The organism is Thiohalocapsa sp., from assembly GCF_022340605.1.
In the GTDB taxonomy this organism is placed as follows: domain Bacteria; phylum Pseudomonadota; class Gammaproteobacteria; order Chromatiales; family Chromatiaceae; genus Thiohalocapsa.
Genome location: NZ_JAJDNQ010000026.1, coordinates 1 through 55,703, shown reverse-complemented (window position 1 = coordinate 55,703; position 55,703 = coordinate 1). Strand labels below are relative to the sequence as shown.

Annotated in this window: 49 protein-coding genes and 2 tRNA genes; 34 read left to right on the top strand and 17 right to left on the bottom strand. The window is 68.5% G+C overall.

Annotated features, from left to right (window positions below):
• Positions 1 to 128: 128 nt before the first annotated feature.
• From LJE69_RS03575 to LJE69_RS03545, 7 genes are all read right to left on the bottom strand, one after another.
• Complete coding sequence (locus LJE69_RS03575) at positions 129 to 524, bottom strand: response regulator (RefSeq protein WP_296921564.1); 396 nt, start codon at positions 522 to 524, stop codon at positions 129 to 131.
• Positions 490 to 3,960 carry a response regulator gene (locus tag LJE69_RS03570; protein ID WP_296921562.1) on the bottom strand — a complete coding sequence of 1,157 codons (3,471 nt, stop codon included), beginning with the start codon at positions 3,958 to 3,960 and terminating at the stop codon, positions 490 to 492. Before LJE69_RS03570 ends, LJE69_RS03575 begins: the two co-directional genes overlap by 35 nt.
• 284 nt (positions 3,961 to 4,244) lie before the next feature.
• Positions 4,245 to 4,469, bottom strand: coding sequence for a hypothetical protein (locus tag LJE69_RS03565; protein WP_296921560.1), 225 nt, complete (start codon positions 4,467 to 4,469; stop codon positions 4,245 to 4,247).
• A gap of 132 nt (positions 4,470 to 4,601) precedes the next feature.
• On the bottom strand, positions 4,602 to 4,898 hold the full coding sequence (locus LJE69_RS03560; protein WP_296921558.1) for a TusE/DsrC/DsvC family sulfur relay protein: 297 nt from the start codon (positions 4,896 to 4,898) through the stop codon (positions 4,602 to 4,604).
• A gap of 190 nt (positions 4,899 to 5,088) precedes the next feature.
• On the bottom strand, positions 5,089 to 5,862 hold the full coding sequence (locus tag LJE69_RS03555) for a DUF3050 domain-containing protein (protein ID WP_296921556.1): 774 nt from the start codon (positions 5,860 to 5,862) through the stop codon (positions 5,089 to 5,091).
• Between the two features lie 147 nt (positions 5,863 to 6,009).
• On the bottom strand, positions 6,010 to 7,380 hold the full coding sequence (locus LJE69_RS03550; RefSeq protein WP_296921554.1) for an energy transducer TonB: 1,371 nt from the start codon (positions 7,378 to 7,380) through the stop codon (positions 6,010 to 6,012).
• A gap of 568 nt (positions 7,381 to 7,948) precedes the next feature.
• On the bottom strand, positions 7,949 to 8,308 hold the full coding sequence (locus LJE69_RS03545; protein WP_296921552.1) for a hypothetical protein: 360 nt from the start codon (positions 8,306 to 8,308) through the stop codon (positions 7,949 to 7,951).
• A 430-nt stretch (positions 8,309 to 8,738) separates the two neighbouring features.
• Here LJE69_RS03545 and LJE69_RS03540 point away from each other — a divergent pair, with 430 nt between their 5' ends.
• Complete coding sequence (locus LJE69_RS03540; protein ID WP_296921550.1) at positions 8,739 to 10,112, top strand: sodium:alanine symporter family protein; 1,374 nt, start codon at positions 8,739 to 8,741, stop codon at positions 10,110 to 10,112.
• A gap of 127 nt (positions 10,113 to 10,239) precedes the next feature.
• On the opposite strand, the gene LJE69_RS03535 is transcribed toward LJE69_RS03540, so the two are convergent.
• On the bottom strand, positions 10,240 to 10,563 hold the full coding sequence (locus tag LJE69_RS03535; protein WP_296921547.1) for a BolA family transcriptional regulator: 324 nt from the start codon (positions 10,561 to 10,563) through the stop codon (positions 10,240 to 10,242).
• Between the two features lie 183 nt (positions 10,564 to 10,746).
• On the opposite strand from LJE69_RS03535, the gene LJE69_RS03530 reads away from it, so the two are divergent.
• The 4 genes from LJE69_RS03530 (at position 10,747) to aceK (ending at position 15,412) form a co-directional block, all read left to right on the top strand.
• Complete coding sequence (locus LJE69_RS03530; RefSeq protein WP_296921545.1) at positions 10,747 to 11,142, top strand: CPCC family cysteine-rich protein; 396 nt, start codon at positions 10,747 to 10,749, stop codon at positions 11,140 to 11,142.
• 306 nt (positions 11,143 to 11,448) lie between these two features.
• Positions 11,449 to 12,753 carry an isocitrate lyase gene (gene aceA, locus LJE69_RS03525; protein ID WP_296921568.1) on the top strand — a complete coding sequence of 435 codons (1,305 nt, stop codon included), beginning with the start codon at positions 11,449 to 11,451 and terminating at the stop codon, positions 12,751 to 12,753.
• Between the two features lie 297 nt (positions 12,754 to 13,050).
• On the top strand, positions 13,051 to 13,533 hold the full coding sequence (gene rraA / locus LJE69_RS03520) for a ribonuclease E activity regulator RraA (RefSeq protein ID WP_296921543.1): 483 nt from the start codon (positions 13,051 to 13,053) through the stop codon (positions 13,531 to 13,533).
• 133 nt (positions 13,534 to 13,666) lie between these two features.
• Positions 13,667 to 15,412: a bifunctional isocitrate dehydrogenase kinase/phosphatase gene (gene aceK, locus LJE69_RS03515; protein WP_296921541.1), complete on the top strand. Its 1,746-nt coding sequence runs from the start codon at positions 13,667 to 13,669 to the stop codon at positions 15,410 to 15,412.
• Positions 15,413 to 15,648: 236 nt separating this feature from the next.
• On the opposite strand, the gene LJE69_RS03510 is transcribed toward aceK, so the two are convergent.
• Complete coding sequence (locus tag LJE69_RS03510) at positions 15,649 to 16,029, bottom strand: DUF3775 domain-containing protein (RefSeq protein ID WP_296921566.1); 381 nt, start codon at positions 16,027 to 16,029, stop codon at positions 15,649 to 15,651.
• A gap of 264 nt (positions 16,030 to 16,293) precedes the next feature.
• Between LJE69_RS03510 and LJE69_RS03505 the strand changes: the two genes are divergently transcribed.
• From LJE69_RS03505 to LJE69_RS03470, 8 genes are all read left to right on the top strand, one after another.
• A complete protein-coding gene (locus LJE69_RS03505; protein WP_296921540.1) occupies positions 16,294 to 17,700 on the top strand; it encodes a ribonuclease J in 1,407 nt (468 codons plus the stop codon).
• Positions 17,701 to 17,716: 16 nt separating this feature from the next.
• Positions 17,717 to 18,538: a M48 family metallopeptidase gene (locus LJE69_RS03500; protein ID WP_296921538.1), complete on the top strand. Its 822-nt coding sequence runs from the start codon at positions 17,717 to 17,719 to the stop codon at positions 18,536 to 18,538.
• A gap of 37 nt (positions 18,539 to 18,575) precedes the next feature.
• Positions 18,576 to 19,799, top strand: a complete 1,224-nt coding sequence (locus LJE69_RS03495; protein ID WP_296921536.1) for a lipocalin family protein — start codon at positions 18,576 to 18,578, stop codon at positions 19,797 to 19,799.
• A gap of 211 nt (positions 19,800 to 20,010) precedes the next feature.
• A complete protein-coding gene (locus tag LJE69_RS03490) occupies positions 20,011 to 21,477 on the top strand; it encodes a hypothetical protein (RefSeq protein ID WP_296921534.1) in 1,467 nt (488 codons plus the stop codon).
• A 91-nt stretch (positions 21,478 to 21,568) separates the two neighbouring features.
• Entirely contained in the window at positions 21,569 to 22,087 is a 519-nt protein-coding gene (locus LJE69_RS03485) for a hypothetical protein (RefSeq protein ID WP_296921532.1), read from the top strand.
• Positions 22,088 to 22,462: 375 nt separating this feature from the next.
• A tRNA-Met gene (locus LJE69_RS03480) sits at positions 22,463 to 22,539 on the top strand.
• A 372-nt stretch (positions 22,540 to 22,911) separates the two neighbouring features.
• A complete protein-coding gene (locus LJE69_RS03475; protein ID WP_296921530.1) occupies positions 22,912 to 23,076 on the top strand; it encodes a hypothetical protein in 165 nt (54 codons plus the stop codon).
• Between the two features lie 10 nt (positions 23,077 to 23,086).
• Positions 23,087 to 23,986 (top strand): 5-bromo-4-chloroindolyl phosphate hydrolysis family protein, encoded by a 900-nt coding sequence (locus LJE69_RS03470; protein ID WP_296921528.1) that lies wholly within the window; start codon positions 23,087 to 23,089, stop codon positions 23,984 to 23,986.
• A 59-nt stretch (positions 23,987 to 24,045) separates the two neighbouring features.
• On the opposite strand, the gene LJE69_RS03465 is transcribed toward LJE69_RS03470, so the two are convergent.
• Positions 24,046 to 24,183 (bottom strand): hypothetical protein, encoded by a 138-nt coding sequence (locus tag LJE69_RS03465; protein WP_296921525.1) that lies wholly within the window; start codon positions 24,181 to 24,183, stop codon positions 24,046 to 24,048.
• A 259-nt stretch (positions 24,184 to 24,442) separates the two neighbouring features.
• Here LJE69_RS03465 and LJE69_RS03460 point away from each other — a divergent pair, with 259 nt between their 5' ends.
• A complete protein-coding gene (locus tag LJE69_RS03460) occupies positions 24,443 to 26,020 on the top strand; it encodes an inorganic phosphate transporter (RefSeq protein ID WP_296921523.1) in 1,578 nt (525 codons plus the stop codon).
• Positions 26,021 to 26,024: 4 nt separating this feature from the next.
• On the opposite strand, the gene LJE69_RS03455 is transcribed toward LJE69_RS03460, so the two are convergent.
• The 3 genes from LJE69_RS03455 to LJE69_RS03445 all read right to left on the bottom strand — a co-directional run bounded on the left by LJE69_RS03455 (position 26,025) and on the right by LJE69_RS03445 (position 27,566).
• Positions 26,025 to 26,597 carry an HD domain-containing protein gene (locus LJE69_RS03455; protein WP_296921521.1) on the bottom strand — a complete coding sequence of 191 codons (573 nt, stop codon included), beginning with the start codon at positions 26,595 to 26,597 and terminating at the stop codon, positions 26,025 to 26,027.
• Between the two features lie 221 nt (positions 26,598 to 26,818).
• Positions 26,819 to 27,025 (bottom strand): hypothetical protein, encoded by a 207-nt coding sequence (locus LJE69_RS03450; protein WP_296921519.1) that lies wholly within the window; start codon positions 27,023 to 27,025, stop codon positions 26,819 to 26,821.
• Positions 27,003 to 27,566: a nucleotidyl transferase AbiEii/AbiGii toxin family protein gene (locus tag LJE69_RS03445; protein ID WP_296921517.1), complete on the bottom strand. Its 564-nt coding sequence runs from the start codon at positions 27,564 to 27,566 to the stop codon at positions 27,003 to 27,005. The genes LJE69_RS03450 and LJE69_RS03445 overlap by 23 nt, the downstream gene beginning before the upstream one ends.
• Positions 27,567 to 27,810: 244 nt before the next feature.
• Here LJE69_RS03445 and LJE69_RS03440 point away from each other — a divergent pair, with 244 nt between their 5' ends.
• Positions 27,811 to 28,248: a GFA family protein gene (locus tag LJE69_RS03440; RefSeq protein WP_296921515.1), complete on the top strand. Its 438-nt coding sequence runs from the start codon at positions 27,811 to 27,813 to the stop codon at positions 28,246 to 28,248.
• Between the two features lie 89 nt (positions 28,249 to 28,337).
• Positions 28,338 to 28,775 carry a peptidoglycan-binding protein LysM gene (gene lysM / locus LJE69_RS03435; RefSeq protein ID WP_296921514.1) on the top strand — a complete coding sequence of 146 codons (438 nt, stop codon included), beginning with the start codon at positions 28,338 to 28,340 and terminating at the stop codon, positions 28,773 to 28,775.
• A gap of 328 nt (positions 28,776 to 29,103) precedes the next feature.
• Here lysM and LJE69_RS03430 read toward each other — a convergent pair whose 3' ends face one another.
• Positions 29,104 to 29,319 carry a hypothetical protein gene (locus tag LJE69_RS03430; protein ID WP_296921512.1) on the bottom strand — a complete coding sequence of 72 codons (216 nt, stop codon included), beginning with the start codon at positions 29,317 to 29,319 and terminating at the stop codon, positions 29,104 to 29,106.
• On the opposite strand from LJE69_RS03430, the gene LJE69_RS03425 reads away from it, so the two are divergent.
• The 6 genes from LJE69_RS03425 (at position 29,318) to LJE69_RS03400 (ending at position 35,539) form a co-directional block, all read left to right on the top strand.
• Complete coding sequence (locus LJE69_RS03425; RefSeq protein WP_296921510.1) at positions 29,318 to 29,602, top strand: hypothetical protein; 285 nt, start codon at positions 29,318 to 29,320, stop codon at positions 29,600 to 29,602. The genes LJE69_RS03430 and LJE69_RS03425 overlap by 2 nt on opposite strands.
• Positions 29,603 to 29,649: 47 nt before the next feature.
• Positions 29,650 to 29,880, top strand: a complete 231-nt coding sequence (locus LJE69_RS03420) for a hypothetical protein (protein WP_296921508.1) — start codon at positions 29,650 to 29,652, stop codon at positions 29,878 to 29,880.
• Positions 29,881 to 30,209: 329 nt separating this feature from the next.
• Entirely contained in the window at positions 30,210 to 32,138 is a 1,929-nt protein-coding gene (locus LJE69_RS03415; protein WP_296921506.1) for a 7TM diverse intracellular signaling domain-containing protein, read from the top strand.
• Between the two features lie 97 nt (positions 32,139 to 32,235).
• Complete coding sequence (gene galE, locus LJE69_RS03410; protein WP_296921505.1) at positions 32,236 to 33,246, top strand: UDP-glucose 4-epimerase GalE; 1,011 nt, start codon at positions 32,236 to 32,238, stop codon at positions 33,244 to 33,246.
• Positions 33,243 to 34,421 carry a glycosyltransferase gene (locus LJE69_RS03405; RefSeq protein ID WP_296921503.1) on the top strand — a complete coding sequence of 393 codons (1,179 nt, stop codon included), beginning with the start codon at positions 33,243 to 33,245 and terminating at the stop codon, positions 34,419 to 34,421. The genes galE and LJE69_RS03405 overlap by 4 nt, the downstream gene beginning before the upstream one ends.
• Entirely contained in the window at positions 34,418 to 35,539 is a 1,122-nt protein-coding gene (locus LJE69_RS03400; protein WP_296921501.1) for a glycosyltransferase family 4 protein, read from the top strand. The genes LJE69_RS03405 and LJE69_RS03400 overlap by 4 nt, the downstream gene beginning before the upstream one ends.
• A gap of 148 nt (positions 35,540 to 35,687) precedes the next feature.
• Here the strand turns inward: LJE69_RS03400 and moaE are convergent, their stop codons facing one another.
• A complete protein-coding gene (gene moaE, locus LJE69_RS03395; RefSeq protein WP_296921499.1) occupies positions 35,688 to 36,161 on the bottom strand; it encodes a molybdopterin synthase catalytic subunit MoaE in 474 nt (157 codons plus the stop codon).
• 411 nt (positions 36,162 to 36,572) lie between these two features.
• On the opposite strand from moaE, the gene LJE69_RS03390 reads away from it, so the two are divergent.
• From LJE69_RS03390 to LJE69_RS03350, 9 genes are all read left to right on the top strand, one after another.
• The gene (locus LJE69_RS03390) at positions 36,573 to 36,824 is read left to right on the top strand and encodes a hypothetical protein (protein ID WP_296921497.1); all 252 of its coding nucleotides are present in this window, start codon (positions 36,573 to 36,575) and stop codon (positions 36,822 to 36,824) included.
• 372 nt (positions 36,825 to 37,196) lie between these two features.
• Positions 37,197 to 38,558, top strand: coding sequence for an APC family permease (locus LJE69_RS03385; RefSeq protein ID WP_296921495.1), 1,362 nt, complete (start codon positions 37,197 to 37,199; stop codon positions 38,556 to 38,558).
• Between the two features lie 308 nt (positions 38,559 to 38,866).
• Positions 38,867 to 40,789: a PrkA family serine protein kinase gene (locus tag LJE69_RS03380; protein WP_296921493.1), complete on the top strand. Its 1,923-nt coding sequence runs from the start codon at positions 38,867 to 38,869 to the stop codon at positions 40,787 to 40,789.
• A gap of 162 nt (positions 40,790 to 40,951) precedes the next feature.
• Complete coding sequence (locus tag LJE69_RS03375; protein ID WP_296921491.1) at positions 40,952 to 42,223, top strand: YeaH/YhbH family protein; 1,272 nt, start codon at positions 40,952 to 40,954, stop codon at positions 42,221 to 42,223.
• A gap of 221 nt (positions 42,224 to 42,444) precedes the next feature.
• Complete coding sequence (locus LJE69_RS03370) at positions 42,445 to 43,938, top strand: SpoVR family protein (protein WP_296921489.1); 1,494 nt, start codon at positions 42,445 to 42,447, stop codon at positions 43,936 to 43,938.
• Positions 43,939 to 44,139: 201 nt separating this feature from the next.
• Complete coding sequence (locus tag LJE69_RS03365; protein ID WP_296921487.1) at positions 44,140 to 46,761, top strand: L,D-transpeptidase family protein; 2,622 nt, start codon at positions 44,140 to 44,142, stop codon at positions 46,759 to 46,761.
• 211 nt (positions 46,762 to 46,972) lie between these two features.
• Positions 46,973 to 47,209 carry a hypothetical protein gene (locus tag LJE69_RS03360; protein ID WP_296921485.1) on the top strand — a complete coding sequence of 79 codons (237 nt, stop codon included), beginning with the start codon at positions 46,973 to 46,975 and terminating at the stop codon, positions 47,207 to 47,209.
• Between the two features lie 234 nt (positions 47,210 to 47,443).
• Entirely contained in the window at positions 47,444 to 48,379 is a 936-nt protein-coding gene (locus LJE69_RS03355; RefSeq protein WP_296921483.1) for a bile acid:sodium symporter family protein, read from the top strand.
• Positions 48,380 to 48,519: 140 nt separating this feature from the next.
• Positions 48,520 to 48,693 (top strand): hypothetical protein, encoded by a 174-nt coding sequence (locus tag LJE69_RS03350; RefSeq protein WP_296921482.1) that lies wholly within the window; start codon positions 48,520 to 48,522, stop codon positions 48,691 to 48,693.
• A 132-nt stretch (positions 48,694 to 48,825) separates the two neighbouring features.
• On the opposite strand, the gene LJE69_RS03345 is transcribed toward LJE69_RS03350, so the two are convergent.
• Positions 48,826 to 48,912: transfer RNA gene (locus LJE69_RS03345), tRNA-Leu, on the bottom strand.
• 124 nt (positions 48,913 to 49,036) lie between these two features.
• Between LJE69_RS03345 and rnr the strand changes: the two genes are divergently transcribed.
• Both rnr and rlmB read left to right on the top strand, forming a co-directional pair.
• Positions 49,037 to 51,307, top strand: a complete 2,271-nt coding sequence (gene rnr, locus LJE69_RS03340) for a ribonuclease R (RefSeq protein WP_296921480.1) — start codon at positions 49,037 to 49,039, stop codon at positions 51,305 to 51,307.
• Positions 51,308 to 51,355: 48 nt separating this feature from the next.
• On the top strand, positions 51,356 to 52,123 hold the full coding sequence (rlmB, locus tag LJE69_RS03335; RefSeq protein ID WP_296921478.1) for a 23S rRNA (guanosine(2251)-2'-O)-methyltransferase RlmB: 768 nt from the start codon (positions 51,356 to 51,358) through the stop codon (positions 52,121 to 52,123).
• Between the two features lie 358 nt (positions 52,124 to 52,481).
• On the opposite strand, the gene LJE69_RS03330 is transcribed toward rlmB, so the two are convergent.
• A complete protein-coding gene (locus LJE69_RS03330; protein ID WP_296921476.1) occupies positions 52,482 to 53,342 on the bottom strand; it encodes an alpha/beta hydrolase in 861 nt (286 codons plus the stop codon).
• A gap of 142 nt (positions 53,343 to 53,484) precedes the next feature.
• Between LJE69_RS03330 and recJ the strand changes: the two genes are divergently transcribed.
• Positions 53,485 to 55,242, top strand: coding sequence for a single-stranded-DNA-specific exonuclease RecJ (gene recJ, locus LJE69_RS03325; protein ID WP_296921474.1), 1,758 nt, complete (start codon positions 53,485 to 53,487; stop codon positions 55,240 to 55,242).
• Positions 55,243 to 55,703: the final 461 nt, after the last annotated feature.

Below are 55,703 nucleotides of genomic sequence, written 5' to 3'. Positions count from 1 at the left end.
GGCAGGCAGGCGCGCGGCCCTCGTCGCGCCACAAAAGGCAGTGGCGCTCCCACACTGCCTCGCCCCGTGGAGCGGCACGCGAGGTCCTGTGGGAGCGGCACTCCCGGTGCCGCGACCGGCGGCAGCCGCTAGCCGTCGCCCATGCCACCGGCCGCCTGGATGCGGTCGGCGATGGTGGCGAGCAGTCTTTCCGAGTCCACTGGCTTGCTCAGCAGCGCGGCGCCGCCGGCGGCCGTGCAGACAGCGGCGGCCTCCGCGTCGGCGCTGCCCGTGACGAACAGCACCGGCGTCTGTGCCAAGCCCGGCAGGGCCTTGATGCGCCGGCAGACCTCGGGGCCGTCCAGATCCGGCATCATGATGTCGAGCACCACGGCGTCGGGCTGATCGCGTGCCGCGATCTCGACGGCGCGCTGACCGCTGCGGGTGGCCTTAACCTGGTAGTGAGGCCGCAGGATGTTGTTTAGCACGTGGAGGTTGGTGATGCTGTCGTCAGCGATCAGCACGATCTGTTGCTCCGCGGTCAACGGCGACCTCCCGCGTGTGTTGCTGGCGTAGTTCTGTCAAGGCTGTGCGCGCCGCAGTGTAGTCGAACTCGTCGATCCAGTGGGCGACCCGTTGCGCCTGTTGCGCCAGCCGCGGAGATGCACGAATCGTGTGCAAAAGTTCTGCCGCGACGGCCGCGGCGGTGGTGTCGTCCTGCTCCAGCAGCGTTGCCAGCCGGTCCATCAGGGGCTCGGCGGCCGCTGGCGCGAGGCCTGGGGCGCCGTGCCCTTCGTCCACGCGCCCGCCGAGCCGGCCGATGGCATCGCGCAGGGCGCGCAACTCCCCGGCGGCGGCGGTGAACTCGAAGGCGTTCACGCGTCGCTTGAGCCCGGCGAGACGGCGGGCGAGGTCGCTGTCGCCGCCCACCGCGGCGGCGAGCCGTTCGGCGGTGTCCAGGGCCGCGGCATCGCCGCCGTCGAGCAGCGCCTGCAAGCGCTCGGCGAGCGCCCATGCGGCGGCAGCCTGTTCCGCACTCATCTCGGGAATCTCGCAGCAGGGCTCGGCGGGCGGCGTCTGCACCGTTACCCTGTCCACGGACGCCGCGAAGGCTTCGATCAGCGTGTCGACCCCGGCCGCCAGCGCCGTCAGCGCCTGCGCCGGCTCGCCGTTGCGGCAGGCCCGCTCCAATGCGTCCGCGCTGCGGGCGATGTCCGTCAGTCCAAGGTTGCCGGCCACCCCTTTCAGCGTGTGCGCGAGCCGCAGCTGCGCGTCGGCCTGCGGTTCGTCGCCGGCGGCGGCAAAGCTGGCGGCGAAGCCCAGGTACTCGTCGCAGAAGCGCGCCAGCATGGAGCGGCGCAGCGGTGTCGGCGCGGCGGGTGCCGGACCCGCGTACCGCGCGGCGCCGGTACCGGTGCCGGCGGGAGATGCACGGGGCGTCACCCAGCGGGCGAGCGTGGCGAACAGGGCGTGCACGTCGATGGGCTTGCTCAAGTGATCGTTCATGCCGGCGGCGATGGCCCGCTGTCGGTCCGCGGGGGTGATGCTCGCGCTCATGGCGATGATGGGCAGATCGTCGTGCCCCGGTGCGGCCCTGATCTGGCGCGCCGCCTCGTAGCCGTCCAGCTCCGGCATGTGGATGTCCATCAGCATGGCGTCATAGTCGCCGTCGATGGCCTTGAGCACCGCCTCGCGGCCGTCTTGAGCCACGTCCACCCGTACCCCGGCGGCGGCCAGGATCTCTGCGGCGAGGTCGCGGTTGATGACGTGATCCTCGGCCAGCAGTACGCGGGTGTCGCGTAGCCGCTCCATGTCACGCGGGTCGCCGAGGCCGCGGCGTGGTGGTGCCGGCAGCTGTACCTCGGCTGGTGGCGGCTGGCGCAGGGCCGCCTGGTAGACGGCGGCGGGGCTCACGGGCTTTTCCAGGCAGCCGACGATGTCAAGGTCGGCGAAGCGGGCGGCGGCATCGTCCTCGCCGTAGGCGGTGACGATCACTACGCGCGGCTTGGGATTAATGTCCGTGTTGGCGACGATGGTGCGTGCCACCGACGCGCCGTCCTGGCCCGGCATGCGCCAGTCCAGGAACACCAGGTCGTACGGGTCGTGCTCGGCGCACGCCTGCCGCAGGGCGTCCAGGGCGCCATCGCCGTCGGCAGCGGTGCCTGCGCGCATGCTCAATGATTCCACCATCAGCGCCAGGATGCCGCGGGCGGTGGCGTTGTCGTCCACCACCAACACGCGCACGTCCTCCGGCAGCGGAGGGGGCTCCTCGGCGCCATCGGGCTCGCGCCCGAAGCGGGCGGAGGCATGGAAGGTGCTGCCGACATCGGACTCGCTCTCCACCCAGACACGCCCGCCCATCATCTCCATCAGGCGGCGGCAGATGGCGAGCCCCAGGCCGCTGCCGCCGAAGCGCCGGGTGGTGGAGCTGTCGGCCTGGTGGAAGGGCTCGAAGAGTCCGGCGCGCTCCGCCGGTGACATGCCGATGCCCGTGTCGCTCACGGAGAAACGCAGCATCACTTGCTCGGTGCTGTCCTCGACCATGCGCACGCGCAGCACGACCTCGCCGTGCTCAGTGAACTTGACGGCGTTGTTGCCGAGATTGATCAGGGCCTGCGACAGGCGCAGCTGGTCGCCCAGCAGCGCGGTAGGGATGTGCGGCGGGCAGTCCAGCAACAGCTCCAGGCCCTTGCTGGCCGCCTTGGGGCCGACCGCGGCGGAGAAGGTCTCCAGCACCTCTTCGAGCCGGAACGGCGCGCAATCGAGCGTCAGTTTGCCCGCCTCGATGCGGGAAAAGTCCAGGATGTCGTTGAAGCTGCCGAGCAGATCGGTGGCGGCCTGGTGCGCCTTGTCGACATAGTCGTGCTGGCGCGGCGGCAGGTCGCCCGTCAGCGCCAGATGGGTCATGCCGATGATGGCATTGATGGGCGTGCGGATCTCGTGGCTCATGTTCGCCAGGAAGGCGCTCTTGGCGCGGCTCGCATCCTGCGCCTGATCGCGCGCCCGGCGCAGCTCCGTCTCGTACTGCTTGCGCTCGGTGATATCGTGGGAGATGCCGCACAGCCCATACGGGCTGCCTTCGGTGTCGAGCAGCGGGAACTTGTAGGTCTCCAGCACGAGTTGCGTGTCGCCGTGGTCGCGCACCTCCTCGAATTGCCGTGGCTCGCCCTGGTCGAGCACGATCTCGTCGTCCCGCGCCATGGCGGCGGCCACCTGCGGGGCGAACAGCATCTCGTCACTGCGGCCGAGCACCGCCTCCTCGGGCAGGCGGGCGAGCTCGCACCAGCGATCGTTCACCAGCGTGTAGCGGCCGGCGCGGTCCTTCACGTGGATCAGCATCGGCGAGTTGTCGAGGATCGCCTGTAGTTCCTCGCGCGAGCGCCGCAGCGCCTCGGTGCGCTCACGCACCTTTGCTTCCAGGTGCTCCTGGTAGCGCTCCGCGCGGCGCCATTCGCGCAGGTCGCGGATGGCGGCCACCACGTGCATGCGCCCGCGGTGCTGTACGCGCCCGAGGCGGATGTCCACAGGGATTTGCGTGCCGGACTTGGTCACGGCGGTCAGCTCGCGCACGGCGTTCATGGCCTCCGCCCGCGCGCCGTCCATGAAGCCTCGGCGTTGCGCCAAGTGGGCCTCGCGCAGCGGTGCTGGGAGCAGCCGTTCCACCGGCCGGCGGATCAACTCGCGGCGATCGTAGCCGAGCAGTGCCTCGGCCTCGCGATTCATCAGCACGATGCGGCCGGCGTCGTCACAGATCAGGATGGCGTCCGGCGCCTGCTCGAAGATGCTGCGCAACTCCGCCTCGCGGCGGGTGGCGTGCTGCTGTGCTGGCAGCGGCCGGCCGCGCTCTGCCAGGCGGACCTGCACCAGCATCAGCACCAGCAACGCGCCTATGCCGACGCCGAGCGCGAAGAGCCAGATGGGGTTGTCCACCGCCGACGGCATCCCCGCGGCAGACGCTGCGGCCGACAGGGGGGCGGACACGGCCGCGCTTAGGCACATCCATGCGCCGATGGCCGCGCGCCGGCGATGGCGGCATTGCTGCTGGCGTCGGTGCAGGAAGAGGCCGGTGCTCGGAGCCGGCCGTTGACCGGCAGGCGGCCGGGAGTGGATGGGCGGCATCGGGGCGCGGCGCGGTGCGGGCGGTGCTGGTTGTTGTGGGTTGTGTGCAGCCTGCGGCGCGATGCGATGGGGTGGTGCGCCGCTTGAGGAATGCTGCCGCGGTGCCGGCGGACCGGCACGCGGCAGGCGTTGTGGTCGGCTGGCGCTCAGTGCCCGCCGGCCTCCTCGGTGATGATGAGCTCCGGATAGAAGGTCTTGTCCGGTTCCTGCGCGGCCAGCGCTTGCGCCTTGGCCGCGGCCTCGCCGTAGGTCATCTCGCCGTCGAGATGGCCCTTCTCGAACTTGGCCTTGCTGCGCCAGCCGACCCGATAGCCCGGGTCGTCGGCGCGCTTGGACAGTGGATCACCCTTGGACTTCAATACGTTGGCCATTGATCAGCTCCTGGTTGGCTCCCGGTCTGTTCCCGATCGGCTCCTGCGTCGCCTGCGCTGCTCATGCGCTCTAACCGGACCCGCCCCGGGCATCCTGGCCGGTGCGCCTGCCAGGCGGCGCGGGCGGTCGGCTCAAACACAGCCGGTCGGCTTGGGCAGGCCGCCCCATTTGCAGATGAGCTTCATCGGCCCCTTCTTGAAGATGCCGTAAAGCTCCTTGGTGCTGACGCCCTGCTTCTTGGCGAAGATGCGGATCGGCGGCACCACGCCGTCATTGTCGTACATGGCGCGGGCCTCACGGATGAAATGCATCACTTGGTCGTTCATCTCGAACTCGTCCTCGCGGGCGAGCTCGGTGGCCAGGTTCTCGGTCCAGTCGTCGCGGTTGACGAGAAAGCCCTCGCCGTCGACGGGTACGCTGACTGCCATGGCATTACCTCCTGCGTTGCAGCTTGCGTGCGCCGGGGCGATTCCCCGGCGCTGATGGCCCCATCGTTGTCAGGGTTGACGGCCCCGGATTCTACCCTTTCGCATTTGCGGTTATGGCGCGCGTGTCACCGCTGCGGCGAGACCGCCCCGGTCGATGCAGGCCGCCAGCGCGTCGGCGTCCGCGAGCCTACTAGGCCCGGGCGGCGCGAATCGCGTCCAGCACCCCGTCCCAGAAGCGGATACGGGCGCAGATGGCCTCCTCGGCAGCCGTGGCGGCCTCTTCGAGCCGCTTCGGGTCGTCGCCACAGAGCCTGTCCAGGAGTTGCATGGACAGCGGGCCGTGGAAGTCCTCGTCCAGGTGGATGTGGCGGTTCAGGTACTGGTGGAAGATGGGCGCCTGCGTGGCGTCGACGCCGTTGGCCGCCAGCAGGCGGCGGAACATGTCTGGAATGATGCGCTCGCGTCCGGCGGCCAGCGCCGCGGCGGCGGCGTGTGGCTTGTCCTCGCGGATGAAGCAGAAGGTGGTCTCGCTGAAGTAGCGCGCCGGCAGTGGCGTGCTGTCGGCATAGAGGGCGGCGTCCAGGCCATCGTGCTGCACCTGGGCCAGGAAGCGCCCGGGCGCGTCGGCATCGGCGCCGATCTCGGCCATGGCCCGGAGGTAGAGGGCATAGTGGCTCAGGTACTGGGTGCCGGCGTCCGTCTCGATCTGGTCCGATTCCTCCTCCAGTACCAACTGGTTGATGAAGTAGACCACGGCGGCGTCGGCCTGCGGCATCCACGGCGTCGTCGTGGGGGCGACCGTGCGCTGCAGGTACTTGATCAGCGACATGAAGTCCCAGACGGCGTAGACGTGGTGGGACATGAACACCCGGAGGTCGGCGAGGTCCGCCACCTCCGTGTAGATGGGATGGGCGTTCAGCTCGCGCTGGAGTTCTTCGATGGGAGCGAGGTCCGGGGTGGCCATGCTGCTGTCCTCGTGTTGCGATGATCCGTGGGGAGCCGCCGCCGCTGGGGTGGCCGTGCGGCTGTCCACGGCAAAACCTCGGACACTCCGCTTGCTCACGGTGATGGGTTGGCGGGTCCGCCCGTCATCTTGCGCGGGGCGCACCGATCAGTTCAAGCGGAACACGATGGGCACCCGCACTGTCCAGCGGCTGCGGCCGATGACGGCGGGGATGGGCTCGAATCGGGCCAGCCGGCGCACCGTGGCGGCCGCCGCTTCGTCTAGGGCGGCGTCGCCGGCGCCGTGGCTGACATGGATGGCGCTGAAGGCGCCGTTGGCGGCGATGGTGAACTGCACCCGCGCGGTGCCCTCCAGGCGCCGGCGGCGCGCCGACAACGGGTAGTGGCGCTCGCGCTCCAGGGCGTGGCGCAGCGCGCTGAGATAGCGGCGCTCGGCGCGCCCGCGGGCCGCCGGGTCAGTCTGTTGGCGGCTGCCTCCGTGCGCCCGGGGCGCGGCGTGTCCGTTGCCGTGTCCGTTGCCGTGGCCGGCGCTGTCAGCACGATCCGGGCGTTGGTCGTGCGCGCGGCCGCGTCCGTGGCTGGCGGCGATTTCCGCATCGAGTGCCGCGAGGCCGGCGCGGGCGTCTGCGGTTCCGCGGCTCGACGGGGCGGGCGGGGGCGCTGGCGCCGGACTTGCGGCGTCGCGCTGGCGCCGCGCCGCCGCAATCTCTGCATCCAGTGCCGCGAGCCCCGGCACCGGCTGCCGCTGGGCGGGCTTTGGCTCCGGCGGCGCCGGCCGCGGCGCCGGCGCCGCGAGCAGCGGGGCCGGCGGTCGCGTCTCCGGGCTTCGTTCTGCTTGGCGGGCTGGTTTCGCGGGCGCGGACGCGGCCGGCGCCTGTGCGGTGTTGCGCTTGGGCGCGCTTGGTGTGCGCTCGGTTGCCTTGGTCGCGGGACTCGCCGCAGCGCTCCCGCGCGTCGCGGTATTGGGACTTGCTGCCGGTGCTGGCGATTCGGTGCGCAGCGGTGGTGCATGCGCCGCTCCGGGGCTTGGCGGTGGCTCCGGCAGTTTCGCGACGGGCTGCGCCGGGGGTGTCCGCGGCGGCTCGGCAGTGGGGGAGGGCGTTGCCGGTGCCGTCGCGGCCTGCGCCGGCGTTGCGGCATCGGTGTCGCTCGGTGCGGCGTAGCCGGCGGCGTCGAGGCCGGCGTCGATCAGGACGACCTGCACGAGCCGTGGCGTTTGCGGTTGCCGTGCAGCGGGTGCTCGTGGCAGCCACGGCGCCGGCAGCCATTGCGCCGCTGCCAGGAGACAGCCGTGGATCAGCAGCGACAGCGCCAGCGCCAGCCAGAGGCCGGAACGGCGCGCCGCGGCGTTGCGGGCCGGGGCGGGCGGTTGCGGGACGGCGCTCGCCGGTTCGGACGGTCGCCCGGAGGTGGTTATGCCGACTGGAATCGCCATCGGCCAAGCGCCGGGCGTGCCGCGGGTGGTCTCGTCCGCGGTCCGGACGTCATTGGTGGCGGGGCTCGGCTTCAGCGCGTCCAACAGGAGGCTCCGACTGGGGGCCCGGACTTGGAGCTCGGAGTGGGGCTTCGGCGGGCGGCGGCGCAGCCCGATGCGGGGCGTGCCGGGCGGGTCGGCGCCGCTGTCTGGCGCGGTGCGCGCAACAAGGTCATCGATGCCTTCGCCCGCTAGTGTAACAGCGTGGCGCGCGGTGCCGCAGCGGGCTCAGACTGGAATCAGAAACTACTGAAGCAGCGCGCGTGGAGCGTGCACAAGCTGTCGGGTTACGCCGTGAGACTGCGCAGGCATTCGGTATAGGTCGGGTTAGCGATAGCGTAACCCGACATCAACGGCGCACCGTCGCCAATCGTCGGGTTACGCTGCGCTAACCCGACTACGATCCCCTCGATTTCGGGGTTGCGAGCTGCTGCGGGTGCGCGGTTGTGGGAGCGCCACTGCCTTTTGTGGCGCGACGACGGCTGGGAGGTTGCGCGACGCTTGGCAGTGACTCGAAGCATGGTGCGCTGCCTCGCCGCCGGTCGCGGCACCCAGAGTGCCGCTCCCACAAGACGCCTCCCGGACGCGGCCGGCCATGCGCCCGTGGCCGCAATCAACGGTGCTTCTTGCCGACGTTCTCCATGTGCTGCACCCAGCCGCTGATCACGCCGGTGGCGCCGTGGCGGGTGCGCCGACCGGGGAAGGTGCCGAAGCAGTGCTCGTCGTCCTCGCCGAACCTCGATGAGCCCGCCGCCAGCAGCGCCAGGATGCCGAAGGCGTTGAGCGCGAGGGCCAGCATCAACAGCGGCACGCGCAAGAGGTAATCGCCGGCCAGCCATTGCATTACTAGCTGGTGATACGCCAGCGTGGCCCAGACGGATCCGAACAGCAGGCCGGCACCGAGCAGCGAGAATAGGTCGGCGATGGTCTCGTGGGTGCGTGTGAAGCGCTTCAGGTCTTTGCAGATGCTCATCGGTGGCCCTCTTAAGAGCAGGCGCCCGATCTCTAGAAAACACCGGCGCTGCATCCGGGTGCCGCGTAGTGCGCGACAAGACCGCCGCTGGGCGCTGCGACGGGTGCGGCCCTGGAAGCCGGCCTCGGTATTGGTGAAAACCCGAGCCTGGTCGAAGGTTAGGGGCGATTTGTCACGGGGTAAAGGTGGGTGCGATGGGCGGCGTATGCGAGGCGCTTTGACAGCGGGATGCGCCGCCAGAGCGTTGCCGGCCGGGGTCGGGGCCGGTCGGGCGTTGCGGGGCGGCCGGAGTGCGCGTGTATAGTACGCGCCCGGAGGTGGTCGCCCGCTGCGTGTTGCGTCGGTCACGGCAGCATTGCGCGGGACGTCCGTTCACCGGACTGCTGCATCCACCACACAGCAACGCCTGAACGAGTCACGGGGGGACGGCGTGGAACAGATTTCCGAAGCCATTGGTTACGTCAACGGCCTCGTCTGGGGGCCGCCGATGCTGGTGCTGATCCTGGGCACCGGTCTGTACCTATCCGTGGGGCTCGGCGGGCTGCCGTTGCGCAAGCTCGGCTTCGGCTTCCGCATGCTCTGGTCCGGCCGCCGCGAGCAGGGCCAGGGCGACATCACGCCCTTCAATGCGCTGATGACCTCGCTGTCCGCCACCATCGGCACCGGCAACATCGCCGGTGTGGGCACGGCCATTGCCATCGGCGGCCCCGGCGCGCTGTTCTGGATGTGGATGACGGCCCTGGTGGGCATGGCCACCAAGTACGCCGAGGCCGTGCTCGCCGTGCGCTATCGCGAGGTGGACGAGAACAACAACCACGTCGGCGGGCCCATGTACTACATCCGCAACGGGCTCGGAAAGAATTGGATCTGGCTGGCGACGCTGTTCGCGATCTTCGGCTCGCTGGCGGGCTTCGGCATTGGCAACATGGTGCAGGCCAACTCGGTGGCCGATGCGCTGGAGTCCAAGTTCGGCGTGTCCGAGTGGATGACCGGCGTCGTCATGGCCGTGCTGGTGGGGTTGGTGCTCATCGGCGGCATCCGCTGGATCGCACAGGTGGCGGGCAAGCTGGTGCCTTTCATGGCCACCGCCTATCTGCTCGCCGGGTTGGTGGTGCTCGGGTTGAACATCGGCGCGGTGCCGGATGCCTTCATGACCATTCTCCGGGAAGCCTTTACGCCGACGGCGCAGGTGGGCGGCTTCGCCGGCGCCACCATCATGCTGGCCATCCAGATGGGCGTCGCCCGCGGCATCTTCTCCAACGAGGCGGGTCTCGGCAGCGCACCCATCGCCCACGCCGCCGCGGAGACGGACAGCCCGGTGCGTCAGGGCACCGTGGCGATGCTCGGCACCTTCATCGACACGATCCTGATCTGCACCATCACCGGACTGGTCATCGTCGTCTCGGGCACCTGGACGTCGGGCGAAAACGGCGCCGCGCTGTCGGCGCTGGCCTTCGGCGCGGTGCTACCAGGCACCGGCGCCTACGTGGTGGCCCTCGGACTCGCGCTGTTCGCCTTCACCACCATCCTCGGCTGGAGCGTCTATGGCGAGCGTTGCGTGGAGTACCTGTTCGGCATCCACGCCATCATCCCGTTCCGGCTGCTGTGGGTCGCGGCGGTGCCGCTGGGTGCGCTGGTGAAGCTGGACTTCGTTTGGCTCGTCGCCGATACCCTGAACGCGATGATGGCCATCCCGAACCTCATTGCGCTGCTGTTGCTGAGCCCGGTGGTGTTCAAGGTCTCCAGGGACTTCTTCGCCACGCAGAAGGCGGCGCAGAAGGCCGCGCGGTCCGCGGCGCCCTGAGGTCGGTCCGGGGCCGCGCGAGCTGTCGTCGCGCGACCCGCGGTGGCATCGCGGTCACGCCCTGCACTGGCCCAGCACCGGCGACAGCCCGCCGTTTCGGCTCCGCGCGTGGCGCTGAGCCCGAGCCTCACCCGGTCGCCTTCGAGCCGCCCATGCATTGCGGCGACTCGGGGGCCGCGCCTCCACCCTGCTCGAACCATTCGTCCGGCGTCCAGGCATGGATGGACAGGGCGTGCAGTCCGGACGCCAACTCGTCGCGGAGCAGCGTGTTGATGCGCCGGTGCCGGCCGATGCGCGTAGCGCCCGCGAAGGCGTCGCTCACCACCAACACCTTGAAGTGAGACTCGGCGCCCTCGGGCACGCTGTGCATGTGGCTCTCGTCCGTGATCTCCAGGTGCATCGGGGTCAGGGACTCGGACAGGGCTTGCTCGATACGGGCTTTTCTGGTCATGGCGGGGGCTCGTTGATGTCTGGCAGCTGCGCGCTTACCGGCAGATAGGTGTCTCTGTTGGCGAGGTCAAGCTTTGGGATCGGTGGGGAGTGCGAAGTAATGAGTGCGTACTTCGCACTTAGGACTTCACACTTTCGAACCCACTCTCCCGAGACCGACCAAGTCGCAACTCGGGACCCCGCCATGACCCCTCCGACACAGTTCCCCTGCGTCTGCTGTGGCCACCTGGTGCACGATCAGGTGCCGGGCTCGCACCAGGTCTGCCCGATCTGCGGCTGGGAGGATGATCTCGCGCAGCTCCGCTTTCCGGAGATGCCGGGCAGCAGCAACACCGTGAGCCTGGCGGAGGCGCAGCGCAACTACGAGACCTACGGCGCCTCGGAGCGGCGCAACCGCGGCCAGACCCGTGCGCCGGTGGATGGCGAGTCGCGCGAGCCCGAGTGGCGGCCCGTTGACCCCGCGCAGGACAACATCGAACGGCCCCAGCGCGGTATCGCCTACCGCGACTCCTACCCGTGGCCGGACACCACGGTGCTCTATTACTGGCGCAGCAGCTTCTGGCGGCGGTTCGCGAGCTGAGCGCTGTGCTCATCCGCCCAACAGTCGGCAGGCCATGAACTGGGGGCGTTGGGTTGACGTCGGAACGTTGTTGTACACGTAATGTCGCAATATTGCGGAATGTCAATAGCGAAGATTTAGCCGATTGCCTTCTCAAATACTCGGGCGGGACTTAGTGTTTGTGGTCAAGACCGAGTGACTCGGTCAAGAACCTGCCGCTGCGCGAGCAGCAGGACCGGGGCGAGCCTCCCGGCCCGACGGCAAGCCAAGACCACCGAGGATTCCGCCATGCAGAACAGCGTTCACCTGCCTTTCTCCGTCCGCCCCCTGTCCCGTCAGGAGCAGATCCGCGCCCTGGAAGAGGAATGGGCCGAGAACCCCCGCTGGACCGACGTCAAGCGCACCTACAGCGCCGCCGACGTGGTGCGCCTGCGCGGTTCCGTGCAGCCTGAGCACACCTACGCCACCAACGGCGCGCAGAAGCTCTGGCGCCTGCTGCACGGTGAGGCGCGCAAGGGCTACGTCAACTGCATGGGCGCCGTCACTGGCGGCCAGGCGATGCAGCAGGCCAAGGCCGGTATCGAGGCGATTTATCTCTCCGGCTGGCAGGTGGCGGCCGACGGCAATACCTCCGAGACCATGTACCCGGACCAGTCCCTGTACGCCTACGACTCGGTGCCGACGATGGTCCGGCGCATCAACAACGCCTTCAAGCGTGCCGACGAGATCCAGTGGTCGAAGGAGATCGGTCCCGGTGACGCCGGCTACATCGACTACTTCCTGCCCATCGTCGCGGACGCCGAGGCGGGCTTCGGCGGCGTGCTGAACGCCTTCGAGCTGATGAAGAACATGATTGCCGCCGGTGCCGCCGGCGTGCACTTTGAGGACCAGCTCGCGGCGGTCAAGAAGTGCGGCCACATGGGCGGCAAGGTGCTGGTGCCGACCGCCGAGGCGGTGCAGAAGCTCATCGCCGCGCGGCTGGCCGCCGACGTCATGGGCGTGCCGACCCTGCTGCTGGCCCGCACCGACGCCGAGGCGGCGACCCTGCTCACCTCGGACGTGGACGACAACGACCGGCCCTTCGTCACCGGCGAGCGCACCGGCGAGGGTTTCTACCGGGTCAAGAACGGCCTCGAGCAGGCCATCAGCCGCGGGCTCGCCTACGCGCCCTACGCGGACCTGGTCTGGTGCGAGACCGGCACGCCGGACCTTGGCTTCGCGCGCGAGTTCGCGCAGGCGGTGCTGGAGCAGAACCCGAACAAGCTCCTCGCCTACAACTGCTCGCCGTCCTTCAACTGGAAGAAGAACCTGGACGACGTGACCATCGCCCGCTTCCAGGACGAGCTCTCGGCCATGGGCTACAAGTACCAGTTCATCACCCTGGCCGGCATTCACAACATGTGGTTCAACATGTTCGACCTCGCCTACGACTACGCCCGCGGCGAGGGCATGAAGCACTACGTGGAGAAGGTGCAGCAGCCGGAATTCGAGGCGCGCGACAAGGGCTACAGCTTCGCCAGCCACCAGCAGGAGGTGGGCGCCGGCTACTTCGACGACGTCACCACCACCATCCAGGGCGGCGTCTCCTCGGTGACGGCGCTGACCGGCTCCACCGAAGAAGCCCAGTTCTGACTGGGGCGCCGACTCTCAGTCGACACCTGGGGGCGCCGAGTAGAACTCGGCCCTCCTGGGAGCGCCGAGTTCTACTCGGCCGCGAGCGCCGCGGGCTCAATGCCCGTGGTGCTCGCTCTGCGGCGGTCAGACATGGCATGTCGGTTGGCGGCCGTGACGCCGCCGGCGCGGCATCGAGCCGCGCCGGCGGCGGGCCGAGTACAACTCGGCGGCCCCAGGGTGCCGAGTACAACTCGGTGGCCCAGGGGCTTGCGGCGGCGTGTTGCGGCCGCTGCCCAGAGCCACGCGAGAGAGACTATGTCCATCCCAGCTACCGCCGACCTCTACGACCGTTACCGCGACAAGCTGCGCGTCTGCGCGCCGGTCTTTCGCGACTTCGGCGGCCGCATCGCCTTCGCCGGCGAGGCCGTCACCGTCAAGTGCTTCGAGGACAACTCCCGCATCAAGGAGGCGCTGGCGGAACCCGGCGCGGGCCGGGTGCTGGTGGCGGACTGCGGCGGCTCGCTGCGCTGCGCCATGCTCGGCGACCTGATCGCCGCCTGCGCCGTGGCCAATGGCTGGGCCGGCGTGGTGCTGACGGGCTGCGTCCGCGATACGGCGGCGCTCGCCAACATGGACCTCGGCGTCAAGGCCCTCGCCGCGACGCCGCGCAAGAGCACCCGCCGCGGCGAGGGCCAGCGCGACCTGCCGGTGGAGATCGCCGGGGTGTGGGTGGAGCCAGGGGACTGGGTGTCTGCGGATGCGGATGGGGTGCTGATCTCGGCGGAGGGCTTGGCGTGAGCGCGTACGGAGCAGGCAGTTCGAAGTACGAGGGGCCAATGCGCGGCCACGGAGCGAGCCCCGAGGCAGCGTGGCGTCGTCTCGGCCGACGCCCCGTACTCCGTACTCTGTACCCCGTACTTCTTCCCTGACCATGGCCTGGCTCGAAGCCAAGCAGATCGCCGAGGCCATCCTCGACGGCTTCGACCGCCACTATCGCCTGTTCCGTGCCATCACCGCCGACGCCCGGCTGCGCTTCGAGCAGGCGGACTGGGCCGCGGCGCAGCGCTGCGCCCGCGAGCGCATCGACTTCTACGACTGCCGCATCGGCGAGACCGTTGCCGTGCTGCGCCGGGAGTTTCACCTGCGCAACGCCGACGACGGCCTGTGGCAGCGGGTGAAGGTGGAGTACTCGCGGCTGCTGCCTCAGCACCACCAGCCCGAGCTGGCCGAGACCTTCTATAACTCGGTGTTCTGCCGGCTGTTCGACCGGCGCTACTACAACAACGCCTACATCTTCGTCTGGCCGCTCTTGTCCACCGAGCACCTGGAGGCGGAGGTGCCCATCTTTCGGCCCTACTACCCGGCCCGGGATGGATTTGCGCCCGTGATCCGGGACATGCTGCTGGACATGGACTTCGCGCTCCCTTTCCGCCACCTGCGCCGGGACGTGCGCAACCTGCTCGGCGCCATCCGCGAGCGCTTCCCGGCGAACCGGGCGCGGCAGCAGAACTTCCAGCTCGCGGTGCTGGTGACGCCCTTCTTCCGCAACAAGGCCGCCTACGTCGTCGGCAAGGCCATCAACGGCGCGGACCAGATCCCGTTCGTAATCCCGGTCCTGAACGACGAGCAAGGCGGGCTGTGCGTGGACGCGTTACTGACCGGGGAGGAAGAGCTGACCAACGTCTTCAGCTTTTCGCGCGCCTACTTCATGCTGGACACCGAGGTGCCGGCGGCGGTGGTGGACTTCCTGCGCCCGCTGATGCCGCGCAAGTCCAAGGCGGAGCTGTACACCGCCATCGGTTTGCAGAAGTTTGGCAAGGCGGAGTTCTACCGGGACTTTCTCAAGCACCTGCGGTACTCATCGGACCAGTTCGTGGTGGCGCCCGGCATCCGCGGCCTGGTGATGTGCGTGTTCACGCTGCCGTCCTTCCCGTTCGTGTTCAAGGTCATCAAGGACCGCTTCCCGCCGCCCAAGGACATGACCCCGGCGCAGGTGATGGCCAAGTATCGGCTGGTGAAGCTGCACGACCGCGTCGGCCGCATGGCCGACTCCTGGGAGTACTCGCACGTGGCCTTTCCGCGGGTGCGCTTCTCGGACGAGCTCATCACCATGCTGCGCGAGACCTGTGCCGGCAGCATCCTGGTGGAGGGCGACCAAGTCGTCGTGAAGCACCTCTACATCGAGCGGCGCCTGTCCCCGCTCAACCTGTATCTCGCCAGCGCGGACGACGAGGACATCGCGCATGCCGCCCGCGAGTACGGCGACGCCGTCAAGCAACTGGCGGCCGCGAACATCTTTCCCGGTGACTTCCTGTTCAAGAACTTCGGCGTCACGCGGCAGGGGCGGGTGGTGTTCTACGACTACGACGAGCTCTGCTACCTGACCGAATGCCGCTTCCGCGACATCCCGGAGGCGCCGTATCCGGAGATGGAGCTGTCCGCGGAGCCCTGGTACAGTCCCGGCCCGGCGGATGTCTTTCCGGAGGAGTTCGAGCATTTCCTGCTCACCGAGCCCAGGTTCCGCCGGGTGTTCCGCGCCGAGCATGCGGAGATCTTCGACCCCGATTGGTGGCGTGCCCGGCAGGCGGCGATCCGCGCCGGGCACGTGGAGGACGTGTTCCCGTATCCGCCCGAGCGGCGCTTCGGCGTGCCTTCGAGCGAGCCGCGGTCGGCCTAGTTGGCAGGCATTGATTGCAAGGGCGTAGGTCGGGTTAGCGCAGCGTAACCCGACGAAGGGCTCACGCGAAGCCGCGAAGCCGCGAAGGAAGACGCGAATCGGTGCCGTCGGGCACTCCGGCCCCCACCCTCGCCTGGCGAGGCGCTGCCTCAGACCGACAACGGCAGGCGTTTGGCGCGAGCCGGCGGGTCTCGATTGCCGGCGACGGGTGCCGGGTGCCGGCTGTTGGGACCGCGTCAGTCGCAGGACATTTCCAGGGTGATCAGGCCCTCTTCGAAATAGTCCGAGACCATCGGGTGAGCCAGCAGGTAGTCCGCCGCGCGGATGCTGTAGTCGCCGACGGCGTCGTCCACCGCGGTTTCCCATTCCTCGGCGCTGTAGTCGCCGCGGCCCAGCCACATCAGCGCCACCAGCTCGGCGCGCTGGCGCTCCGACAGGTCGCGGACGATGCTGCGGAATTCGCTGACGTTGTAATCGTTGCCGTGGTCGGCGAGCATCTGCAGTGCCCAGTCCTCGGACGAGCTGTCACCATCCTGTGGGATGCAGACCTGTTCCTTGGCCTGGAACTCCCGCGCCATGGCAATGAGGCTGCAGAGTGTTTCGTGCCTGATGTGCATGCGCACGGGCGCCTCCTCAGGAGCGTTCGTGGTGCGCCGCGGTCCGGACGCGATTGCCGGCGCTGGCGTGCCGGCGCAAGGATGAGGGTGCCGGCGGTCTGACTCCTTGACCGGAGTCTACTACGAGCCCGAACCGCCAAAGGCTGATCGGGAACAATGGAAACGTCCGGGGCGGCGCCCGGCGTCGCGCGGGCGGCCGGGAATGGCCGCACGCCGCCGCTGTCCCAGATGGCGCCACCAGCAGCAAGAGCTCTATTCCACCGCATGCCTCTAGCCGCCATCGACACCACCCCGGGCACCGACGCCGTGCTCTACCTGCCCCTCGGCGGCACCGGCGAGATCGGCATGAACCTGAACCTCTATGGCCACGACGGCTACTGGCTCATCGTCGACATCGGCATCACCTTCGGCGGCGACGCATTTCCCGAGCACGACGTGCTGATGGCGGACCCGGCCTTCATCGTGAGCCGCCGCCAGCGCCTCGCCGGCATCGTGCTGACCCATGCCCACGAGGACCACGTCGGCGCCATCGCGTACCTGTGGAAGCGGCTCAAGTGCCCGGTCTATGCGACGCCCTTCACCGCCGCCGTCGCCCGCTTCAAGCTCACTCGCGCCGGGCTCGAGGACGTGCCGCTGCACGAGCTGCCGCTCGGCGGCCGCGTCGAGGTCGGTCCCTTCGGCGTTGAATATATCGCCATGACCCACAGTATCCCCGAGCCCAACGCCGTGCTCCTCACCACGTCCGCCGGCGCCGTGCTGCACACCGGCGACTGGAAGCTGGACGACCGCCCGGTGGTGGGCGGGCGCTACGACATGCAGCGCCTGCGTGCGCTGCGTCGCGAGCCGCTGCTGGCCATGGTCTGCGATTCCACCAACGCCGTGGTGCCGGGCAGCACCGGCTCCGAGGGCGAGTTGTTCGAGCCGCTCCGGGAGGTGGTCGAGACCGCCGGCGGGCGCGTGATCGTGACGGCCTTTGCCAGCAACATCGCCCGGCTGGTGACCCTGGCGCGGGTGGCGGCGGCCACCGAGCGGCACTTCGGCGTCATCGGCCAGGCCATGCAGCGCATGGTGGCGGTGGCCCGCGCCACCGGCTACTGGCCCGCGGACCTGCCGGAGCTGGTGGACGCCCGCCACCTTGGCTATCTGCCGCCGGAGGAGGTGCTTGCCGCCTGCACCGGCAGCCAGGGCGAGCCCGGCTCGGCGCTCGACCGCATGGCGGCGGACAGCCACCGGGACATCCTGCTGGACGCGGGCGACACCGTGGTCTTTTCTTCCAAGCTGATCCCCGGCAACGAGCGTCCGGTTGCCGCGGTGCAGGCGCGGCTGCGGGCGCTGGGGGTCGAGCTGATCACCGATGCCGACGCCCACGTGCACGTCTCCGGCCACCCGGCGGCCGACGATCTGAAGCGGCTGTATGATTGGGTGCAGCCGCCGGCGGTGGTGCCCACCCATGGCACACCGCGGCACCTGCGCGCCAACGCGGACATCGCGCTTGGCTGCCACGTGCCGCGGGTGGCGGTCATCGGCAACGGCGATCTGTGCCGGCTCGGCGGCGACGGCCCGCGGGTGTTGGGGCAAGTGCCCACCGGTCGTCTCAGCCTGGACGCCGACGGCCGGCTGGTGCCGGTGCCCGCGCCGGTGCTGGCGCAGATGCGCCGGTCGGTGTGCTGATCCAAGGGAGCAATCCATGTTCGCACTCAAGCTCGCAATTTGGCCCGGACTGCGCACCCGCGCCGTCTTTGCGGCCCTGTTGTCACTCCTGCTGCTGGCGAGCTGCGCCACGGCCCCGGAGACCGGCCGCCGGCAGCTCATCCTGATGAACCCTGCGGAAGAAACGCAGATGGGCATCCAGGCGTTCAGCCAGCTCAAGCAGGAGAAGCCCTACATCACCACCGGCAAGGACGCCGAGATGGTGCGCCGGGTCGGCCGGCGCATCGCCAAGGTGGCGCCGGTGGAGAACGCGCAGTGGGAGTTCGTGCTGTTCAAGGACGACACGCCCAACGCCTTTGCGCTGCCCGGTGGCAAGGTCGGCGTCAACACCGGCATCCTCAAGATCACCAAGAACGAGGCGGGCCTCGCCACCGTCATTGGCCATGAGGTCGGGCACGTCGTCGCCCACCACGGCGCCGAGCGCGCCTCGCAGACGCTGGGGTTGCAGGTGCTGGGCGCCATCGCCGATGTGGCCCTCGCGCAGAGTGCCCCTGGCGCTCGCGCCGGCGTGATGCAGGCGTACGGGCTCGGCGCGCAGGTGGGCGTGCTGTTGCCGTATTCTCGCGTGCATGAGCTGGAGGCGGACCAGCTCGGTCTGCTCTACATGGCCCGTGCCGGCTACGATCCGCAAGAAGCCATCGCCTTCTGGCAGCGCTTCGCGGACTACAACCGCAAGGAGGGCGGCGGCAAGCCGCCGGAGTTCCTGAGCACCCACCCGCTGGACCAGCGTCGCATCGAGCAGCTCAAGACGATGTTGCCGCGGGCCGAGGCCGAGTACGCGCGCGCGAGCAAGGGCTGATGGCCGCGGTCCCGACAACGACGGGTGAGATGGGCTGATGGGCAGGTGGCCGCGGCGGCTGGCGCCCTGGCTCCTGGTGGCCGTCGTGGTGCTCGCTGCCTGGCGGCTCTGGCCCGCGGGAGCCGGTGCGCCGGCGCTGGTGCTGGACCCGACCGTGCTACTCGCGGCGCTGCCGGCGGCCGAACCCGGGACAGCGCCTGGCCCGCCGGACGTGTCGGCGTCCGGCGGCGACTGGCAGCCCGAACTGCCGCGGGACCTCGGTCCGCACCCGGACGCTCGCGCCGAGGTCTGGGACCTGGGCGGACAGCTCCGGGACGACACCGGTGCTCGCACCGCGATCCGGCTGACGCTGATCCGGCTGACGCTCGCGCCGCACGGCGTCGAGCGGGCGTCGCCGTTGGCCGCCGCGGCCGTGCTGCTCGGCCGCTTCGAGCTGGTGCCCGCGCAAGGCGCGCCACTGACTACCCAGCGGGCGAGCCGCGTGGCCGCCGGTCTGGCCGGCGCCGAGCCCGACCCGCCGCGGGTCTGGCTGGAGGACTGGTCACTCGCCCTCGGCGCTGCCGCGGGGGAAGCCGGGGACAGCGGCGCGCTCGACATTCGCCTGGACGATGTTCGCCTCCAGCTCACGCTGACCCCCAACAAGGCTGTCCTGGCTCCGGCCGCCGCGCTGCTGGACCGCGGTGCGCCATCCGGGCGCCGGCCGGACGCCGATCCTGGCTTGCGTTGGCTTACGCAGCCCAGGCTAGCGCTCGCCGGCCGGCTGACGCGAGCGGGCCGCGACCTGGCGGTGACCGGCAGCGGCTGGCTCGACCATGTCTGGGGCGATGCGGCCGCTGCCGACGGCATCGCTGGCAGCCGCGGTCAGCTCGCCCTGAACCGCTTCATGCTGCAACTGGACGACGGCAGCGACCTGCTGTGCATCCAGTTGCATCGGCGTGCCGGCGGCGGCACGCCCATCCCCACCTGCCTCGCCATCGCCGCGGACGGCGCGACTCGGGTGCTCCAGCGCCGCGACCTGACGCTGGCGCCCGGTGACGCCCGCTGGCGCAGTCCCGCCGATGGAGCGCGTTATCCCATCGCCTGGCGGCTCGCGGCGCCGGCGCTCGGCCTTGTGCTGCGCATCGACGCCCTGCGCTCCGATCAGGAGGTCCGCCTCGGCGAGCCGCTCTGGAGCGGCGCCATCACCGTCACCGGCGAGCGCAACGGCCGGGCCGTCAGCGGCGGCGGCCGCATGGACCTCAGCGGCTACGCCGACTCCTGAGCGCGCCGAGTTCCTGAGCGCGCCGAGTTCCTGGGGGCGCCGGATGGTTTCTCGTCGTCAATCCGTCATCTGCGTCGGCTAAGCTCACCGTCCTGCCGGGGGCTTCGGAACCCCACCCGGTCCGCGCCTGTCTCGAAGCAGATGCACGCTGCCAAACCGCCGCGGCAGACCCCACTTCGCCGGTCTTTCGCCGCGCCCCCGGAGACAGGACATGCGCTTCAGCTTTCCAGTGAACCCCCACTCGTGCAGCAGCCCCCACCGCACCGCGATGCATGCCGCCGACGCCTCTACGCTGTTCGCCGCGCTTTTGGTGGCGCTGCTGGCGGCCGGCTGTGGCAAGAAGGAGCCGGAGGTCGTCATCGCGGAGCCAGGCAAGATCCCGGCTTATGAGCAGCGCCGCGGCGACCCCGAGGTGGGCCGCAAGGCGCTGCTCAACCGTTCCGTGGTCACCTGCGGTCTGCCCTACAGCGCCTACGTCGCCAGCACCGGCGCCCCGGCGCCCGAGTACGACCTGCCGGGCCGCGAGGGCCGCAACGCGAAGCTGCCCTATCAGCTCACGGCCTACACCAGCAAGCGCGGCGTGGAGCTGGTCACCAGCAACTGCCTCGGCTGCCACGCGGCGCCGCTGAACGGCAAGCTGGTGATCGGGCTCGGCAACGAGTTCCTGGACTTCACCGGCGACCCGGTGATGGCCGTGGAGGCGGTGGGCGCCTATGTCGAGGGTGACGCCGAGGCCGCCGAGTGGCAGAAGTGGGCGGACCGGATCACCGCCATCGGCACCTCCGCCATGACCGACACCGTTGGCGCCAACCCGGCCCAGGCGATAACCCTGGCACTGATGGCCCACCGCGACCCCAAGACCCTCGCTTGGTCTGACAAGCCGCTGATGCGCCTGCCGCAGACCGAGGTGTTGCCGGTGAGCGTCCCGCCCTGGTGGAACGTCGATAAGAAGCATGCCATGTTCTACAACGGCGAGGGCCGGGGCGACCACGTGGCCACCATGATCCTGGCCTCCACCACCTGCACCGACACGGTGGCCGAGGCGCGCGAGATCGATCGCTGGTTCGTGGACGTGGCCGCCTACATCGAGAGCCTGGAGCCGCCGGCGTACCCCTGGTCCATCGACCAGGCGCTGGCCGACGACGGCGAGCATGTGTTCAACCGCGAGTGCAAGGAGTGCCACGGCCGCTATGGCGCCATCGAGGGTTATCCCAACGAGCTGGTGGCCCTGGACGACGTGGGCACCGACCCGGCCATGGCCGAGGTGGCCGTGCACCAGGCCAAAGACTACGTGCGCTGGTTCGAGCGCTCCTATTACGGCCGCCGGGCCGACGCCGTGCCCGGCCTGGGCTACGTCGCGCCGCCGCTGAACGGCGTCTGGGCCACCGCGCCCTATCTCCACAACGGTAGCGTGCCCACCATCGCCGCCCTGCTCGACACCAAGACCCGGCCCACCTATTGGCGCCATGACGGCGCCTGGCCCGAGTACGACCAGGACGCCCTCGGCTGGCGCTATCGCGCGCTGAAGCAAGGCCGCGAGCAGTTCGCGAGCCTCGAAGAGCAGAAGTGGGTCTACGACACCACCCGCCGCGGCTACGGCAACCAGGGCCATGACTTCGGCGACGAGCTCAGCGACCGGGAGCGCCGTGCTCTGCTCGAATACCTCAAGACGCTGTAGCCCCGACCGCATCCGTGCCCGTGCGGGCGGTACAGCGGTTGTCCGCCCGTGTCTTCCCAACCACGAGAACCAACCGCAACAGGAGCCCAAGATGTTTCGGACGCTTGCTCCCGCACTGACACTGCTGGCACTACTCCTGCCAGCGCTGCCCGCCGCCGCCGACGACGGCAACGACCGGCACGAGCATGAGCGGCACCACGAGCGCCACCACGGTGAGGGCGAGCATTCGCCCTTCGCCCACCTGCCGCTCATCATGCTGATGCACAACATGCAGTACTACGCCCACAAGCTCGGCCTCGCCGTCGATGCCGGCAACGCCGACCTCACCCGGTTCTACAGCCGCGAGCTGGAAGAAGTGATCGAGGCCGTCGGCGAGATCCGGGAATATGAGGGCATCCCCATCGCCAAGCACCTCGGCGTCACCCTGAAGCCCGCCTACGCCAAGCTGGAGCAGGCGATCGACCGCGGCGACACCAGCGCCATCAACGGCGCCTACCACAACCTGCTCGCCGGCTGTAACGCCTGCCACCAAAGCTCGCAGCGGCCCTTCATCGTCATCCGCCACAACCGCGTCAACCCCTACATGCAGGACTTCTCACCGCACAACTGATCCCGCTGTCGCGCCGTCCGTGGGAGCGGCCTCCCCGCCGCGATGCAGGCCGCGCCGCGTGGGAGCGGCGTCCCCGCCGCGATAGCCGCGCCCCGCAAAGCGGGCGGTAGATGGGGCCGAAGCAAGGAGGCCCGACAAGCAGCCGCTCCCAACACCGCAACGCTCGCGCCGCGAACCTCCGCCCGACGCGCCGCGATGCTTTCTCGGCCTCGAAGCCCGCTGCCACCAGCAGGCCAAGTCACACCGTCGTTCGGCAGACAACCATGCCGAGCCCGGCAACCCCGCCAGCACTTGCTAGACTTGGAACTGAAGCGACGAAATCTTCTCAAAAGGGTTGTAAGGATCGGCCAAGGACGCTAACATAGGCGGCTCAGTTGCGGGGTGGAGCAGTCAGGCAGCTCGTCGGGCTCATAACCCGAAGGTCGTAGGTTCAAATCCTGCCCCCGCTACCATATTCAAAAGGCCCTGCGGAGCAATCCGCGGGGCCTTTTTCTTTGCGCGCCCGGGCAAGGTGTCACTGCCATGGCTGTAGGCCGGGTACACCAGCTAGCGAGGCGCTACCTCAGACCGACAACGGCATGAGGTGGCGAGTGCCGCGTCGATCGACTCCCGGCATGCAATTCCTCGCCATTGGAAGGGCGCCGTGGAAATCGCCGATCGCCAGCCTCGGTACGGGCTGTGGGCGGCGGACATGCGCGGTCGCGGCGCGGGGCGCTTCCGCGCGATACTTGCATGCATGCTGCTGTCGGCTGCCCGGCCGGCTTGGCGGGTGCTGACTGCTGCCGCCGGAGCCGCCACGGCGTCATCAACGGGGGACATCTGCCATGTCGGATCGCCAGCGCCGCCTCGTCGGCATCCTGCTCCTGGTCGTGGGCATCGGCGTTGCGTCTTCGCAGGCGCTGTTGGCGTCGTGCAGTTCTTCGGCGACGGCTGGTTCGGTGCCGGCTGGTTCGGCCAACGCCGTGCCGACGCTGGTCGCGTCGCGCTGAGGACGCCGTGATGAGACGACTCCTGCTGCTCTTCATCGTTTTCGTCATCGCCGTTCTGATCCTGATGGCGCTGGGGCGGTGGCTCAGCGAGCAGGTCGGAGCCCGGTCCGAAGCGCCGCAACGCGCCGCCGGCGTCGGCGATTGGCCTTTGTTCGTGCTGCCGCTGCCGGTGGCACTCGCCGCCGTGTTCGCGCTCGCACGCGGGCAGCTCGGCCCCTTGGTTGGTGACGCCCTTGGCTATGGCCTGATGCTCGCCGGTGCGCTGCTCGTCCGCCGCGGGCGCGACGGCGGGGCGTCCGGCATCGGCGGCGCTGCGTTCTGGCACCGCTGGCCACCGAAGACCGTGGGCGCGGGGCTCATCGCGCTCGGCAGCGGCGTCACGGCCGGGCTCGGTGCCGGGCATCATCCGGCCATCGCGGCGGCCTTCGCGCTGGTAACGCTGCTCGGCTTCCATCTCGCCTATGGGTTGGACTTCTCCCTGCGCCGCCGCCCGCTGGGGTTGGGCACTTACGGCGAGGAGTCGCTGCGGCGTGCCGTGCAAGCCATCGCCGCCATTGAGCAGGCGCGGCGCGACATCCGCCAGCCGGAACTGGATACGCGGCTCGACAGCATCGCCGCGCTGGCGCGGCAGATCATCCAGCGCGTCGAGGAGGACCCACGGGATCTGTGGCGGGCCCGCAAGTTTCTGAACGTCTATCTGGACGGCGTGCAGCGCGTCGTCGAGGGCTATGCGAAGACCCACGGCCAGGTCGCCGCGCCGCAACTCGACCAACGCTTCCGCCACGCCCTGGAGACGGTGGAGGCCGCCTTCCGCGAGCAGTATCAGGTGCTGCTGGAGCGCGACGTCGACGATCTGGACGTGCAGATCGAGGTGCTGACGCGGCAGCTCGAGCGCGAGGGCATCCTGTAGCGGCCGTGTCCCGCGCCAAGGCGGCCTTGATCACGCGGCACTCGCGCATGATTGGCGTCTCATCCGCCAGCTCCTGCGTCATCAACTTCCACCCGCACCGCGAGATCCAGCACGCAGCGGCGCAGTCTTGCGACGTAGATCGGGTTGAGGCGCAGGTCGGGCTGAGGAACGAAGCCCGACATGGTGCTGGTCGTCACCGCCCGGGCCTCGGGCCTCCTGCGTCGGCCTGAACTCCCGTAACGGCTGCTCCAGGCGCGCTGGCACCGCCGCCGGTCGCGGCACCAAGAGTGCCGCTCCTACAAGAGCTGCGCCAGGTGCGCGCGCTTTCAGGAGGCCCCTGCTGCCGGGCCCGGCCCGTCAAACTGACACAAAACCGTAGCATTTGAGTGGGTACGGTGGCGGTAATCTCGGCGTCTTCAACAACGAGTGCGCGCACGGCCGGGCGTTCAGTGCCCAATGTTCAAAGACAAGCTGAGTCTCTTCTTTATCGCCATCCTGCTGGTGGCATTCGGCAGCTTCCTGGTCTGGGGGCTGGACTACACCAACCATACGCGCGTGATTCTGTTCACGCTGGCGACGGTGTTCGGGCTGTTCATGGCCTTCAACATCGGCGGCAACGACGTCGCCAACTCCTTCGGCACCTCGGTGGGCGCCGGTACGCTCAGCATCCGCCAGGCGCTGGCGGTGGCGGCGATCTTTGAGGTGTCGGGGGCGATGATCGCCGGGGGCGCGGTCACCGAGACTATCCGCAAGGGCATCGTCGATCTCGGCTCGCTGATGGCGGAGCCCGGCTTCGACCCGATGGACTTCGTCTACGTCATGATGGCGGCGCTGGTGGCGGCGGCGCTGTGGTTGCTGATCGCCACCAAGCGCGGCTGGCCGGTGTCCACGACGCATTCCATCGTCGGTGGCATTGTCGGCGCCTCCATCACGCTCGGCATTATCGCCGCCGGCACGGGCGGGGCCGTCTCGCTGGTGCATTGGGGCCAGATCGGCACCATCGCGCTCACCTGGGTGATCTCCCCGGTGCTAGGCGGGCTCGTCGCCTACATCCTGTTCTGGAACATCAAGCGCTACATCCTGAGCTACAACGAACAGGCGCAGGCGCAGCTCGACGCCATCAAGCAGGAGCACCGGGCGCTCAGGGAGCGGCACAAGAGCGTCGTCGAGCGCATGACGGAGCTGCAGGAGATCGCCTACACACATACGACGGCCGCTGACGGCCCGCCGGCGGACCTGGACGAGCGGCCGCTGCCGGACGAGGACTTCGAGTTCGATTACTACAGGGAGCTGTACCGCCTCGAGAGCAGGCGCGAGGAGGTCGACGCGCACAAGGCGCTACTGGTGTATGTGCCGGTCCTGGCGGCGCTTGGCGCAATGATCATCACGGCCATGCTGCTGTTCAAGGGACTGAAGCACATGCATCTCAACCTGTCGAATATCGATAACTACCTGATCATGCTGATGGTGGGCGCCGCGGTCTGGATGGCCATCTACATCCTGGCGCGCACGCTGCGCGGGTCGAACCTGCATCGATCGACCTTTCTGGTGTTCAGCTGGATGCAGGTGTTCACGGCCTCGGGCTTCGCGTTCAGCCACGGCTCCAACGACATCGCGAACGCCATCGGCCCCTTCGCTGCGGTGCTGGACGTGCTGCACACCGACGGCATCAACGCCGCGGCGCCGGTGCCGCCCATCGCCATGCTCTCCTTCGGTATCGCGATGATCACGGGGCTTTGGTTCATCGGCAAGCACGTGATTGTCACCGTGGGCACGCATCTGACCGAGATGCACCCGGCGTCCGGGTTTGCCGCGGAGCTGTCGGCGGCGTCGGTGGTGATGCTGGCCTCGGCGCTCGGCATCCCGGTGTCCTCGACGCACATCCTGGTGGGCGCCGTGCTCGGCATCGGCATTGTCAACAAGGCCGCCAACTGGGACCTGATGAAGCCCATCGGCCTCGCCTGGATCATCACCCTGCCGGCGTCGGCGCTGCTGGCGGTCGTCGCCTTCCTGATCTTGCGTGGGGTGTTCTGAGCGATCAGGTTGTATCCCGGTGCAGGCGCTCCACCACCAGCGCGAGCTCGGTGGCCAGCGGCTCGGGACCCTGCTCGCTGAAGATGGCGGAGAGCTCGCGGTAGTACCACAGGATGTCGTCGCGGCCGGCGTGGAAGCGCTCCCAGAGGTTGTCGCCGAGCCGGCGATGGTCGGTGGCGATGGCGCGGGCGTTGTGCAGCTTGTCGGCGCAGGAGACGAGCAGGACCTCGGGCGGGGCGTCGCGCAGGTGGGCGATGTAGGCGCGCTTGCGCTCGTGCCACGGCGGCTTGGGCGAGGTGAAGCTATCGGAGCAGGCGGCGACGATGTCGGCGACGGTATCGCCGAAGCGCGCCCGGATCTCGGCGAGGATCGGCAGCCCGCCCTGGTCCTCCACCGCGTCGTGCAGCAGCGCGGCGACCGCGGTGTCCTCGTCGCCGCCGGCTTCCAGCACCAGGCTCGCCACCGCGAGCAGGTGCGATACGTAGGGCACCCCGCTGCCCTTGCGGGTCTGCGTCGCGTGCAGGCGGTTGGCGTAGAGCAGGGCGTCTTCGAAGCGGGGGGTCAGGCGGTTGGGCATGGGATATTCCGTGTCGTCGGCCAGTGCTCAGGTTACCGGTGCGCGCCCGGGCACGATAGGCCAATGGTCAGTAGATGCCCTTGCACTTGGTAGCGCGCCCATTGCGGAGGTGGCGGCAAGGACACCGGCCAGTAGTCAGAGGGGCGGGCGAGGGCGGCAGGGTGCATGGCGATGGCTTCCCGGCGCAGTTGTTGTCGCGTGAAGCAGGATAGGTCTCGGGCTCAGAGCTTCCAGTGGCTGCCGACGAAACGCACCGGCTTGCTGCCCCGGTAAAACCTGGCGGCGAACGTCGCCCAGCGGCAATAGCGCTCGCGCCCCGCGGTGGTCTGCTCGACGATGGCGGGGCTCTGCTCCGCGGGCGATTGCACCCAGCCGCGTGCCGTCAGCTCGCGGAAGGCGGTGCGGTCAGCCTCGGTGAGTCTTGCCATACCAGCTCTCGATGCGCGGCAGCTCGGCATCCAGACCGAAAATGCCCAGATAATCCGCGACCAACTCCCAGTCCAGGGTGCGGCCGAGCCGAGCCCGCGTCTCCACCAGGAGCCGAATGTCAGTCCAATCGGCGGCGGCGCGCTCGGGATCGTTGACGGCGGCCTGAATCTTGAGGCCGATGATGTCCTCCACCTGCACGACCGGCAACGCCAGCCCTTCGGCCACGGCGATGGGCTCGGCACGCCGGAGCATGCTCAGGGTCGGCCCGCGGAAGGCGTGCAACAGGTCGATGCGGCCGAGCTCAGGCTGTTCGGCGACGTAGTGCGAAACGTTCTCGCTGTGGAACTCGCGCCGGTAGCCCGCATGGCGCAGGATACGGTCGGCACATTCCAGGTCGTCCAGCATGAGGATGAAGTCCAGGTCCACCGTGGCCCGCTGCACGCCCCGCAAGGCCATCGCAAAGCCGCCGATTAACGCATAACGGACCTCCGCGGCATCTAGCGCCTGGCCGACGCGGCGGATGACCTGAAGAAAGTCCATTGATGTCAGACCCCTCCGGTTGATGCTCGGCGCCAGGATCGCGCCGCGTGCCCGCGCGGGCCGGGCGGCGGGCGGCTCCTGCGCGCCTGTCTCGTGCCTGACCCAGGCGATTGGAGATGCGCTGAGCCGGGGGCGCGGCCGCCAAGGCCTCCCGGCCACCTCCCCGCCTGGCGGTTGGCAGTGGCACAATCGGAGACCTTGGAAGACCAGCTCGGATCTTGCCACTCTCCGACCGGAGTCGACCATGCCCGAAACCTACAAAGTGCACTGCACCTGCGCTGCGGTGGAGCTGACCATCACCGGTGCGCCCATCGTCCATGCCCACTGCCACTGCATGGACTGCCGCGAGCTCTTGAATCTGCCCTATTGCCCCGTCGCCGCCTGGTCGGCGTCGCAGGTGGTCGTGAGCCGCGGCGCCAAGTCACTGGTGGAGTACCAACACCCGAAGCTCGGCATGCGCCGCGCGTTTTGCCCGCGCTGCGGCGAGGTGCTCTACAACACCAACGCCATGGGCTGGCGGGTGGTGTCGCAACTGCTGCTCGCCAAGTGCAACCGCGGCGTGCTGCCGGCGGAACTGGCGCCGGACAAGCACTTTTTCTATGAGCAGCGGGTCGTGGACGTGCACGACCACCTGCCGAAATACCTGCGCGGCTCGTCGGGGCCGCTGTTCGAGCCCGACTGAATCATAGGATCGCCGGATTGCCGCACCGGTCCATTCCCGGTACAAAACGCTCACCCATCATTACCACTGGGAACACCACGGGGAACACCATGGGACTCTTCGATTTCGCCAAGCACATCGGTAAGAATGTCTTCGGCAAAGAGGCCGAGGCGAGTGCCAAGATCAAAGAGGAGATCGAGCGCGACAATCCGGGCATCAGCGGCCTGGATGTCAAGTACGACAACGGCGTTGTCTCTCTCAGCGGCAAGGCCGACAGCGCCGAGGCCATGGAGAAGGCGGTGCTGATGGCGGGCAACGTCAAGGGCGTGGAGCAGGTCAAGGTGGACCAGCTCGAGGCGCCGCCGCAGACCGCGGAGGTGGAGTTCTACGTCATCGAGAAGGGCGACACTCTGTCGGCCATCGCCAAGCACTTCTATGGCGATGCCAACGCCTATCCGCAGATTGTCGAGGCCAACCTCGAGGTCATCAAGGACGCCGACCTGATCTTCCCCGGCCAGAAGATCCGCATCCCGAAAGCCGTCGCCTGAGTCGTTGCCCGAGTCGCCGCCGGGCCCGGACACTGCCGCGGCACGTAACCCGGTGTCCCGAGCTCTTGAGATTGGGCAAGTATGGGAGGTCGGGTTAGCGCAGCTTAACCCGACGCTGGGCGCCAGTCAGGGCGCCAGTCAGGGCGCGAGTAAGCCATTGATTGTCTGGTTAAGCTATCGCCAACCCGACCTACGACACTGGAGAACAGCTCCGCCGCTGACAAGAAGCTGCTCAAGGCCGAGCAGCGCGGCTGGGTCAAGGGTCGGGATGGCTGCTGGAAGAGCGACGACATGCGCGGCTGCGTCGCGCAGGAATATCGCTACCACATCAATGAGCTGAAGGATCGGTGAGCGATCGCAAGCTCCTCAGGGCCGCTGGAAAGTCCAGCGCCTCGATCTGTCGCAGCAGCTCCCCGGCCGCCCCGGGCGCTTCGGCGTCGATGCAGCGCGCAAGCCCGGGCAGGTGACTCAGGGCGCGGGTATTGCCTGCCTCCAGCAGCGTTTCCAAATCGCGCCGCCGCTGACCGACTGGGAGTGAAGCCATGACCAAGACCTGCTCGCGGACCGCCTGGACCGCTGCCATCATTGCCGTCGGTCTCGCGCTGCCCGCCGTCGCGGAGACCCGCTCCGCGCCCGCGCCCGCGCCCGCCGTGCGCAGCCTGCCCGGTGGGCGCACGGAGGTGACCGTGTCGGCCGACTGCGTCGTCCAGTACAACGACCTCGGCGTGCGCGACAGCCGCAGTGCCGACTGCACCGCCCAGGAAGTCGCCGCCGCCAACGAGGCCCTCACCAGGTATCTGAAGGCGGCGTACAGCAAGCCCGAATAACCCCGTGATCCTGCGCATCCTGGTCGGCCTGATACCTCGCCTTCGGCGTGTTCGCCGTGGCCGTGGTGCTCATCGACGCCAATGACGACCCGCTATCGGCGGTGTTTCTGGTGTTGGCGGCCGTGCCCTGGACCTTCCTGCTCAGCGCTCTGGCAGACTGGATTGGCGAGCCGCCGGTGTGGTTCAACCTGCTGTTCCTTTCCGCGGGTATCCTCCTGAACGCCGCGCTCTTGCTGTTGCTCGGCAGGTGGCTGCGGCGTGTGCGGGCGCATGGGTAGTGCAGCGACGTGAAGGGTGCGAGACGGGCCTTGCTCGGAATGTCCGCAGCGAAGCACTAGTCGATGGTCAGCACCAGGATGCGGGGCGAGTGTGCCGTTGGGTGCGTGCAGAGGGTTGCAGAAGCGTCTCGGGCGGCAAGCAGGTTCCAGGCCGCGCCGATCGGACCGCGCAAGCCGTTGCCGGACAAAGGGGCTACCGGTTGGTCGGGCGCATGGCAAGGTATCGGGGATTCACCTAAGTTTGCCGGATGAACATCCCGCCCATGCCGTGCCGACCCGCCGCGGGCCCGCACCGCCCAACTCCTGCGTCGGGCCCGGCACTGACCCTGTTGCCGGCGCCTCTGTTGCCGGTGCTCCTGCTGCTGCTTGCGCTGCCGACATCCGCGGCGTGCGCATTGACACTGGATGGAGACTTCTCCCATATCTGCCTGCAACCACAGGTGTGGCTGTTGCCGGACCCGGGCGGGCGGCTGGATGCGGACGCGGCGCTGGCGTCGGACGCGTGGCGGCCGAACATCGCCGGTGCCGACTCCCTGGGGCTCGGTGCGGGGGTGCTCTGGGTGCGGCTGCGGCTGGTACCCGGCGCCGCTGCGCCGGAGCATGTCGTGCTGGAGGTCGGTTACCCGATGCTGGACCGGGTGCGGGTGTTGCTGATACCCGACCGCGGCCGGCGCCTCGCCTACGAGGCGGGCGATGCGCTGCCCTTCGACCGGCGGCCCCTGCGCATCACCGATCTGGCCTTCCCGGTGCCACTGGATGCGCCCGTTACCGTGCTGCTCCGGCTGGAAACGACCGGGTCCATGCAGTTCCCGCTATCGCTGTGGACGCCCAGGGCATTCTCCGGAGCACTCGGCAACCGGGCATTGGCGCAGGGCTTCTATTATGGCGTGTTCGCGGTGCTGATCTTGCTGGCGCTGGCTGCCTATCCGTTCTTTCGCGATCGCATCTTCCTGCTCTACGGCTCCTATCTGCTGAGCTACGCGCTGATGCAGCTTGCGCTGAACGGGCTGCTGTACCGCTTCCTGTTCCCCGGGGGCGGCGTCTGGCCCAGCCGCCTGCCGCCGCTGCTCAGTGGCATCACCATGCTCATGCTGTTGTGGTTCGGTATCCGCTTTCTGAACTTCTGGTGGTACTCGCGGGTGTTGCGCTGGGCGTTCCGCGCCTTCCTTGCCGCCTCGGGTCTGGTGGTGCTGAGCGCTTCGGTCCTGCCGCTTGCCCAGGCGATTCCACTGGCATCGATCACCGGCAGCCTCCTGCTGCCGCTGATGCTGGCGGCGGGCGTCTACTCCGTGCGTCGCGGCCAGGTGGCGGCGCGCTACTTCACGCTGGCCTGGGGCATCTTCCTATGCAGCGTGTCCGTGACGGGGCTGACCCTGACCGGACTGCTGCCGAGCCGCATTTACACCACCTATGCGATGCAGTTCGGCTCGGCTCTGGAGGTGGTCATCCTCGGACTCGCGCTGCTGGACCGCGTCAGCAGGCTGCGCCGGCAGAAGGACGCCGCGGTGGCCATGGCCAACGGCTACCTGCGTCAGCTCAACGAGCGCTTGGAGAGCATGGTGGCGGCGCGTACCCGCGAGCTGGAGGAGGCCAACGGCCGGCTCCGCTCGCTGGCGCGGCAGGACGGCATGACCGGCCTGCTGAATCACCGCGCGGGCCTGGAACTGCTCGCCGCACGCCTGGGGGCGGATGCGGCCGAGGGCTTCGCAACCGCGGTCATCATGCTGGATTTGGACCACTTCAAACAGGTCAACGACACCTACGGCCACCAGGCCGGCGACCGCATCCTGCTCGCCGTGGCGCGCGTGCTGCTGGAGTATGCCGGCGAGGACGGCGTCTGCTGCCGCTACGGCGGCGAGGAGTTCCTGTTCGCGCGGCGGGTCGCCAATGCCACGCGGGCGCTGGATCTGGCGGAGCTGCTGCGCCGGCGGCTGCACCTCATCCGGCATCCAGGCGGTCCGCCGCGGGTCACTGCCAGCATCGGCGTTGCGGTGGTGGGTTGCGCCGGCGTCGGCAGCATCAGCCCCGAGCAGGCGGTCGCGTTGGCGGATCAGGCCCTGTACCGGGCCAAGCGGGCCGGTCGAGACCGTGTGGAGGCGACCCCCAATGACAATGACGAGGACAAGGACCTGAGACGGTCTGGGAACTTGCGCACTGTCGCACCAGTGCCCGGGCGGAGACATGCTGAGACCGCTCGCAGTGCCGATCCGTATCGCCCTGGAGGGGGCGACACTCCCGGGGGCGGTGGGCGTCGTTAGCGCGGCCGGCCGCGCGGGCAACCGCATCGCGCGTGCGCCGGCCGCGACCTGCCGCAACTCCGTTAGAATGGGGGCTTTGCCCTAAGGAGCTCGTGCGATGGACGTTCTCGTCACCGGCGGAGCCGGCTACATCGGCAGCCATACCTGCGTCGAACTGCTCGCCGCCGGCCACGGCGTGGTGGTGGTAGACAACCTCGGCAACAGCAAGCCCGAGGCGCTGGCGCGGGTGCAGGAGATCGCCGGCAAGCCGCTGACCTTCGTGCAGGCGGACCTGCGCGACGAGGCCGCGCTCGCGGCCTTGTTCCGGGACTTTCGCTTCGACGCCGTGGTGCACTTCGCCGGGCTCAAGGCGGTGGGCGAGTCCACCCAGATCCCGCTGGAGTATTACGACAACAACCTCAACGGCACGCTCTGTCTGTGCCGCGCCATGGGCACCGCGGGTGTCAAGCGGCTGGTGTTCAGCTCCTCGGCGACGGTCTACGGCGACCCGGCCACGGTGCCCATTCGCGAGGACTTCCCGCTCTCGGCCACCAATCCTTACGGCCGCACCAAGCTCTTTATCGAGGAGATCCTGCGCGACTTGCACCGCGCCGATGCCGCGTGGGACATCGCCCTGCTGCGCTATTTCAATCCGGTGGGCGCGCATCCGAGCGGGCGCATCGGTGAGGACCCGAACGGCATCCCCAACAACCTGATGCCCTTCATCGCCCAGGTGGCCGTCAGCAAGCTGCCCGAGCTCAAGGTCTTCGGCGACGACTACGACACGCCGGACGGCACCGGCGTGCGCGACTACATCCACGTGGTGGACCTCGCCCGCGGCCACCTGGCGGCGCTGGAGCGGCTCGATGCGGCGCCCGGCGTGGTGACCTACAACCTGGGCACCGGCCGCGGCTACAGCGTGCTGGAGATGCGGCGCGCGTTCGAGGTGGCCGCCGGGCGCGAGATCCCCTACCAGATCGTCGCGCGCCGGCCCGGCGACATCGGCACCTGCTACGCGGACCCGGCCCTGGCGCAGGCGGAGCTCGGCTGGCGCGCGCGGCTGGGCATCGAGGCCATGGTGGAAGACCACTGGCGCTGGCAGCGCGAGAACCCGAACGGATACGCATGAACGCGCTGTCGGACACCGCCCATGTCTTGGCGCCACCGGCGGTGCGGGTGCTGCAGGTGGTGCATGGGTTGCCGCGGGGCGGACTCGAAAACGGCGTGGTCAATCTGCTGAACGGTCTGCCGCGGACGGAGTTTCAGCAGCGCGTCGCTTGCCTCGACAACCGCGGCGATATGGCGGACCGGGTCTCGCCGCAGGTGCCCATCGACGTGCTCGACCGTCGCCGCCATGACCTGGGGCTGCCGCTGCGCCTGGCGCGGCTGATCCGCGACTTCCGGCCGCACGTGGTGCACTGCCGCAACTGGAACACGTGGGCCGATACGGTGCTGGCGCACCGGCTGGCCCGCTGCCACGGCACGCTCGTGTGGTCGTTCCACGGCTTTGCGGACGGGCACTGGTTCCCACGGCGGCGGCGGCTTGCGAGCCGTGCCTTATCGCTGGCCACGGACCGGCTGTTCGCCGTCTGCCGCGATGCCGCGGAGCGTTTTGCGGTGCTGACCGACATTCCGCCGGAGCGCTTCGACGTGCTCTACAACGGCGTGGACTGCCGGCGCTTCGCGCCCTGCGAGCATCGGGCCGGGCTGCGCCGGGCGCTCGGCCTTGCCGACGACGAGCTGGTGATCCTCTCGGTGGCGAGCCTCACACCCGTCAAAGGCCACGCGCGGCTGCTGGAGGCGGCGGCGCAGGTGCTGGCCGGCACCCGGCGGCGCGTGCGCTTTCTGTGGCTCGGCGAAGGCGCCGAGCGGGCGCGGCTGGAGGCGCGCATCCGCGCGCTGCAAATCGATGAGCGGGTCAACCTGCCCGGCGGCAGCGACCGGGTGCCGCAGCACCTCGCCGCGGCCGACCTGTTTGTGCTGCCGAGCGAGCTGGAGGGCATGAGCAACGCCATCCTGGAGGCTATGGCGAGCGGGCTGCCGGTGGTGGCGCACGCCGTCGGCGGCAACCCGGAGCTGGTGGACCACGAGCACAGCGGCCTGCTGTGCCCGGCGGGCGACGCGAACGCGCTGGCCGCCGCCATCGGCCGGCTGGTGCGCAACGACGCCGAGCGCGCGGCCATGGGGGCGGCGGCGCGCCGCCGCGCGGAGCAGATCTTTTCCCTGGACGCAATGCTGATGCGCTACGCGGACTTCTACCGTCACGCCGTGCCGGTGCTGCCCGGGCGCGCCGCCGCTCGATGAGCGCCCGCGCCCGCGAAGGGCTGCGGGTGCTCATGGTCGGCCCGCTGCCGCCGCCGGTGGGCGGCATGGCCAGCGTGGTGCAGAACCTGGTGCTGGCGTTGGGGCCGCGGGTCGAGCTGGCGGTGCTCGACAACGTCAAGACCACCGCCGCCGACCGTAGCCTGTGGCAGGGCATCGCCGCGCAGCTGCGGCTGCTTGGCCGTCTCGCCTGGCGCTGTGTCGGCTGGCGTCCGGCGGTGGTGCACATCCACACCTGCTCCTGGTTCACGTTTTGGCGCAACGGCGTTGACCTGGCGCTGGCGCGGCTGCTGGGTCGCCGCGTGGTGCTGCACATCCACGGCGCGCAGTTCCACCGCTTCCTTGGCGGCCTGTCCGGACCGCGTGCCTGGCTGGCGCGGCGCGTGCTGCGCGGGGCGCACCGGGTCGTGGTGCTCGGCGCGGGTTGGCGGGAGGTGCTGTCGGCCTGGGCCGATCCGGCGCGTATCGTCGTGGTGCCGAACGGCGTGCCCGCGGGGCAGCAGGTGGTGCCGTCGCCGCAAGGGCCGTTCCGCGTGCTCTGTCTGGCCAACTACGAGGCGCGCAAGGGCCAGGAGGATCTGCTGCGGGCCGTGGCGGGGCTCGACAGCGCGCGGCCGGTGCGGGTGGAGCTCCTGGGCTTCGAGGCCGAGCCTGGCCGCCGGCAGCGCCTGCTGGACCTCGCCGCCGAGCTCGGCGTGGCGGACGTGGATATTCCGGGGCCGGTCATAGGGGATGCTAAGGACGCCCGGCTGGCGGCGGCGCACTGCTTCTGCCTGCCGTCCTATGACGAGGGGCTGCCCATGTCCATGCTGGAGGCCATGGCCGTCGGGCTGCCGGTGGTGGCGACCCGCGTCGGCGCGATCCCCGAGGCGCTGGCGGACGGCCGCGAGGGGTTACTGTTCGAGCCGGGCGACGTTGCGGCACTCACCGGGCACCTCGCGTGGCTCATCGACGAGCCTGAAGCCGCCGCTGCCCTCGGTGCTGCCGGCCATGAGCGGCTGGCTCAGGACTTCAGCCTGGAGCATTCGGCCGAGCTGCTGCTCGGCGTCTACCGTTCGCTCAGCGCCGAGCGCCATGCAGGAGCACATGCAGGAGCCTAGTGCAGCGTTTCTCCCAACTTTGCTTTCGTTGTCGTTGTCGAGTATCCGATTACGAGCACGACCACGACCACGAGCGGAGACTTCGACCCGGTTCCTCTGCTCCGGCCTCACCCGGGTTGGCGCCTGCAAAATTGGCTGAAACGGGGTACTAGTCACCCGCGGGGTTGCGCCAGCGCGCCGCCGCGTCGGTATCGCTGTCCCGCGCCTCCACCCAGCGCGCGCCCTGCGCGGTCTCTTCCTTTTTCCAGAACGGCGCGCGGGTCTTGAGGTAGTCCATCAGGAACTCGCAGCCCCGGAAGGCTTCGCCGCGGTGGCCGGCGGTGACGGCGACCAGCACCAGTGGGTCGGTGGGCAGGACGCGGCCGATGCGGTGGACGATGCGCACCGCACGCAGCGCGAAGCGCTCGATGGCCTGCTCGGCGATCTCGCGGAGCGCGCGCTCGGTCATGCCGGGATAGTGCTCCAGGGTCATGGCCGTCACGCTGGCGCCGGCGTTGTGATCGCGCATCAGTCCGACAAAGGCGGCCAGCGCACCGCTGCCGGGGTCGTCGCGGGCGAGGTCGGCTTGGAGCGTCCAGGGATCGAAGGGCTCGGTTTCGATGCGGATGTCGATTCGGGACATGGGCTTGTGGGGCTGATCTCAGGAGACTTGGCCGATGCGCTGTGAGACTGCGAAAGTATTCGGTGTACGTCGGGTTAGCGCAGCGTAACCCGACGTTGAGCGTCGGTAAGCCGTTGAATGTCGGGTTACGCCATCGCTAACCCGACCTGCGATTCGCTCGTATTCGGCGTTGCGAGCAATACCTTCAGGGTCTATTCGCTGGTCCGTCCTGCAGGGTGAGCGATCCATCGCGATCCCGCTGCGGGTACGTCCGTCCGATGCCTCGCCGGCGCAGAGCGGATTCCGCCGGCGCGACCCCTTGCCCAGCGCCGCGCGCGTCGCCAATGTCCGAGGCAACGGCGGGCGTCGTTGCGGCGCCCCGCGGTTCGGTTAGCCCCCGAAACCCGACCCAGCGCCAGCACTCTACCGCCGATGCCATCGCAGCGACATTCGCTCTGCAACTGGCCGCGCCGCTTCCTGGACTGGCTTTGTGAAGGTCGTGCCGACTATCGCGAGTTTCAGCAGCGCAAGGCGACGCGTGCTTACCAGGTCAACCAGGGCCTCTGTCTGATCGTCTGGCTGGTCGCCGCGCTGCTGTTGCTGCTGTGTGGCGGCACAGTTTGTCTGGTGACCTTCGCACTGGTGGCAACCTTCCTGTGCTTCAGCCTGCTGGACCCACAATGAGGTTCTGCCCTGCCGGCGCGCGGCCGTGGGAGCGGCACTCCCGGTGCCGCGACCCGCTGGAGTAGACCGGCAAGCGAGGCGCTGCCTCAGACCCACAACGGCACGAGGCGGCGGATATCGCGTCGATCGACTACCGGCATGCAGCAAGGGCCGAGGCCCCAATGCCGGGGCGCAAAGCGCGACCGCACAACTTCGGTCGACTGCCGTTCCGGCCCTTGGCGCTTGGCCCTTTCTGTTCGGTGCCGCGGTGCACACAAAACTTGACGCATCTGCAAAGATTTCGGCCCTGAAAGCAATCCAATCCGTCTTTCTGTGCCTCGCTGGACACCACCGGGGACCCATCCCGAAGACTGTCCCACCGCCGTTTCCAGGATGATCGATGCCGCCATGAGCGCACCGCCGCAGACCTTCGACCTGCGCACCGCCACGCTGCTGGTGGTGGCCAACATGATCGGCACCGGCGTGTTCACCACCCTGGGGTTGCAGGCGGAGGGGGTGCAGGATGGTGCCGCGCTCTTGCTGCTGTGGCTGCTCGGCGGGCTGGTCGCCGTTTGTGGCGCGCTGGTCTACGCGGAGCTGGCGGCTGCCCTGCCGCGCTCCGGCGGCGAATATGTCTACCTGGCCCGCTGCTACGACCCGGCCCTTGGCGTCATCGCCGGCTGGGTCTCCGCCACCGTGGGCTTCGCGGCGCCAGTGGCGCTGGCGGCGATGGCGTTCGGCCGTTACGCGGCGACGGTGGTGCCGCTTGCGCCGACACCGATGGCGGTTGCCGCTGTGGTGGTCATCGCCGGCCTGCATGCCTTCGACGTGACGCTCGGGGCGCGGTTTCAGGTATTGGCGACGCTGCTCAAGGTGCTTGCCATCGGGCTCTTCTGCGCGGTGGGGCTGCTGTGGCCCGCCGCGCCCGGTGCCCTGCCGGCGCTGCCGGACGCGGGGACGCCGGCGGCCGTGCTCTCGCCGGCCTTTGCGCTGTCGCTGGTGTATGTCTCCTATGCCTACTCGGGCTGGAACGCGGCCACCTACGTGGCGGCGGAGGTGCGCTCGCCGCAACGGCTGGTGCCGCGCGCGCTGCTGTATGGCACCGCGGCCGTAACGCTCCTGTACCTGCTGCTCAACTGGGTGTTCCTGCGCAGTGTGCCATTGACGGACCTGACGGGCACGGTGGAGGTCGGTGCCTTGTCGGCTGCATACCTGTTCGGTGACACCGGCGGGCGCATCATCAGCGCCATGCTGGCGCTGCTGCTGCTGTCTACCATTAGCGCGATGCTGCTGGCGGGGCCGCGGGTGTTCGAGGCCATGGCGGCGGATGGTCACCTGCTGAGCCTTTTCGGTGCGCGCAATCGCCGCGGTGCACCAACGCGGGCGGTGCTGTTCTCGTTGGTCATCGCGCTCGCGCTCGTCGTCACCGGCACTTTCGAGGCCGTGCTTGCCTTCGCCGGCTTCACGCTGATGCTCTCGTCGCTGCTGACCGTGCTGGGCGCGGTGCGGCTGCGGCGGCGCGAGCCGGCGCTGCCGCGGCCGTTTCGCATCCCCTGGTATCCATGGCCGCCGCTGGTCTATCTTTGCCTGACGGCGGCGACCCTGCTGGTGGTGTCCTGGACCAACCCCTGGCCCGTGCTGAGCGGTACTTGCGCACTCGGCGCCTGCTGGTGGTGGCTGCGCCGGCGGCTCACGCATGCAGCTGTGTCCGTGCCCGATCGGCGGCGAATTAGGCCACCGCGAGCAGGGTTTTGAACCCTTGCGAGTAGACCTGTCTAAGCGCAAAGTTCCGAACAGGATGGGTGCTTTGCGCCGGCCTTGCTCCGGACGCACCGCAAGCGTGCGACGCGGCGCGCGTGCCGCACCAAAAAATGGCATGCTGCCGTATGTTGCATCGGTTTCATCGGCCGGCGCCAGTCACGATTGTTGCCTGGCGCGAAGCTTGCGTAATCGCCTGGTGCGGCGCTTGCACTCAGCCCTTGGCGTTGCAATCTAGTTGGGTATGCCGAGCCGGAACGCCCGCCGTCCGCGTCCGCACAGATTACTTACACGAGGTGTGCTGAATGTCGATCTTCGAGCGCTACCAAGCCCGCTACGAGTCCTCCCGCGAGGAGGACATGAGCCTGCAGGAATATCTGGATCTGTGTAAGACGGATCCGATGGCCTATGCCGGCGCGGCGGAGCGTCTGCTCGCGGCGATCGGCGAGCCGGAGCTCATAGACACCCACAATGATTCGCGGTTGAGCCGGATCTTTCAGAACAAGGTCATCAAGCGCTATCCCGCGTTCGCCGAGTTCTACGGCATGGAGGACTCCATCGACCAGTTGGTGTCCTACCTGAAGCACGCCGCACAGGGGCTGGAGGAAAGGAAGCAGATCCTCTACCTGCTGGGCCCAGTGGGCGGCGGCAAGTCGTCGCTCGCCGAGAAGCTGAAGGAGCTGATGGAGAAAGTGCCCTTCTACGCGATCAAGGACTCGCCGGTGTTCGAGTCGCCGCTGAGCCTCTTCTCGCCGGAGGAGGACGGCCCGATCCTGGAAGAGGATTACGGCATCCCCAGCCGCTGCCTGCGCACCATCATGTCGCCCTGGGCCGTCAAGCGCCTGCAGGAGTACAACGGCGACATCACCAAGTTCCGCGTCGTCAAGCTCCGCCCGAGCATCCTGGAGCAGGTGGCCATCGCCAAGACCGAGCCCGGCGACGAGAACAACCAGGACATCTCCTCACTGGTGGGCAAGGTGGACATCCGCCAACTGGAGCACTTCGCGCAGAACGACGCCGACGCGTACAGCTACTCCGGCGCCCTGTGCCGTGCCAACCAGGGTCTGATGGAGTTCGTCGAGATGTTCAAGGCACCCATCAAGGTGCTGCATCCGCTGCTGACCGCGACCCAGGAGGGCAACTACAACGCCACCGAGGGCCTGTCCGCGATCCCGTTCCAGGGCATCATCCTGGCGCACAGCAACGAGTCCGAGTGGCAGTCGTTCCGCAACAACAAGAATAACGAGGCGTTCCTCGACCGCGTCTTCATCGTCAAGGTGCCGTACTGCCTGCGGGTCACGGAAGAGAAGCACATCTACGACAAGCTGCTGCGCAACAGCTCGCTGAATCAGTCCCCCTGCGCGCCGGGCACGCTGGAGATGATGGCGCAGTTCTCGGTGCTGACGCGCCTCAAGGAGCCGGAGAACTCCAGCATCTTCTCGAAGATGCGCGTCTATGACGGCGAGAACCTCAAGGACACGGACCCCAAGGCCAAGTCGACGCAGGAGTACCGCGACTACGCCGGCGTGGACGAGGGCATGTCCGGCATTTCGACCCGCTTCGCATTCAAGATTCTGTCGCAGGTGTTCAACTTCGACCACACCGAAGTGGCCGCCAACCCGGTGCACCTGCTCTACGTGCTGGAGCGCCAGATCGTCCGCGAGCACTTGCCGCCGGAGGTGCAGGACCGCTATCTCACCTTCCTGAAGCAGTACCTGGCGCCGCGCTACGCGGAGTTCATCGGCAAGGAGCTGCAAACCGCGTACCTGGAGTCCTACGCGGAGTACGGGCAGAACATCTTCGATCGGTACGTCACCTACGCGGACTACTGGATTCAGGACCAGGAATACCGCGACCCGGACACCGGTGAAATGATGAACCGCTCCGCGCTGAACGAAGAACTGGAGAAGATCGAGAAGCCCGCCGGCATCTCCAACCCGAAGGACTTCCGCAACGAGATCGTCAACTTTGTGCTGCGCGCCCGCGCCAACAACAACGGCGCCAATCCGCGCTGGACCAGTTACGAGAAGCTGCGCGTGGTGATCGAGAAGAAGATGTTCTCGAACACCGAGGAGCTGTTGCCGGTCATCTCTTTCAACGCCAAGGCGTCTGCCGACGACAAGAAAAAGCACGAGCAGTTCGTCGACCGCATGGTGGAGAAGGGCTATACGCCGAAGCAGGTGCGCTTGCTTTCGGAATGGTACCTGCGAGTGCGCAAATCGCAGTAAAGAAGGGCCTAGGGCTGAGGGCCAAGGACCGGGCGCGCCATCGACCGGCAGCGCTGTTGGCCCTGTGCCCTTCGGCGCTTGGCCCTGAGCTCGGACGCGGACCGTGTAGCGCGTGCAACGTCATTTGCCGGAGCCACACCAAGGCGAGGCCACCGAAAGTTTATGTCCCACTTCATCGACCGTCGTCTCAACGCCAAGAACAAGAGCACCGTCAATCGGCAGCGGTTCTTGAAGCGTTACAAGAGCCAGCTGAAGCGGGCGGTGTCCGACGCCGTCAACCGCCGCAGCATCACGGATATCGACGGCGGCGAGAAGGTCGGTATCCCCTCCAAGGACATCGCCGAGCCGATCTTCCATCATGGTCAGGGCGGCACCCGGGACATGGTGCACCCCGGCAACAAGGAGTTCGAGGCGGGTGACCGGGTGCAGCGCCCCGAGGGCGGCTCGGGCTCCGGTTCCGGCCAGGGCCGGGCGGGCAAGGGGGGCAAGGGCGAGGACGACTTCGTCTTCGAGCTCTCGCGCGAGGAATTCCTGGACCTCCTGTTCGACGACCTGGAACTGCCGAACCTGGTGCGCAACCAGCTCATGGGCACGACGGAGTTCAAGACCGTGCGTGCCGGCTACACCACCGACGGCGCGCCCAGCAATATCGACGTTGTGCGCTCCCTGAAGGGAGCCATCGCCCGGCGCACCGCGCTCGGCGCGCCCCACCGTGCGCGCATCCGCGAGCTGGAGGCGGAGGTGGAGCTGTTGCTGGCCGACGGTGTGCCGGAGACCGACGTGCGCGTCGTGGCGCTACGTGAGCAGATCGACCGGCTCAAGACCCGGCTCGCCGCGCTGCCCTTCATAGACACCTTCGACCTCCGCTACCAGGCCTACACCAAGCAGCCGGAGCCCACCAGCAAGGCCGTGATGCTCTGCATCATGGACGTGTCGGGCTCCATGGACCAGGTGCGCAAGAACCTGGCCAAGCGGTTTTTCATCTTGTTGTACCTCTTCCTTCAGCGGAACTACGACAAGATCGACGTCGTCTTCATCCGCCACCACACCATCGCCCAGGAGGTGGATGAGCAGGAGTTTTTCTACTCCCGAGAGACCGGCGGCACCGTCGTGTCCAGCGCGCTAAACCTGGCCTACGATGTCATCTCGGAGCGCTATGAGTCCGGTAGCTGGAACATCTATGCCGCGCAGGCATCCGACGGTGACAACTGGGACTCGGACTCCGCCATCTGCCGCGATCTGCTCATCAATCGGCTGCTGCCGCTGATGCGCTACTATGCCTACGTCGAGATCACGCCGCGCCAGCACCAGAGCCTGTGGTACGCCTACCAGGACGTGAAGGCGGCGCACCCGCACTTCGCGATGGAAGAAATCGGCGGTGCCGACGATATCTATCCGGTGTTCCGGGAGTTGTTCAAGCGACAGGATGCGTAATCTTAAGTGCAGGAGTGCAGGAGTGCAGGAGTGCAGGAGTGCAGGAGTGCAGGAGTGCAGGACTACAGGAGTGCAGGATTTCCAGCCGACCGGCTGCATCGATCGGTCGGCATGACGCCGGGTCTTGCCGTGCACTCTTGCACTTTGCACTCCTGCACTAACGCATGCGATCGATTGACACGCTCAGCCCCGAAGCGCCAACGGCACAGCGAATCCAGACCATGCCCGACAATCTAATCTCCGACTCCTCCGAATGGAGCTTCCCGCTGCTGAAACGCTTCGACAAGGAGATCTCGCGCATCGCCCAGGACGAGTTCGGGCTCGACACTTATGCCAATCAGATTGAGGTGATCTCCTCGGAGCAGATGATCGACGCCTATTCCAGTGTCGGGCTGCCCATCAACTATCACCACTGGTCCTTCGGCAAGCAGTTCGTCTCAACCGAGCAAACATACCGGCGTGGCCAGATGGGGCTCGCCTACGAGATCGTCATCAACTCGGAGCCCTGCATCGCCTATCTCATGGAGGAGAACACGCTGCCGATGCAGGCGCTGGTGATTGCTCACGCCTGTTACGGCCACAACAGCTTCTTCAAGGGCAATTATCTCTTCCGCACCTGGACCAGTGCCGACGCCATCATCGACTACCTGGTGTTCGCGCGGAACTACATCGCCGAGTGCGAGGAGCGCTACGGCCAGGATGAGGTCGAACTGCTGCTCGACTCCTGCCACGCGCTGATGAACTACGGCGTCGACCGCTACAAGCGCCCGTCGCCGCTGTCCATGGCAGAGGAGAAGAAGCGCCAGGCGGAGCGCGAGGCGTACCTCCAGTCCCAGGTCAACGATCTTTGGCGCACCCTGCCGGTGGAGCAGGTGAAAGGCGGCAGCGCGCGGCGTGAGCCGCGTTTCCCGGAGGAGCCCCAGGAAAATCTGCTCTACTTCATCGAGAAGAACGCCCCGCTGCTGGAGCCCTGGCAGCGCGAGGTGGTGCGCATCGTTCGCAAGATCGGCCAATACTTCTATCCGCAGCGCCAGACCCAGGTCATGAACGAGGGCTGGGCGACCTTCTGGCACTATACGCTGTTGAACCGGCTCTACGACGAGGGCTATGTCAACGACGGCTTCATGATGGAGATACTGCAATCGCATACCAACGTCGTCTACCAGCCTGATTTCGATTCGCCCTATTACTCCGGCATCAACCCCTACGCGCTCGGTTTCGCGATGATGCGCGACATCCGGCGCATCTGCGAGCAACCCACTGACGAGGACCGCTATTGGTTCCCGGACATCGCCGGTGGCGACTGGATCAAGGTGCTGGACTTTGCGATGCGCAACTTCAAGGACGAGAGCTTCATCGCCCAATACCTGTCGCCGAAGCTGATGCGCGACTTCCACCTCTTCCAGGTGCGCGACGACGACCGCGAAGATACCCTGGAAATCACCGCCATCCACGAGGAGGCGGGCTACCGGCAACTGCGCCAGTCGCTGGCCGACCAATACAACCTCGGCAACCGCGAGCCGAACATCCAGGTCTATGGCGTCGATCTGCGGGGCGACCGCTCCATGACCCTGCGTCATTTTCGCCACAATCGCCGGCCGCTCGGGGACACGGTGGACGAGATGCTGTTGCACATTCGTCGCCTATGGGGCTTCGATGTGCGCCTCGAATCCGTGGACGAAGAGGGTCGCGTCCAACTGGTGGGCGAGGCCTGATAAAGCCCCGTTCAGCGGCGCTGCGCCCTCCGTCGCGCGTGCGTTCAGAACGTCCCGCCGATCGGTGTTCCACCCATAGATGCGCTGTCGGTCCGGCACCGGCTGCGATCTGCGTCCGGCTCGGGTATAGTGACGCTATCTCTTTGTTGTCACGCGGGTTCGGTTTGGGGTTTGTCCGCGCCCGGCACCGAGGTCTCGGATATGTCTCTAGCTGCCTGCCCCGATCCGCATCTGCCGCGCCCCGGGTTTGCCGCATTGCGCATCCAGGAATCCGCCAAGGCATTGTTGCGTGCACGTGTCGCCCGCTGGACGCTGGCGCTGATGCTGCTCGCGATGCTCGGAAGTGCCGCGGCCGACCTGCGCACCACACTGTCGCCATTCGTTGGCCCCTTCGCACCGCGAGCCGAGCCCGATGTCGATCCACCGGCCATCGGCGCTGGGGAGCATGAGCAGGCCCTATATTCGCCCCGGCTGCTCGCGGAGTTCTATGCCGAGCGCGGCTTTGCGCCCGCTTGGGACTCTGGCCGCGCACAGGCTATGCTGGCGCTGGCCCGCGAGAGCCGTGCAGACGGCTTCCTGCCCGCGGATTTCCGCGCCGATGCCATCCAGGCCGTCATCGAAAGCGACGAGCTGCGCAGCAGCGATCCCGCGCGGCGCGACGCCGCGGAGCTGTTGCTGAGCGATGCGCTGCTGCGCTACGTGCATCACTTCCGTTTCGGCAAGCTCAACCCCGAGCACGTCAATCGCGGCTCTACGTTCGTTAAGCCCGCGGACGCCGCGTTGCTGAAGGCCGACATGGCCAAGGCCGTGGCCGCATCCGATATGCAGGCCGAGCTGCGGGCCAGGATGCCGCATCCGGATTTCTATCAGAACCTGAAGAAGGGCTACCAGCGCTACCTCGCCATCGCCGACCGTGGCGGCTGGAAGGACATTCCGGGTGGCCGGAACCTCATGGTCGGTGCCAACGACTCGCGGGTGCCGCTGATTCGGGAGCATCTGGAGGTCACCGCGGGCTACGCCCCCGGCACCGTTGCCGAGCCCGAGCGCTACGACGAAGACCTTGCCGAGGCCATCAAGGGCTTTCAACGCCGCTCCGGCCTCGGTGCCGACGGCGTCGTCGGCCCCAATACCCTGCGGGCGCTGAACCAGCCGTTGGACAAGCGCCTGCTCGCCATCCGCGCCAACCTCGAGCGCATGCGCTGGCTCTACAACGATCTGCCGCCGGACTACCTGTTCGTGGATTTGGCTGCGTTCGAGCTCTACCTGATCCGCAACAACGAGGAAGTCTGGCGCACCAAGGGCATCATCGGCACCGTCGAGAACCAGACGCCCATGTTCCGCGACGAGATGGAGCATGTCGTCTTCAACCCCACCTGGACCGTTCCGCGCTCCATCGAAAAGAAATTCAAGGGGGTGCCGGCGGGCTACAGCCGCGTGCGCAGCGGCGGGCAATATTACCTGGTGCAGCAGCCCGGTCCGCGCAATGCCCTGGGGCGGGTCAAGTTCCTGTTCCCGAACGGACATGCCATCTACCTGCACGATACGCCGTCGCGTTATTTGTTCAGCCGCGCGCGGCGCGCCTACAGCCACGGCTGCATACGCGTTTATCAACCGCTGACGCTGGCGCAGTACGTGCTCAACGAGCCGGCCTGGAGCCAGGCCGAGATCAACCGCGTCGTGCGGCGCGGCAGCACGCGCTGGGTAAGTCTGGATGAGCGCCTGCCGGTGCTGCTGTACTACCTGACGGCCAAGGCGGACGACCAGGGGCGTGTCGGCTTCCGGCGCGACATCTACAATCGCGATCGCCGCCTTCTCGCCGCCCTGGATGAGCCGGTGGATGGCGCCGAGCGCATCGCCTTCGCTCAACCCGAGCCGGAACCGGAGCCCGCAGCGGCTCCCGGTCAAGGTCCGGCCGTGGCGGGCACTGCCGCCGCTGCCGGGGCCGGCTCGGATAGCGACGACGCAGCGTCCGCTACCGGGGAGACTGCCGTTACTGAAGCCGGCGTCCGAGATGCCCCGGCTGACATGGAAGCGGCCGTACCGCCCGCGAGCGTCGGTGGAGCCGCGGCCGACGCTGCGACCCAAGAGACCACCGGGGGCATCGCGGCAGCGGTGTCCGACGATCCAACCGCCGGGTCCGCGGTGGACGCAGGCGGGCCGGCAGCGAAGACCCCGCGGCCGGCCGCGGTAGCCGACGCGCCCGACCTCGCACAAGGCCATGGGGCTGCCGAGGGCGCCGCCGATGCCGGCGTGGTCCCGCGGCATCCGGCGTCCCTAGACGTTGAGACAGCCGTCGATCAAGCGCCCATGGGCGATGAAGCGCCTGCCAGCACGGCCGCCGTGGACGACCAAGGGAGGGCGGCAGGTGCGTCCGCCACGGTATCACCCGGGGAGACGACCCTGGATGCGCCGACGGTGGACGCGGCCGACGAGGCCGCTAGCAATCCGACGTTCGAGCAACCGACCGGGACCGGGCGCTCGCCTGCTGCGGCTCCGCCACAGGGGAGCCTGCCCGAGTCGGACACCGTCGATATCGGGGTCGATACCGACGATGCCACCGTCAGCGGCGGCGCAGTGCTGCGGTTGGATGCCGAGGGCCATGTCCTCGGGCTTTCCGATCCGGTGGAGCAGGTGCCGGGTCGGCATCGGGCGCACCTCGACCTCTCCATGCCCCCACCGCCGATGCGCAGTTGGGTGATGGCCGGCCGGGCAAGCCACGCCGGCCACGGCGCAGCGGACGGCGTGCCTGCTCGGATGGTTGCCGGCGCACATCAGCGTCGCACAGTCAGCGAGCCGCCGGTCTGGATGCTGCAAGGCGACTGACCGACGCCCGCCGTGGCCGAGCGAGGTCGCGCTAGTCCAACAGTGCGCAAGACCCCAGACCGTCTCAGTTCGTTGTCGTTGTCGCTATCGTGAGCGCGGTCTCAACCGTGCGGAGATACGATCACGACTTCGATCAAGCGGCGGGCTCGCCGAATGAGCCACTGCCGGACGCATGCTGTCTCCGCCCCGAAACCCTGTCGCGGAGAAGGCCATGCCTCCTGTCACCGAGCTCCTGTTGCTTGCCTTTGTTCTGAGCTTCCTCTACGCCGGCCTCGGTCTATTGAGCCTGGGCCTGGAGCGCGGCCCCGCGCTGTTGCTGCGGCGCCCGCGCCGCGTCCGCCCGCAGACCTCGCAGCGGGTGCGCCGTCGTGTACTGCGGCCGCGGCGCCGGCCGGGGGCGGTGGCGGCTCCGCGGGTCCGATCGGGTGGTCGGGCAGCCACCGCCTGAGGCCGCATGGGACCTCCGGCCAAGCGGCGCGGTTCAGGTCGCTCAGTCACCTCGATCAGTGGCGGGTCAGTGGCGGGTTGCTTGTGGTGGCAGACCCGGGCCACCGTCCCGCCGCAGTCTTGACCACTGACCGCACCACGCGCAACGCGGTCGCTGGGGGGATGCGGGTATCCGGCATAGGCGGGGCGCCGCATAATGGCGCGCCCTGTACCGTCTTGATGTCGATCCCGCGCCATGTCCGCCGCCACCGCACTCTTCCCGCTTTGGGCCCTGCTCGGCTCGGCGTTGGCCTATGTACAGCCGCATTGGCTTACGCCGCTGAAGCCCGCCATCGTGCCGCTGCTGGGCCTGGTGATGTTCGGCATGGGCGTTACGCTGACCTGGCGGCAGTTTGCGGCGGTGCTGCGGCGCCCGCAACGTGTTGGGCTCGGCATGGCCCTGCAGTTCGGCATCATGCCGCTCGCGGCGTGGATCATCGCTCAGGGGCTCGGGCTGCCGGCGGAACTGGTTGCCGGCATGGTCCTGGTGGGGGCGAGTCCGGGCGGCACCGCGTCCAACGTGATCTGCTTCCTGGCGCGCGGCGACGTTGCCCTTTCCATCACGCTGACCGCCGCTTCAACCCTGTTGGCGGTGCTGGCCACGCCGCTGCTGACCTGGCTCTACGTCGGCCGGGAGGTGGCGGTGCCGGTCTGGGACATGCTGCTGTCCGTCGCCAAGATCGTGCTGCTGCCGGTGGCGCTCGGCGTTGTGCTCAACACCTGGCTCGGCGCCCGTCTGGCGCCGGTCAAGCACCTGTTTCCGCTGCTGTCCATGGCGGCCATCGTGCTGATCATCGCCATCATCGTTGCGCTGAATGTGAGCAATATCGCCGCTGCCGGCTGGCTCATCGCGCTGGCGGTGGTACTGCACAATGCCGTCGGGCTCGGTGCGGGCTATGGGCTCGGCTGGCTGGCGACGCGCGACCTGCGCGTCGCGCGCACGCTTGGCATCGAGGTGGGCATGCAGAATTCCGGTCTTGCGGTGGCGCTGGCGGTGCAGTACTTCTCCGCCGCTGCGGCCATTCCCGGTGCACTCTTCTCGATCTGGCACAATCTCTCGGGCTCGGCGTTGGCGGCGCTCTGGTCGCGGCAGGCTGGCATGCCCGCGGCAGCGTCGCCCGAAGTGCCGTGATGGCCGCGGTGGGCACCCTGTCGCGGATGACGGGCCGGCTACCATCAATCCCGTATCGATCAGGGGTTTATACCGGCGCCGTTTGCCTCGATGATCATAGTAAGCCGGCGCCGCCGGCATCAACACGAGGCGACCAAACGATGGACTACGGCAATTTCCAGGGCCTTGAGCTCATGCTGTTCGGGGGCTCGGCGATCGCGCTTTGCCTATGGCAGCTGCGGGCCATGCAGCGCCTGCGCCGGCAGCGCGTGCTGGCGACTCCGCGGCAGCGGGTGATGCGCCGGCCACCGCTCGGCCTGCGCGGACGCTACTGACCGCGCGGGTCAGGGGCAGCCCCCAGGGCTGTGCCTCCGCCCAGGGGAGTGTCCCGAAACAGCGCGCAAACAAAAAACGCTGCCGTCGGCAGCGTTTTTTGGATGGAGGCTTTACAGCCTGCCGTGTCTTTGTGGTGCCGAGGAGAGGACTTGAACCTCCACCTGGTTTCCCAGACATGGACCTGAACCATGCGCGTCTACCAATTCCGCCACCTCGGCAAAAGCGGCGGGCAGCCTGATGGCATTGCCATTATCGAACTGCCGAGCCTCCGAATGATAGTGAGACAGGCGCCCCCTGTCAACGCTACACTAGGCGTTTTTTAAGGACAGGGGCAGAGAACACGTGGCACGACGCAAATCGGCCCAGTCGGCGAAGGCCCTCGATCCCCATCGCCAGCGCGAAGCCAAAAAGTACGACAACCCCATCCCGAGTCGCGAGTTCATCCTCGAGACTCTCACCCAGCACGCGGCGCCTATGGCCTTCCAGGAGGTAGCCGACGCGCTGGGCCTGCACGAAGACCAGGACCGGGTGGCCCTCGACCGCCGTCTCGGTGCCATGGTCCGCGACGGCCAGTTGGTTCGCAACCGCCGCGACGCCTACTGTCTGGTGAATAAGCGCGACCTGATCGCCGGGCGCATCATCGCGCACCCGGACGGCTTCGGCTTCGTGAAGCCGGACGAGGGCGGCGACGATCTCTACCTGTATCCGAAGGAGATGCGCGCGGTCTTCCATGGCGACCGGGTGGTGGCGCGGGTGACGGGCCGCGACCGCCGCGGCCGCCTGGAGGGCTCGGTGGTGGAGATCCTGGAGCGCGGCACCCGCAGCGTCGTCGGCCGGCTTTACTCAGACAGCGGCGTGGGCTTCGTCGTGCCGGACAACAAGCGCATGACGCACGAGGTCATCATCCCCAGCGACCGGCTGCTGGAGGCCCAACAGGGGCAGATCGTCGTCGCCGAGATCACCGACCAGCCCACCAAGCGCACGCCGCCCATCGGCCGCATCGTCGAGGTGGTGGGCGACCACATGGGGCCGGGCATGGAGACGGACATCGCCATCCGTGCCCATGACCTGCCGGTGGACTGGCCGGAAGATGTCACCGCCGAGATCGCAGAGCTCACCGAAGAGGTGCCGGAAGACGTCAAGACCGGCCGCGCCGACCTGCGCGAGCTGCCGCTGGTCACCATCGACGGTGCCGATGCGCGCGACTTCGATGACGCCGTGTTCTGCGAGCGCAAGCCCAAGGGCTGGAAGCTCCTGGTCTGCATTGCCGACGTATCGGCCTATGTGACGCCCGCCAGCGCGCTGGATCGGGAGGCAACCAAGCGCGGCAACTCCGTGTACTTTCCGGATCGGGTCATCCCGATGCTGCCGGAGGTGCTCTCCAACGGGCTCTGCTCCATCAATCCGCAGGTGGACCGGCTGTGCATGGCCTGCGAGCTGTATGTGAGCCGCGAGGGCAGGGTGACCCGCTCGCGCTTCTTCGAGGCGGTGATGCGCTCCCACGCCCGGCTCACCTACGACCAGGTGGCGGTCATGCTGGAGGGCGACGACCCGGAGCTGATGGAGCGGCATGCGGCCCTGCTGCCGCATCTGCACGAGCTGCATGCCCTGTTCGAGGCCCTGCACGAGGCCCGCGCCACGCGTGGTGCCATCGACTTCGACACCACCGAGACCAAGTTCATCTTCAACGAGTCGCGGCGCATCGAGCGCATCGAGCCGCTCGTGCGCAACGACGCCCACCGCATCATCGAGGAGTGCATGCTGGCGGCCAACGTGGCCGCGGCGCGGCTCTTCGAGCGCAAGAAGATGCCGGCGCTGTACCGCATCCATGAGACGCCCAACGAGGAAAAGCTCTCCGACCTGCGGGAGTTCCTCGCCGAGCTGGGCCTGAACCTGCCCGGCGGCAACAAGCCCTCGGCGCAGGACTACGCGACCCTGCTGGAGTCCGTGAAGGGCCGCTCGGACGCGCACCTGATCCAGACCGTCCTGCTCAGGTCCATGCAGCAGGCCATGTACAGCTCCGACAATGCTGGGCACTTCGGACTCGCCTACGACGCCTACACCCACTTCACGTCGCCCATCCGCCGCTATCCGGACCTCATCGTCCACCGCATCATCAAGCACATCCTGGCCGGCGGCACCGCCGCGGACCTGGACTACTCCAAGGCCGAGCTGCAGCAGATCGCCGATGTCTGCTCCGGCACCGAGCGCCGGGCCGACGAGGCCACCCGCGACGCCGAGAGCTGGCTCAAGTGCGAGTACATGCGCGACAAGCTCGGCGAGGAGCTCGACGGCACCATCACCAGCGTGCAGGGCTTCGGCATCTTCGTGGAACTGGACGAGATCTACGTGGACGGCCTGGTGCACATCACCGCGCTGGACAACGACTACTACCATTTCGACCCGGTCGGCCACCGCCTCACCGGCGAGCGCACGGGGCAGGTCTACCGCCTCGGCGACCGGTTGCGGGTGCAGGTGGCCGCGGTGAACCTGGACGAGCGCAAGATCGACTTCGTGCTCGCCACGCCCGCCAAGCAGGCGGGCAAGGCGGGCGCGGGCAAGAAGCGCTCGCGCACGTCTGCGCGCCGCAAGCGCAAAGCGGCGGCTTCATAAGCGGCCGCCTGCCGCGGCCAGGACGCCCCGACCGCCGAGACGCAGCCCGTGAGCCCCTCGACTCCCATCGGTGCCAGCCCGACTGTCGGCATCAACAGCGCCCGCAGCGCGCTCAAGTTCGGCGCCGGGCAGGTGGTGGAGCTGTGGCTCGACCGCCGCCGCCGCGACCAGCGCGTCGCGGAGCTCGCGGGGATGGCGCGCAAGGCCGGCGTGCGCTTGCGTCAGCTCGACCGCGAGGTGCTGGACGAGGCGGCCGCTGGTGCCAACCACCAGGGTGTAATTGCCTGGGTGACCGGGCCGGCCGCACGTCCGGTGCAGGATCTGGATGCGCTCCTGGCCGGGCTCGACCATCCGCCGTTGTTGCTGATCCTCGACGGCATCACCGACCCGCACAACCTGGGTGCCTGCCTGCGCAGCGCCGATGCGGCTGGGGCCGACGCCGTCATCGCCCCCAAGGACAAGGCCGCGGGCCTGACGCCGGTGGTGGTCAAGGTGGCCAGCGGTGCGGCGGAGTCCGTGCCCTTCATCCAGGTAACCAACCTCGCCCGCGCGTTGGAGAAGCTCAAGACCGCCGGCGTCTGGCTGGTAGGCACGTCCGACGCCGCCGCGGCCGGTCTCTACGACACCGACCTGCGCGGCCCGCTCGGCCTGGTGCTGGGCGGCGAGGGCAGCGGCCTGCGCCGGCTCACCCGTGAGCACTGCGACCTGCTGGTGAGCCTGCCCATGCGCGGCCGTGTCGAGAGCCTCAACGTCTCCGTCGCCGCCGGGGTGTGCTTGTACGAGGCGCTGCGCCAGCGTGGCTTGGCGGAGGCCTAGTGCGGCGACGTGAAGATTCCACGACCGGTCTTGAGCGGATTCTTGCCCGTGTCGCCCTGGAGGGCGACACTCCGGCCGGGGCTACAGAGGCCGCGGGATCGCAATCGATCCCGATCCCGATCCCGGCACGCGAAAAAGGGGCGCAATTGTGGCCGTTTCGGGCCTTTTCGCGCTTTTTGCGTGTTTCGTAGTTCCTCTTCGGTGGCGCTGCGGGCAGGCGCGTGACTGGCATAACGTTCGCTGCGCTCAGTAATTGCGTTTCGGCGCCAATGCACCAGGCCGATATCGGCAGCGGGGCGCTACGCAGACGCCGATTGTTGGCCGTCCTGGCCAAAATTGGCTCGGAGCTCGAGCCCGTTCAGAAACTGGATGGCTCCTTTCCCCGGGGGGGGCGACTGCGGTCGGCGTACCCGGGCGCGGGCCACGCGGCAGCCGCTCCGTCCAGCAGCGCGCTCACCGCTGCCGAGGCGTCTACGATGACTTGCCGGCGGTGCGAGCGCCTGGCGCCGTCGGGGTCTTGGCAGACCAGCGCGCAGAGTGTGTCCGTCGGTGACTCGAAGTCGCAGTGGCCGGCGCCCGCGATGTGCTGCACCCGCGCCCGGGGGGCGATGGCATAGACGATCCGGCCGTTGCCGCCCGCGTTGCAGTTGGTGGGCTCGCCGGCGAGCGCGAGCAACGGTTTGTGCAGGCCGGCGGCCGCACGCACGCCGAGGCCCTGGGCGTCCACCAGATCCAGGGTGACGACGCCGATGGCCCGCGGATCTCCCCGCGCCGCCAGCAGCGCGGCGAGGCCACCCGCCGAGAAGCCCGCGTAGACCACCCGTTGTGCGCCCAGGTGCCGCGCCAGCGCCTGCATGTCGCTGGCGTTCTGCACGTGCCGTCCGGCCCAGGGCTTCTGGTTGCAGAAGTCGAGCGTCGCCACCTGCACGCCGGTCGTGGCCAGCGTGACGGCGAGATCGCGCAGGCGCCGCTCGGTGCGCAGGAAGCCGGGCGCCAGGATCACCCAGTCGCCGTTGTCCACGGGGCTCGTGGGGCGGTAGGTGCGGTAGGCGAGCGCGCAGCCGGTGGCCGAGGTGAGCTGTCCGGCGGTGATGGCGACACCGAGTGGCGGCGCTGCGCTTGCGCCGTTCGCGTCTGATCGCGGCGTCAAGGCGCTGCAACCGCAGAGCAGCAGCAGGAGTGGGGCGATGCACTTGATCGCTGTGGAAAAGGGGCTCATGCGAAACTCGCCGCTGTCGCGTCTTTTCGTGACACGCATGCCGCGGAAAAGGCCTGATACGCCAGGCCCCCAAGGTGCCTGCTCGCAGGCGCGCGCGCAACTGGCGGGTGCGCGCCGGGGCAGCGCCGGTTAACCTCTGCCGATGCCGTGCCAACCGAGCAAGCCCGCTGCCGAAGCCGCCCCGGTGCGTATCCGTCGCCTCGGGGAGTACGCCACGGCGCCGGCCAATCTGGACGCGCTGCTGTCGCGGTTGTATGCCCACCGAGGCGATGCACGCCCGGCCGTGAGCTTGGGCGAGCTGCTGCCCGCGGCGGAGCTCAGGGGCATCGACGCCGCCGCGGCGCTGCTGGCCGACCAGATCCAGCGCGGTGGCAGGCTCCTGATCGTCGGCGACTACGACGCCGACGGCGCCACCGGCAGTGCCGTGGCCTTGCTCGGCCTGCGGGCCTTGGGTGCGGTCGATGTGGATCACCTGACGCCGAGCCGCTTTCAGCATGGCTATGGGCTGAGTCCGGCGGTGGTGGACGCCGCTGTCGAGCGCCGGCCGAGCCTGATCGTCACCGTGGACAACGGCATCGCCAGCCACGCCGGCGTGGCGCGCGCCACCGAGCTCGGCATCCCGGTGCTGATCACGGACCATCACCTGGCCGGTGCCGAGCTGCCGTCGGCCGCGGCCATCGTCAATCCGAACCAGCCGGGCTGCGGCTTCCCGAGCAAGCATATCGCCGGCTGCGGCGTCGTGTTCTATCTGCTCGCCGCAACCCGCGCCGAGCTGACGCGCCGCGGTTGGTTCGCGGCGCTCGGCGCCGCCGCCGGCCGCCCGCCGCCCAACCTCGCCCAACTGCTTGACCTGGTGGCCCTGGGCACCGTGGCCGATGTCGTGACCCTGGACCGCAACAATCGCATCCTGGTGGAACAGGGGTTGCGGCGCATCCGCGCTGGCGCCTGCCGGCCGGGCCTCAAGGCGCTGCTGGAGGTGGCCGGCTGCCGCGTCGAGGGCGTTACGGCGCGTGACCTGGGCTTCGTCGCCGGGCCCAGGCTCAACGCCGCGGGCAGGCTGGACGACATGGCCGTCGGCGTCGAATGCCTCACCACCGACGACCCGGTGCGGGCGATGCGCCTCGCCCAGCAGTTGCACGGGCTGAACGACGAGCGCCGGGAGATCGAGCGCGACATCCTGGACCAGGCCATCGCGCTGGTGGAGCGCCAGGCCGTCGGGCGCGGCGGGCTCGGCGGCTGGCTCTGCGTCTACGGTGCGCACTGGCACGAGGGCGTCATCGGCATCGTCGCGGCGCGGCTGCGCGAGCGCTGGCACCGGCCCGCCATCGTCTTCGCCGACGGCGGCGACGGTCTGCTGCGGGGCTCGGCGCGCTCCATCGAGGCGCTGCACATTCGCGACGCCATCGATGCGGTGCACAAGCGCCATCCGGAACTCATCGAGCGCTTTGGCGGCCATGCGATGGCCGCGGGCCTGAGCCTGCGCCGCGATGCGCTGGGCGACTTTCGCGACGCCTTCGACGCCGAGATCGAGCGCCAACTCGGCACGGCACCCGCGGTGCGCGAGATCCTCTCCGACGGCGAGCTGCCGCCGTCGCTCCTGACCCTGCACACGGCCGATGCGCTGCGCCGCGCCGGGCCCTGGGGCAAGGGCTTCGCCGAGCCCCTGTTCGACGGCGTCTTCGCCGTCGGCCATTCCAGCATCGCCGCCGAGCGGCACCTGAAGCTCCGGGTCAGCGTGGATGGCGCGGCGCCGCTCCCGGCCATCGGCTTCCACCTCGCCGAGCACCGCGGCAGCCTCGGCGAGCGTGTGCGGCTCGCCTACCGGCTCGACATCAACGATTACCGTGGCCTGCGCTCGCCGCAACTGGTGTTCGAGCACCTGGAGCCGGTGTCGGACTGAGCGCGGCAGCGTCGACCGTCCGTTCCCTCAACACTGCCGCCGACGATATTGGTGAAAACCATAACTCGTATGCGGTCTAACCTTCTATGTGTGCGGTGTTTCACATCTCTTTACAATCACGGCTTCTAGGCTGAATTCGACGCACAGGCGTCCGCCACGCCAATAGCCGCGCGGCGCGGTGTCGACGGCAGGGCAGGCAGTGTATGTCGGCCGTACGACAGAATCGGTGGAGATAGCGCACACGCCAAGGACGGCTCGGGAGAAGAGCTATGCACGTAACGTCGCCTGGCGCCGCCGTCGCGCCCATGCCCAGCCAGCGATCCGCCCGCATGGTGGCGGTGCGCTTCGCCGGCCCGGACCAAACTTACGCGATGCCGTCCGGCGGCACGCTGCGGCAGGCCGCCGAGGCACTGGGGCTCGCCGTCGGCGCGGGCTGCGGGCAGGGTGACTGCTGTGCCGAC

Excerpts from the sequence above, each read along its gene's own strand:
- LJE69_RS03565 (WP_296921560.1), bottom strand. The coding sequence starts at position 4,469 with ATGGCCAACGTATTGAAGTCCAAGGGTGATCCACTGTCCAAGCGCGCC.
- LJE69_RS03560 (WP_296921558.1), bottom strand. The coding sequence starts at position 4,898 with ATGGCAGTCAGCGTACCCGTCGACGGCGAGGGCTTTCTCGTCAACCGC.
- LJE69_RS03555 (WP_296921556.1), bottom strand. The coding sequence starts at position 5,862 with ATGGCCACCCCGGACCTCGCTCCCATCGAAGAACTCCAGCGCGAGCTG.
- LJE69_RS03545 (WP_296921552.1), bottom strand. The coding sequence starts at position 8,308 with ATGAGCATCTGCAAAGACCTGAAGCGCTTCACACGCACCCACGAGACC.
- LJE69_RS03535 (WP_296921547.1), bottom strand. The coding sequence starts at position 10,563 with ATGACCAGAAAAGCCCGTATCGAGCAAGCCCTGTCCGAGTCCCTGACC.
- LJE69_RS03530 (WP_296921545.1), top strand. The coding sequence starts at position 10,747 with ATGACCCCTCCGACACAGTTCCCCTGCGTCTGCTGTGGCCACCTGGTG.
- rraA (WP_296921543.1), top strand. The coding sequence starts at position 13,051 with ATGTCCATCCCAGCTACCGCCGACCTCTACGACCGTTACCGCGACAAG.
- aceK (WP_296921541.1), top strand. The coding sequence starts at position 13,667 with ATGGCCTGGCTCGAAGCCAAGCAGATCGCCGAGGCCATCCTCGACGGC.
- LJE69_RS03510 (WP_296921566.1), bottom strand. The coding sequence starts at position 16,029 with ATGCACATCAGGCACGAAACACTCTGCAGCCTCATTGCCATGGCGCGG.
- LJE69_RS03505 (WP_296921540.1), top strand. The coding sequence starts at position 16,294 with ATGCCTCTAGCCGCCATCGACACCACCCCGGGCACCGACGCCGTGCTC.
- LJE69_RS03500 (WP_296921538.1), top strand. The coding sequence starts at position 17,717 with ATGTTCGCACTCAAGCTCGCAATTTGGCCCGGACTGCGCACCCGCGCC.
- LJE69_RS03495 (WP_296921536.1), top strand. The coding sequence starts at position 18,576 with ATGGGCAGGTGGCCGCGGCGGCTGGCGCCCTGGCTCCTGGTGGCCGTC.
- LJE69_RS03490 (WP_296921534.1), top strand. The coding sequence starts at position 20,011 with ATGCGCTTCAGCTTTCCAGTGAACCCCCACTCGTGCAGCAGCCCCCAC.
- LJE69_RS03485 (WP_296921532.1), top strand. The coding sequence starts at position 21,569 with ATGTTTCGGACGCTTGCTCCCGCACTGACACTGCTGGCACTACTCCTG.
- LJE69_RS03475 (WP_296921530.1), top strand. The coding sequence starts at position 22,912 with ATGTCGGATCGCCAGCGCCGCCTCGTCGGCATCCTGCTCCTGGTCGTG.
- LJE69_RS03470 (WP_296921528.1), top strand. The coding sequence starts at position 23,087 with ATGAGACGACTCCTGCTGCTCTTCATCGTTTTCGTCATCGCCGTTCTG.
- LJE69_RS03460 (WP_296921523.1), top strand. The coding sequence starts at position 24,443 with ATGTTCAAAGACAAGCTGAGTCTCTTCTTTATCGCCATCCTGCTGGTG.
- LJE69_RS03455 (WP_296921521.1), bottom strand. The coding sequence starts at position 26,597 with ATGCCCAACCGCCTGACCCCCCGCTTCGAAGACGCCCTGCTCTACGCC.
- LJE69_RS03450 (WP_296921519.1), bottom strand. The coding sequence starts at position 27,025 with ATGGCAAGACTCACCGAGGCTGACCGCACCGCCTTCCGCGAGCTGACG.
- LJE69_RS03445 (WP_296921517.1), bottom strand. The coding sequence starts at position 27,566 with ATGGACTTTCTTCAGGTCATCCGCCGCGTCGGCCAGGCGCTAGATGCC.
- LJE69_RS03440 (WP_296921515.1), top strand. The coding sequence starts at position 27,811 with ATGCCCGAAACCTACAAAGTGCACTGCACCTGCGCTGCGGTGGAGCTG.
- lysM (WP_296921514.1), top strand. The coding sequence starts at position 28,338 with ATGGGACTCTTCGATTTCGCCAAGCACATCGGTAAGAATGTCTTCGGC.
- LJE69_RS03425 (WP_296921510.1), top strand. The coding sequence starts at position 29,318 with ATGACCAAGACCTGCTCGCGGACCGCCTGGACCGCTGCCATCATTGCC.
- LJE69_RS03430 (WP_296921512.1), bottom strand. The coding sequence starts at position 29,319 with ATGGCTTCACTCCCAGTCGGTCAGCGGCGGCGCGATTTGGAAACGCTG.
- galE (WP_296921505.1), top strand. The coding sequence starts at position 32,236 with ATGGACGTTCTCGTCACCGGCGGAGCCGGCTACATCGGCAGCCATACC.
- LJE69_RS03405 (WP_296921503.1), top strand. The coding sequence starts at position 33,243 with ATGAACGCGCTGTCGGACACCGCCCATGTCTTGGCGCCACCGGCGGTG.
- LJE69_RS03400 (WP_296921501.1), top strand. The coding sequence starts at position 34,418 with ATGAGCGCCCGCGCCCGCGAAGGGCTGCGGGTGCTCATGGTCGGCCCG.
- moaE (WP_296921499.1), bottom strand. The coding sequence starts at position 36,161 with ATGTCCCGAATCGACATCCGCATCGAAACCGAGCCCTTCGATCCCTGG.
- LJE69_RS03390 (WP_296921497.1), top strand. The coding sequence starts at position 36,573 with ATGCCATCGCAGCGACATTCGCTCTGCAACTGGCCGCGCCGCTTCCTG.
- LJE69_RS03385 (WP_296921495.1), top strand. The coding sequence starts at position 37,197 with ATGATCGATGCCGCCATGAGCGCACCGCCGCAGACCTTCGACCTGCGC.
- LJE69_RS03380 (WP_296921493.1), top strand. The coding sequence starts at position 38,867 with ATGTCGATCTTCGAGCGCTACCAAGCCCGCTACGAGTCCTCCCGCGAG.
- LJE69_RS03375 (WP_296921491.1), top strand. The coding sequence starts at position 40,952 with ATGTCCCACTTCATCGACCGTCGTCTCAACGCCAAGAACAAGAGCACC.
- LJE69_RS03370 (WP_296921489.1), top strand. The coding sequence starts at position 42,445 with ATGCCCGACAATCTAATCTCCGACTCCTCCGAATGGAGCTTCCCGCTG.
- LJE69_RS03365 (WP_296921487.1), top strand. The coding sequence starts at position 44,140 with ATGTCTCTAGCTGCCTGCCCCGATCCGCATCTGCCGCGCCCCGGGTTT.
- LJE69_RS03360 (WP_296921485.1), top strand. The coding sequence starts at position 46,973 with ATGCCTCCTGTCACCGAGCTCCTGTTGCTTGCCTTTGTTCTGAGCTTC.
- LJE69_RS03355 (WP_296921483.1), top strand. The coding sequence starts at position 47,444 with ATGTCCGCCGCCACCGCACTCTTCCCGCTTTGGGCCCTGCTCGGCTCG.
- LJE69_RS03350 (WP_296921482.1), top strand. The coding sequence starts at position 48,520 with ATGGACTACGGCAATTTCCAGGGCCTTGAGCTCATGCTGTTCGGGGGC.
- LJE69_RS03330 (WP_296921476.1), bottom strand. The coding sequence starts at position 53,342 with ATGAGCCCCTTTTCCACAGCGATCAAGTGCATCGCCCCACTCCTGCTG.
- recJ (WP_296921474.1), top strand. The coding sequence starts at position 53,485 with ATGCCGTGCCAACCGAGCAAGCCCGCTGCCGAAGCCGCCCCGGTGCGT.